Below are 54645 nucleotides of genomic sequence, written 5' to 3'. Positions count from 1 at the left end.
GACGGCGGCCGGCTACGGTTTTGTCGGGACGATGGAGAAACTGGGCGTGGAGCGTCGGGTGTACACCTCCGGCGAGCATAAGTCGTTCCTTGATCCGTTCCAGCCGCAAAAACCTGAAGAAACCGCGTTTTGGCAGGGTGTGCTCGACACGACCCACAAGCAATTCATTGCCAGTGTCAAAAAAGGCCGGGGTGAGCGCCTCAAAGACAAGGAGCATCCCGAGCTGTTCTCTGGGCTGGTCTGGTCTGGGGAGCAGGCCTTGCCGCTGGGCTTGATCGATGGCCTGGGCAGCGCCAGTTCGGTGGCGCGGGACGTGATTGGCGAAAAAGAGCTGGTGGATTTCACCATCGAAGAGTCGCCGTTTGATCGCTTCTCGAAGAAGCTGGGGGCGAGCATTGCCGAGCATCTGGCGATGTGGATGGGGTTCCAGGGGCCGTCATTGCGCTAGTTCGTTGGTTTGCGCGATCTTCTGTGGCTTGTCTGTGAGAGCAAAGCTTGCTCGCGATGAGCGATAACCCGGCTGGTCTGCATCATCGCAGCGCCTGCATCGCGGCCAAGCCTTGCTCCCACAAATAAATGCCGTCGCTACAAGTCGTATGTTGGCTTAGGGAACCTGCACGCCCTCGACCAGCAACATATCCACAAGGCGAATCAGTGGCAGGCCAACCAGGCTGGTGGCGTCTGGCCCTTCCGTGCTCTGGAACAGGCTCACGCCAAGCCCTTCGGCCTTGAAGCTGCCCGCGCAGTCATAAGGTTGCTCGGCCAGCAGGTAGCGTTCGATGCGTGCAGGGTCCAGCGTGCGCATGTGGACGGTAAACGGAACGCAATCGACCTGGCAGGCGCCGGTCTGGCTGTTAAGTACCGCCAGGCCTGTCAGAAAGCTGACCCGGGCGCCGCTGGCGGCCAGCAGTTGTTCGCGGGCGTTCTCGAATGTATGGGGCTTGCCCAGGATGCGCTCGCCGAGCACGGCCACCTGGTCCGAACCGATGATCAGATGCGCCGGATGGCTGCTCGCCAGGGCCTGGGCTTTTTCCCGGGCCAGGCGTTTTACCAGGTCGAGTGCCGCCTCGTCAGGCCGGCGGCTTTCGTCGATGTCCGGTGAACTGCAGACGAACGGTAGCCCCAGACGGGCAAGCAATTGCCGGCGATACACTGAGCTTGAGGCGAGTAATAAAGGCAGCATGGGCATCTCCAAAAGGCAGGGGCGAATTCTAGCGAGGCGCGCAAGTGACGGACAGGGCTGAATTTCCTTTGACATGGCCGGGTGCATCCCTATAATGCTGCGCCTATGTTGAATGACCCGATTCCACCTCACGTTGACCCGCGCAAATTGGCTGACCGTGGCACCACCCTTCAAGGTGAACTGCTGCTGGCCGATTTGAAGAGACTCTGCGACCCGCTTTCCGACGATGTCGGTACGGTCCAGGCCAAATTCGTTTTTGAACGAGATGAACGTAAATCTGTGGTAATCCACAGCTTTATCGACACTGAAGTCAAAATGGTTTGCCAGCGTTGTCTTGAGCTGGTCACCCTGCCGATCCACAGCGAATGCAGTTACGCCGTGGTGAAGGAGGGTGCGAATACCCAGTCGTTACCGAAAGGTTATGACGTGCTGGAACTGGGCGAAGATCCATTGGATCTGCAGTCACTGATCGAGGAGGAGCTTCTGCTCGCCTTGCCCATTGTGCCTGCTCATCATCCGGAAGAATGCCAGCAGCCGGCGGGAGCAGATGAGCCCGAACCGAGCGAGGACGAGGTAACGCGGTCCAACCCGTTCAGTGTATTGGCGCAGTTAAAGCGTGACCCAAACGTTTAGGAGTTAATCAATTATGGCTGTTCAGCAGAACAAAAAATCCCGCTCTGCCCGTGACATGCGCCGTTCGCACGACGCTCTCGAGGCTAGCACCCTGTCTGTAGAAAAAACCACCGGTGAAGTTCACCTGCGTCACCACGTATCGCCAGAAGGCGTATACCGTGGTCGTAAAGTGATCGACAAGGGCGCTGACGAGTAATCCTTGTCCGCTCAAGTCATCGCGATTGACGCAATGGGCGGGGACTTCGGTCCCCGCAGCATTGTTCAGGCCAGCCTTGCTTGTCTGAATGCTACACCCTCGTTGCACCTGACCCTCGTCGGTCAACCCTCCCTTCTAGAAGAAATGCTCAACGGCCAATCGGCTGTGGATCGTTCGCGCCTGACGATCGCACCTGCGTCCGAAGTCATCACCATGGACGAAAAACCTGCCCAGGTCCTGCGTGGCAAGCCTGACGCCTCGATGCGTGTAGCCCTTGAGCTGCTGCGCGATGGCAAGGTCCAGGCGTGTGTCAGTGCAGGCAATACCGGTGCACTGATGGCGCTGTCGCGTTACGTGCTCAAGACCTTGCCGGGCATCGACCGGCCGGCGATGGTTGCGGCCATCCCCACCCAGCGTGGTTTTTGCCAGCTCCTTGATCTGGGCGCCAACGTCGATTGCAGTGCCGAGCATCTACTGCAATTTGCAGTGATGGGCTCGGTAGCGGCTGAAACCCTGGGTATCGTGCGCCCTCGTGTAGCGCTGCTGAACATCGGTACCGAAGACATCAAGGGTAACCAGCAAGTCAAGCTGGCAGCCACGTTGTTGCAGGCTGCGCGAGGTATCAATTACATCGGCTTCGTTGAGGGCGATGGATTGTACCGGGGTGAGGCGGACGTGGTGGTGTGTGACGGTTTTGTCGGCAATATTTTGCTCAAGTCCAGCGAAGGCCTGGCGACCATGATCGGGGCGCGTATCGAGAAGCTGTTCAGGCAGAACCTGGCCTCGCGGATGGTCGGTGCCCTGGCGTTGCCGTTGATGCGTCGGTTGCAGGCGGACCTGGCACCGGCGCGGCATAACGGTGCAAGTTTTCTCGGGCTGCAGGGCATTGTGATCAAGAGTCATGGTTCGGCGGGCGTGCAGGGGTTTCAAAGTGCGATCAATCGCGCGCTGATCGAAATCCAGGAAAACCTGCCGGAGCGTCTTCATGGGCGCCTCGAAGATTTGTTAACTTAGGCGTTTTCGTCTGACAATGCTTAAATGTGACCGGTCGGTTCAAGCCGCCATCCAACTGTCAGTTTCCTAGCGCCCCCTGGGGCGTCAATTTTTGACGACAAGATCATTAGGGGCTTTGTTTTCATGTCTGCTTCTCTCGCATTCGTCTTTCCTGGGCAGGGTTCGCAGTCCCTCGGCATGCTTTCCGAGCTGGGCGCGCAATACCCGTTGATCCTCGAAACATTCAAAGAAGCTTCCGATGCTCTGGGCTATGACCTGTGGGCACTGACCCAGCAAGGGCCGGAAGAGCAACTCAATCAAACCGACAAAACCCAGCCGGCCATCCTGACCGCCTCGATCGCACTCTGGCGCCTCTGGCTGGCCGAGGGCGGTGCGCGTCCGGCGTTCGTTGCCGGACACAGCCTGGGCGAATACAGCGCTCTGGTGGCTGCTGGCAGTCTGAGCCTGGGTGACGCGGTGAAGCTCGTGGAGCGTCGTGGCCAGTTGATGCAGGAGGCCGTTCCGGCCGGGCAGGGCGGCATGGCTGCGATTCTCGGCCTGGAAGATGCCGATGTGCTGGCAGCCTGCGCCGAAGCCGCGCAAGGCGAAGTGGTCAGCGCTGTGAACTTCAATTCACCTGGCCAGGTGGTGATTGCCGGTGCCAAGGCTGCTGTAGAACGCGCCATTGAAGGGTGCAAGAGCCGTGGTGCCAAGCGTGCCATGCCGTTGCCCGTCAGCGTGCCGTCGCACTGCGAACTGATGCGTCCGGCCGCTGAGCGTTTTGCCGAGTCTATCGCTGCCATTGACTGGCAGGCGCCACAGATTCCAGTGGTACAGAACGTCAGTGCCGATGTGGCTGCGGATCTTGAGACCCTCAAGCGTGATCTGCTGGAGCAACTCTACAAACCGGTTCGCTGGGTCGAATCGGTGCAGACCCTGGCGGCCAAGGGCGCGACCGAACTGGTCGAGTGCGGTCCTGGTAAAGTGCTGGCCGGTCTGAACAAACGCTGCGCCGAAGGCGTATCGACTTCCAATCTCAATACCCCAGATGCTTTCGCTGCCGCCCGTGCAGCGCAGGCCTGAACAGGAGAAGCTTGCATGAGTCTGCAAGGTAAAGTTGCACTGGTGACCGGTGCAAGCCGTGGCATCGGCCAGGCCATTGCCCTGGAACTGGGTCGTCAAGGCGCCATCGTTGTTGGTACCGCGACTTCCGCTTCGGGCGCCGAGCGCATCGCCGCTACCCTGAAGGAAAACGACATCCAAGGCACCGGTCTTGAACTGAACGTCACCAGCGATGAATCCGTTGCGGCGGTGCTGGCAAACATTCAGGAACTGTTCGGTGCGCCGGCAATCCTGGTCAATAATGCCGGCATCACCCGCGATAACCTGATGATGCGCATGAAAGATGACGAATGGTTCGACGTGATCGATACCAACCTGAACAGCCTGTACCGGCTGTCCAAGGGCGTTCTGCGTGGCATGACCAAGGCTCGCTGGGGTCGAATTATCAGTATCGGTTCGGTTGTGGGTGCCATGGGCAACGCAGGCCAAGTAAACTATGCTGCGGCCAAAGCCGGTCTGGAAGGTTTCAGTCGTGCGCTGGCGCGTGAAGTGGGTTCGCGCTCGATTACGGTAAACTCGGTAGCCCCGGGTTTCATCGATACCGACATGACCCGTGAACTGCCGCAAGCGCAACGTGAAGCCTTGTTGACACAAATTCCGCTGGGTCGTCTGGGGCAAGCTCAAGAAATCGCGTCCGTGGTCGCTTTTCTTGCGTCGGATGGTGCGGCATACGTGACTGGGGCTACAATCCCGGTAAACGGCGGGATGTACATGAGTTAAATGTGACGGATTGCTTCAAAAAAATGTCATACGAGCTGTCTAAAATCCGTTATAAAGCTGCAATCTATTTATAGGCGGCGGGCTGCTGGGTTTGAGGAGTGAAGCTTTCGGTTGAAAAACCGAAAAGTCTTTCTATACACTTACCCACCGGCCAGCTGCCTGAATTTGTCCATTAGGAGTGAAAACAAGGTATGAGCACCATCGAAGAGCGCGTCAAGAAAATCGTTGCCGAGCAACTGGGCGTCAAAGAAGAAGAAGTGAAGAACGAAGCTGCCTTCGTTGAAGACCTGGGTGCCGACTCCCTTGACACCGTTGAGCTGGTGATGGCTCTGGAAGAGGAATTCGAGACCGAAATCCCTGACGAAGAAGCTGAAAAAATCACTACTGTTCAGCTGGCTATCGACTACATCAATAAGCATCAGGCTTAATTATTTTTAGTCGTCGCTAGCTGTCATGGAAAAACCGCACTGCCATCATGGCGTGCGGTTTTTTCTTTAGGCCTGATGCAAAGTCGTCATTAGAATAAAGGAGAGTGCTGTGTCGCGTAGACGCGTCGTAGTCACCGGTATGGGTATGTTGTCGCCACTGGGCACGGATGTGCCGAGCAGTTGGCAGGGCATTCTGGCTGGCCGTAGTGGCATTGGTCTGATCGAACACACCGACCTTTCTGCCTATTCCACCCGTTTTGGCGGCTCGGTAAAGGGTTTCAATGTCGAGGAGTACCTGTCGGTCAAAGAGGCCCGCAAGCTCGACCTGTTCATTCAATACGGCCTGGCAGCCGGATTCCAGGCCGTACGTAATGCCGGTCTTGAAGTCACCGATGCCAACCGTGAACGTATCGGCGTGGCCATGGGGTCTGGTATTGGCGGCTTGACCAATATCGAAGAAACCAGCCGTACGCTGCACGAGTCGGGGCCGCGACGGATTTCTCCGTTCTTTGTGCCGGGCTCGATCATCAATATGATTTCCGGTTTCCTGTCCATCCACCTGGGTGTGCAGGGGCCTAACTACGCTATTGCTACGGCGTGTACCACGGGCACCCACTGCATTGGCATGGCCGCGCGCAACATCATGTACGACGAGGCCGACGTGATGATTGCCGGCGGCGCCGAGATGGCGGCCTGCGGGCTGGGCATGGGTGGCTTCGGCGCATCCCGTGCGCTGTCGACCCGCAACGACGAACCGAGCCGCGCCAGTCGGCCGTGGGACAAGGGCCGAGACGGCTTCGTATTGTCCGACGGTTCCGGTGCGCTGGTACTCGAAGAGCTGGAGCATGCCAAGGCGCGCGGCGCGACCATTTATGCCGAGCTGATTGGCTTTGGCACCAGTGGCGATGCCTACCACATGACCTCGCCACCCGCCGACGGTGCCGGTGCTGCCCGCTGCATCACCAACGCACTGCGTGACGCGAAGGTCAACGCCGAGCAGGTGCAGTACATCAATGCCCATGGCACTTCGACCCCGGCGGGCGATCTTGCCGAGGCCCAGGCCATCAAGACCGTGTTCGGTGAGCACGCCTACAAACTGGCGGTCAGCTCGACCAAGTCCATGACCGGCCACCTGCTGGGTGCCGCGGGCGCGGTGGAAGCGATCTTCAGCGTACTGGCGATCAACAGCCAGGTCGCGCCACCGACCATCAACCTTGACGAGCCGGACGAAGGCTGCGATCTGGACTTCGTGCCACACACGGCGCGTGGCATGGACATCGATGTAGTGCTGTCCAACTCCTTCGGCTTTGGCGGTACCAACGGCTCGCTGGTGTTCCGCCGGTTCGCTGGTTGATGGAAAGCTGGGTCGACGGTCAGCCTGCCGACGTTCTGTCGCTCAAGGACCGCGGCCTGGCTTACGGCGATGGGTTGTTTGAAACCATCGCTGTGCGCAATGGCAAACCGGTGTTGCCTGAGCGTCACCTGCAGCGTCTGGCGCTAGGTTGTCAGCGGTTGACGCTCCAGGTTGACATGGGGGCGTTGGAGGCTGAGTTGCGCGCCTACGCGCAATGCCTGGGTGACGGCGTACTTAAGTTGATCGTGACCCGCGGTGATGGTCTTCGCGGTTATGGCGCTGATCCCTCGGCGCCGTCCCGGCGCATCCTGCAGGGCAGTCCGCCGGCCGCCTATCCTCCAGTGCATGCCGAGCAGGGCGTTCGCCTGTTTCCCTGTGCCACCCGTCTGTCCGAGCAACCCTTGCTGGCCGGTCTCAAGCACCTCAATCGTCTTGAACAAGTGATGGCCCGCGCCGAATGGCGCGATGCCGAGCACGCCGAAGGCTTGATGCTGGACACGTCCGGGCGAGTGATCGAAGGCGTCTTCAGTAACCTCTTTCTGGTGCGCGATGGTGAATTGGTCACGGCGGACCTGAGCCGTTGTGGCGTGGCCGGCGTGATGCGGGCCGAATTATTGTATCAAGCCGAGTCTCAAGGCATCGCCACGCACATCACCGACATCCGCCTCGAACAGCTGCACCAGGCCGACGAAGTCTTCGTCTGCAACAGCGTTTATGGCGTATGGCCGGTACGTGCATGCGGTTCGGCGCGCTGGTCGACCGGGCCGCTCACCCGTAAACTGCAGACCCTTGCCCGCACGCTATTGGATGTTTGATTCGTGAGACGTAAATTCTTGCTTCTGCTGGAAACCGGACTGGTTCTGGCGGTGCTGCTGTTGGGCACTTGCGCCTGGAAAATTCATTCGGCGTTGCAACAACCGCTGAACATCACCCAGGAAGAACTGCTGGACGTCCCCAACGGGACCACCCCCACCGGAACCCTCAAGCGCCTCGAAGCGGACGGCCTGATCAAGGACGCTTTCTGGTTGCGCGTCTATTGGCGCTTCAATCTGGCCGGCCAACCGTTGCATTCCGGTGAGTACCGGATGGTGCCGGGCATGACAATGGAAAGCCTGATCGAGGTCTGGAAGCGCGGGGAAGTGGTGCAGTACAGCGTCACCCTGGTGGAGGGGTGGAATTTTCGCCAAGTTCGCGCGGCGCTGGCCAAGGATGAAAAACTCCAGCAGACCCTCGCCGGTCTGAGTGACAGCGAAGTGATGGACCGCCTGGGTCATTCCGGGATATTCCCCGAGGGACGGTTCTTCCCGGACACCTATCGCTTCGTGCGTGGCACATCGGACGCTGACCTGCTGAAAATTGCCTACGACCGGCTCGAAGACGTGCTTGCCAAAGAGTGGGCGCAACGCGCCGCCGATTTACCTTACTCCCAGCCCTATCAGGCGCTGATCATGGCATCCCTGGTGGAAAAGGAAACCGGCGTGCCTGAGGAGCGTGGGCAGATCGCCGGTGTGTTCGTGCGCCGTATGCGCCTGGGCATGCTGTTGCAAACCGACCCTACCGTGATCTACGGGCTGGGCGAGCGCTACAACGGCAAACTCACCCGTGCTCACTTGCGGGAAGAAAACCCCTACAACACCTATCTGATTCCTGGCCTGCCGCCGACACCGATTGCGATGGTGGGGCGCGAGGCGATTCACGCCGCGTTGAACCCAGTTGCCGGCAACAGCCTTTACTTCGTCGCCCGTGGTGATGGTAGCCACGTGTTCTCCGATGACCTGGATGCGCACAATAACGCCGTGCGCGAATATCAGCTCAAGCGCCGAGCCGATTATCGCTCCAGTCCGGCCCCGACTGTGCCGGATGAGGAGCCTATCGACGAACCGAATGCCAGCGAGCCGCCGCGCTCGCAATGACTTTGTTTAAGGATCGCCCGTGACTGGCTTGTTTATAACGCTGGAAGGCCCTGAAGGCGCCGGCAAGAGCACCAACCGCGAATACCTGGCCGAACGCCTGCGAGCCGCCGGCATCGAGGTGGTGTTGACCCGCGAGCCCGGAGGTACACCGCTGGCCGAGCGGATTCGCGAGGTGCTGCTGGCGCCGATCGAAGAAGTCATGAACCCTGACACCGAGCTGTTGCTGGTGTTCGCCGCCCGGGCACAACACTTGGCCGAAGTGATTCGCCCGGCGCTGGCCCGTGGCGCGGTGGTGCTCTGCGATCGTTTTACCGATTCGACCTATGCCTATCAGGGCGGTGGAAGGGGCTTGTCCCTGGAGCGCATCGCCGCGCTGGAAACCTTCGTCCAGGGTGACCTGCGGCCGGACCTGACCCTGGTGTTCGATCTACCGGTGGAAATCGGCCTGGCCCGCGCCAGCGCCCGGGGCCGGCTGGATCGTTTCGAATTGGAAGGCCAGGCGTTCTTCAACGCGGTGCGCAATGCCTTTTTGAGTCGGGCCAAGGCCGATCCGGCGCGTTATCTGTTGATTGATGCCGCTCAGCCGTTGGCGCAAGTCCAGCAGGCGCTGGACGGTTTGTTGCCGCGTTTGTTGGAGCGTGCCCGTGGCTGAAGCCTATCCCTGGCAGGACGGACTCTGGCAGCAACTGGCCGGAAGGGCACAGCATGCCCATGCCTATCTGCTGCACGGCCCGGTCGGTATCGGTAAGCGGGCGTTGGCCGAGCGTCTGATGGCTAGCCTGCTTTGCCAGCGCCCGGGTATCTCGAACGCGTGCGGTGAGTGCAAGTCCTGCCTGTTGCTCAAGGCCGGCAGTCATCCTGACAATTACGTGTTGGAACCGGAGGAGGCGGACAAGGCGATCAAGGTCGACCAGGTCCGGGATCTGGTCAGCTTCGTGGTCCAGACCTCGCAGATGGGCGGGCGCAAGGTGGTGCTGATCGAGCCGGTGGAATCGATGAACATCAATGCCGCCAACGCCTTGCTCAAGAGCCTTGAAGAGCCTTCCGGCGATACCGTGCTATTGCTGGTCAGTCACCAGCCGAGCCGCTTGCTGGCAACCATCAAAAGCCGTTGCGTACAGCAGGCCTGTCCGTTGCCCAGTGAGGCGATGAGCTTGAAGTGGTTGGCCGAGGCCTTGCCTGACAGCAGCGACGAAGAACGCGTCGAGTTGCTGACCCTTGCCGCCGGCTCGCCGTTGGCGGCCGTCAGCCTTCAGGCCCAGGGTGTGCGTGAACAACGGGCGCTGGTGGTGGATGGGGTGAAGAAGCTGCTTAAGCAGCAACAGTCTCCCACGCAACTGGCAGAAGGCTGGAACGCCATCCCGCTGCTTCTGCTGTTCGACTGGTTCTGTGACTGGTCGAGCCTGATCCTGCGCTACCAGCTCACCGAAGACGAAACCGGGCTGGGACTGGCGGACATGCGCAAGGTGATTCAGTACCTGGCGCAAAAAAGCAGCCAGGATAAAATCTTGAACATTCAGGACTGGATTCTTGCCCAGCGTCAGAAGGTGCTGAGCAAGGCGAACCTCAATCGGGTGCTGTTGCTCGAGGCGCTGTTGGTGCAATGGGCGAGTTTGCCTGGTCGAAACTGACAGACACTGCCTAAACTCAGCTCAATCGCAGCGGAGATCAGCATGAACGAACCTGTCAGTCCCGGGCCACGCAACGGCATCCTGTCCCTGACCATCAAGGACAAGTCGGTGCTCTACGCCGCCTACATGCCCTTCATCAAGAACGGCGGCCTGTTCATCCCCACCAACAAGAATTATCGCTTGGGCGATGAGGTGTTCATGCTCTTGAGCTTGATGGACGAAGCGGAGAAGATCCCGGTCGCCGGCAAGGTGATCTGGATGACGCCCAAAGGCGCCCAGGGTAACCGGGCTGCCGGTGTTGGTGTGCAGTTCAACGACGGCGACCATTCAGCCCGTAATCAGATCGAAACCCACCTGGCCGGAACCCTGAAATCCGACCGTCCCACCCATACGATGTAGCCCGGCCCTTTATGCTTGTAGATTCCCATTGTCACCTTGATCGTCTCGACCTCGCCGCCCACGACGGCTCCCTGGATGCTGCACTGGATGCCGCCCGCCAGCGTGGTGTGGGTCACTTCCTGTGCATCGGCGTCAGCGCCGACAATGCCGCCGACGTCAAAGCCCTGGCCGAACGCTATGCAGATGTCGATTGTTCAGTCGGCATCCATCCTCTGGACGTCCAGCCCGACGCTACGCCTGCCCTGGATTGGCTGTTGCGCGAGCTCGACCATCCACGGGTGGTCGCCATTGGCGAAACCGGCCTGGACTATCACTACGAACCGCAAGCCGCCGAGGTTCAGCAGGCTTCGTTCCGGCTGCATCTGGAGGCTGCGCAACAGACTGGCAAACCGGTGATCATCCACACCCGCGGCGCCCGGGCCGATACCCTGGCCTTGTTGCGTGACGCCGCGTTGCCACAGGCGGGGGTGCTGCATTGTTTCACCGAAGACTGGGACATGGCCAAGACCGCGCTGGACATGGGCTATTACATTTCCTTGTCCGGCATTGTCACGTTTCGCAATGCCGACGCGCTGCGGGATGTGGCCAGCAAAGTGCCGGCAGATCGCCTGTTGGTGGAAACCGACTCACCGTACCTTGCGCCGATTCCGTATCGTGGCAAGCCGAACCTTCCGCAATACGTGCGGGAAGTGGCGGAGTTCCTGGCGATGTTGCGGGGCGAGTCCTACGAGCGATTTGCCGAGCAGACTACGGAGAACTTCAAGCGGCTGTTTCCGCTGGCCCATGTCCGCGCGGTGTCTGCCTGAGTTTCAGGCAAAAAAAACCCGGGTTCTGGGGGGTGAATCCGGGTTAAGACCATTAGGAGTAAAACAAAGGCACGCGGTCCGTTGGTACCTTTACCGGCGCGTCACTTGGGGGAGATGTCGCGCCGACAGTTCAAGTATTGATCAGTATGCTGACGCGTCCAGTTTAGCCGGGCTGGTTTTTAAACAAATTTGGAATACGCTCGCTTCGGATAAGTTCTCACTGCCGTCAAAGCCAGTCGTTACGGTGCGGCGAAGCGAATGACAGGAAGCTGGAGCTGCACGGTTTTGTGAAGAACTGTGGTTGGGAACGGATGATCCGTGCATTTTTGCGTAAGTTAGGCATAATACTCGGCTTCGAATTTTGACCCTTCAGACCTTTTTCTTATGCACAAAGAACCCCGTAAGGTCCGTGAGTTTCGTCGCCGCGAGCAGGAAATTCTCGACACCGCGCTCAAGTTGTTCCTCGACCAGGGTGAAGACAGCGTCACCGTCGAGATGATTGCGGATGCCGTGGGTATCGGCAAAGGCACGATTTATAAACATTTCAAATCCAAGGCGGAGATCTACCTGCGCCTGATGCTTGATTACGAGCGCGATTTGAATGAGCTGCTGCATTCGGCCGATGTGGACAAGGACAAGGAGGCCCTGTCCCGGGCCTACTTCGAATTCCGCATGCGCGATCCGCAGCGTTATCGCTTGTTCGACCGTCTGGAAGAGAAGGTGGTCAAGGGCAACCAAGTGCCGGAGATGGTCGAGGAACTGCACAAGATCCGCGCCTCGAACTTCGAGCGCCTGACCCTGCTGATCAAAGGCCGGATCAGTGAAGGTAAGCTCGAAGACGTGCCGCCCTATTTCCACTACTGCGCCGCCTGGGCGTTGGTGCACGGTGCGGTGGCGCTGTATCACTCGCCGTTCTGGAGCAACGTGCTGGAAGACCAGGAAGGCTTCTTCCAGTTCCTGATGGACATAGGCGTTCGCATGGGCAACAAGCGCAAGCGTGACACCGACGTTCCGAGCAGCTAAGTCATTCAGCTGCCTGATTGCGCCATGTCCGCTTACATGGCGCAGTGTCCCAGGAATATACTCAGGCTTGGGCCTTGCGAAAACTTGAGTTCTGGGTCAAGTTTCGTAAGTCCGATTCTTCTTTCGCCGGAGTGATCCATGATCGTTGACCGTCAAGGCAGGCGTTTCCGCAATTTGCGAATCAGCCTGACTTCAGCCTGCAATTACGCCTGTACCTACTGCGTGCCCAACGGCAAGCGGCTGGTGGCTGCGCAGGATGAACTGTCGGCCGAGGCCATGGCGCGCGGTGTGGCCTACCTGATCGAAGCTGCCGGTATCGAGCGGCTGCGCATCACCGGCGGCGAGCCGCTGGTCAGCCCCAAGCTTGAAAGCTTCATGATGGCGGTGGGGCAGATGGGCCTGGAGGACATCAGCCTGACCACCAATGGTCAGTTACTGGCCAAAAAGCTGCCTTTGCTGGTAGATGCCGGCATTCGCCGCATCAACGTTTCCCTCGATACCCTGGACCCAGGGGCGTTTCGCAGTATCGCCCGCGGTGGCGATCTGGCAACCGTGCTCGACGGGATGGATCAGGCCCGTGCTGCGGGAATGAAGATCAAGGTCAACATGGTGCCGTTGCGCGGGCAGAACCTGGATCAGGTGATGCCACTGCTCGAGTACTGCCTGGAGCGCGGCTATGAGCTGCGCTTCATCGAGCTGATGCGCATGGGGCACCTGGCCAGCGACTCCAACGCGTTCCTGCAGCAATTCGTCAGCCTTCAGCAGTTGCTGAGCCTGATCGGCGACCAGTACGAGTACCTGCAAGCCGACGCTCCAGTGGATGCCACCGCAGTGCGCTATGAAATTCCGGGGCTAGGGCATTTTGGCGTGATCGCTAACGAAAGCGTGCCGTTCTGTCGTACCTGCTCACGGTTGCGGCTGTCCTCCACGGGTTGGCTGCATGGCTGCCTGTCGTCGAGTAACCGACACTTTGTCGGCGATCTTCTGGACAAACCCCGGCATCAGGCCTTGCCGGCTCTGCAGCGCTTGCTGGTCAAGGCGTTGGGGGATAAGCAGGAAGTGGCGTTCTCTGGTGGCGCAACCATCATGAAAATCATCGGCGGTTGACGAATGCTATCGCGGGCAAGCTTTGCTCCCAGGTGAACACCGTACCTGTGGGAGCAAGGCTTGCCCGCGATAGCAATTTCCCCTTCACTTGGATGTGTCTGACACCCCCATTTCGATGAGCTGGCGCAAAAGCTGCATCCAATGGCCATTCGCCGGTTTTCCGTCACCGGTTTTTGGAGGGTAGGATGCGTAGCCTGGTTTTGCTGCTGGCCGTTTTGGCGCTCGGTGGCTGCATGAATGTCAGCGACATGGGGGAGGGCGTTCGCTATCACATGAGCGACGCCGGTTTGCTGGACCACAGCGACAGCCGGCGTGTGAATAACCTGCGCATCCAGCCGGATTCGTTCATCTACATTGCTCAGGGTGCCTTCGCGCCTCCCGGCAGTGCCTACCCGCGGCCCAATGTCGTCGCCGAAGAGGCCTTCAACGGTTTCATCGAGTATTTCCCCATGGTGCGTCGTGCCCGGGTTCCCGAGGGTCTGGACCAGGCCATGGGCGAAGCCCGAGCCGCCGGTGCTCACTACTTGCTGTATACGCGGTTCGCCAAGGCCGACAACCGTATCGGCAACACCGACGAATGGCTGGATGAAGAGGCCGTGGACCGTTTGGGTGTCGACACCAGCGTCATTCAAATCATGTTGATCGAGACCAGCACCCAGTATTTGATTGATACTGCACGCATCAAGAGTCGTGGCGGTTTACTGACGTTGCACGACAAACAGCCAGAAGACCTGATCGCTCCCCCTTTGCGCGAGTATGCCCGCAGCCTGTTGGGAGTGAGCGACCAGTAACATTCAAGGAGTCACCATGAGCGGACCGCAAAAAGCCAATGACCTGCTGGGGCAGATCCCCAAGACCAAAGGTTTGCCGCCAGTCCACTTGTGGAATCCTGACTTCTGCGGCGATATCGACATGCGCATCGCCCGTGATGGCACCTGGTATTACCTGGGTACGCCAATCGGGCGCAAGCCGATGGTCAAGCTGTTCTCCACTATCATCCGCCGCGACGGCGATGATTACTTCCTGATCACTCCTGTGGAAAAAGTTGGCATCAAGGTCGACGATGCACCGTTTGTGGCGGTGACCCTGGAGGTTGAAGGGCAGGGTGAGCAGCAGCGACTGCGCTTCACCACCAACGTCGAGGAAACCACTGAGGCCGGCGGCGAACATCCGATGCGGGTGGTGATCGATCCGCAAACCCAGGAACCCGCGCCCTACGTGCACGTACGCAGCAACCTCGAAGCGCTGATCCATCGCAATGTGTTCTACCAGTTGGTGGAGCTGGCGGTCAGTCGCGAGATCGACGGGCAGAGGTGGTTGGGGGTATGGAGTGGTGGGGTATTTTTCCCGATAGGCCTGGAACCCTGATCCCTGTGGGGGCGAGCCTGCTCGCAGCATGGCCAACCTTGTCTTAACTGATCCACCGCTATCGCGAGCAGGCTCGCTCCCACCCGGGTGAAGCCGTAAAATTCAAATTGACACCCAATCATATGATGATTAGTTTGGGCCTCTATAGAAAGTGGCCCCGGGGTGTTCATGTCCAGCAGTTTTCACGCATCGACCGTCGATTGGCTGGGGGGCTGGATAGCCGCCGGTCAGGTCAAGCCTGGGCAGACCATCAAGGTTGAGGCCGACCTCGGCCAGCAATTGGGCGTCAGCCGCACGGTGATCCGCGAAGCGATCAAGACCCTGGTGGCCAAAGGCATGCTGGAAGTCGGCCCGAAAGTCGGGACACGGGTGCTGCCGGTGCGTCGCTGGAATCTGTTTGACCCGCAGGTGGTCGGTTGGCTGTCGCGCAGTGGGCTGCCGGAAAATTTCGTCGATGACCTGCTGGACCTGCGGCGTACCATCGAACCGATGGCGGTGCGCTGGGCGTGTGAGCGAGCGACGGCTGATCAGGTGCAGGCGATCCGCCTGGCCTACCATGCCCTGGAGCGGGCGGTGGACAGCGGGGCCGATTACAACCGTGCCGACCAGTTCTTCCATGAGTGCATCCTCGCTGCCAGCCACAATCAATTTATTGAGCAAATGGTCCCGGCCCTGGGCGCGCTGCTGGCGGTGTCGTTCGAGGTGTCCGCCGCCGACCCGGATGAGCTGCGCCGCACGTTGCCGATCCACAAGGATATCGCCGAAGCCATCGCTGCCCGTGACGCGGCGCGGGGCGTCTGGGCCTGCATGACCTTGATCGATAACGCTGACCTGGCGATCAAGCGTTTTTACCCTAACGTCATGGCCGGGCGGACAGAGATTGCCGGGCAAGCAGGAAACAGGAGTGTTCAATGATGTGGACGGCTGTGACGGAACACCGGGCGATATTGGGGGAGGGCCCCTTCTGGGACGAGCCGACCCAAGCGCTGTATTGGGTCGACATTGCCGGTAAACAGGCGTTGCGGCTGATCGGCGCGAATGTGCAAATCTGGCAGATGCCCGAGCATGTGTCCGCTTTCATTCCGACACAAAGCGGCGACGCCTTGGTGACCCTGAGCAGCGGTGTCTATCGACTCGATCTGGATTCGCCGGGACTGGAACCGAACCTGAAATTGCTGTGCATGGCCGATCCCCGGCCAGGGAATCGCGCCAACGAGGCCCGTTGTGATGCCCTGGGCCAGCTCTGGCTCGGCACCATGCAGAACAACATCGGCGAAAACGCAGAAGACCTGCCCATTGAAGGACGATTCGGGGGCCTGTTTCGCATTGGCGCCGATGGCCGGGTCATGCCGCTGCTGCGCGATCGGGGCATTCCCAACACGCTGTTATGGAGTCCTGACGGCACTACGGTGTATTTCGGCGAAAGTCTCGACGGCACGCTTTACCGACATTTCATTTATCCCGACGGCAGCCTGGCCCCCGCCGAGGTCTGGTTTGGCCCTCACCCGCGTGGCGGCCCCGACGGCTCGGCAATGGATGCCAGGGGCTATGTCTGGAATGCTCGCTGGGACGGTAGCTGCCTGCTGCGACTGGACCCGCAAGGTCAGGTTGATCGGGTGATCGAGCTGCCCGTCAGTCGTCCCACCAGCTGTGTGTTTGGTGGTGAGGACCTCAAAACACTGTACATCACCAGTGCGGCGAGCCCACTTAACCATCCACTCGACGGCGCGGTGTTGTCGATGCGAGTCGATGTACCCGGTGTGGCTTGTACGCGGTTTGCGGGCTAAATCCCAAAATATGGGATGTAAATATATATATTGAGATTGTTTGGCGAGCGGGTTTATAGTCGGTCCCATCAGCGACACGCACTCACACTAAAAAAACAAGACAGGTGAAGTGATGCAACGATTTTCCTCCGTACCGCCCGACGGCGTACGCGATTCCAAAAGCCTTTCGACCGGTCATCTCTGGATGTCCGGTTTTTGTCGTGCTTGCGGACAGGAGTCTTGAGTCATGGCCCACACCCTGTCCTTGTTACCGATGCCCGAACCCCCGAAAGGCGAACGCCTGAAAAACAAAGTTGTGCTGCTGACCGGGGCTGCCCAAGGCATTGGCGAGGCGATCGTCGCCGCGTTCGCCTCGCAGCAGGCACGCTTGGTCATCAGTGATATCCAGGCCGAGAAGGTTGAGACAGTCGCAGCCCTCTGGCGTGAACGCGGGGCGGATGTGCAGGCACTCAAAGCCGATGTATCCAACCAGCAGGACCTGCATGCCATGGCCCGTCGTGCCGTCGAACTGCACGGTCGCATCGACGTTCTGGTGAACTGCGCGGGCGTGAACGTATTTCGTGACCCGCTGGAAATGACCGAGCAAGATTGGCGGCGTTGTTTCGCCATCGACCTGGATGGCGCCTGGTACGGCTGCAAGGCTGTGTTGCCGCAGATGCTTGAGCAGGGCGGGGGCAGCATCATCAATATCGCCTCGACTCATTCATCCCACATCATTCCCGGCTGTTTCCCTTACCCGGTGGCCAAGCACGGACTGCTCGGCCTGACCCGCGCATTGGGTATCGAATACGCGCCCAAAGGTGTGCGGGTGAATGCCATTGCGCCGGGTTACATCGAAACCCAATTGAATATCGACTACTGGAACGGCTTCGCCGATCCACATGCCGAACGCCAGCGTGCGCTGGATCTGCACCCGCCACGCCGAATCGGCCAGCCGATCGAAGTGGCAATGACGGCGGTGTTCCTGGCCAGCGATGAAGCACCTTTCATCAACGCCTCGTGCATCACCATCGATGGTGGACGTTCGGTCATGTACCACGACTGAATATTTCGGGATTTCAGTCGGAAACTTCGCCTGTAATCCAATCATCATACGATATGACTATTTGGACCTATGCTGTACAGCAACATGTTTGACCGCCCAGCCTGCGCATTTCCACTGATGTTGGAGCAGGGCCCTGGACGTTTTGGCTTTCAATAAAAAAAACAAGGAGACAGCTATGAATCATCGTCGTGGGATCCGTTCCCTGTGCCGTGCCGCCCTGGCGGTTACTGCCGTCAGTCTCAGCAGCACCTTGCTGGCGGCCGAAGAAGTGAAGATCGGTTTTCTGGTCAAGCAGGCCGAAGAACCCTGGTTCCAGACCGAATGGGCGTTCGCCGAAAAGGCTGGTAAGGACCGGGGCTTCACGGTGATCAAGATCGCCGTGCCCGACGGCGAGAAGACCCTCTCGGCCATCGACAGCCTCGCCGCTAACGGCGCCAAGGGCTTCGTGATCTGCCCACCGGACGTGGCTCTCGGCCCGGCCATCGTGGCCAAGGCCAAACTCAATGACATGAAAGTGATTGCTGTGGATGACCGTTTCGTCGGCTCCGATGGCAAGTTCATGGAAGACGTGCCGTACCTGGGCATGGCCGCGTTCGAAGTGGGCCAGAAGCAAGGCGACGCGATGGCCGCTGAGGCGAAAAAGCGCGGTTGGGACTGGAAAGACACCTATGCCGTGATCAACACCTACAACGAGCTGGATACGGGCAAGAAACGCACCGACGGTTCGGTCGACGCCCTGAAGAATGCCGGCTTTCCAGACGATCACATCCTTTATACCGCGCTGAAAACCCTCGACGTGCCGGGCAGCATGGACGCCACCAACTCGGCCCTGGTGAAACTGCCCAGCGGGGCGAAAAACCTGATCATCGGCGGCATGAACGACAACACAGTGCTGGGCGGCGTGCGCGCCACCGAAAGCGCCGGGTTCAACGCGGCCAATGTGATCGGGATCGGCATCAACGGCACCGACGCCATCGGCGAACTGAAAAAACCCAACAGCGGTTTCTTCGGTTCGATGCTGCCAAGCCCGCACATCGAAGGCTACAAGACCGCCGAGATGATGTACGAGTGGATCACCACCGGCAAAGAGCCACCGAAGTACACCGCCATGGACGAGGTGACGCTGATCACTCGGGAGAACTTCAAGCAAGAACTGGAGAAGATCGGCCTGTGGAACTGATGGTCGGTTGATTCAAAAGCGGCCCTGGCCTGACGAGTGCCGGGGCCGCTTGATCTCTGTGAGTTCGAGGTGGTTATGCAAGCGCAAACAGCGACACAGCAACACAACATGGGCGGCAGCTTGCGGTTCAACGGGATTGGTAAATCCTTTCCCGGTGTGCAGGCGCTGGCCAATATCAGTTTCGTTGCTCATCCGGGACAGGTCCATGCTTTGATGGGCGAGAACGGCGCGGGCAAGTCCACGTTGCTGAAGATCCTCGGTGGTGCCTACATCCCCAGCAGCGGCGACCTGCAGATCGGCGAGCAGACGATGGCTTTCAAAGGCACCGCCGACAGCATTGCCAGCGGCGTGGCGGTGATCCACCAGGAGCTGCACCTGGTGCCGGAAATGACCGTTGCCGAAAATCTGTTCCTTGGGCATTTGCCGGCCCGTTTCGGTCTGGTCAATCGTGGGCAACTGCGCCAGCAGGCGTTGGCGTTGCTCAAAGGCCTGGCCGACGAAATCGACCCCCAGGAAAAAGTCGGTCGCCTGTCCCTCGGCCAGCGCCAACTGGTGGAAATCGCCAAGGCCTTGTCCCGTGGCGCCCATGTCATTGCCTTCGATGAACCCACCAGCAGCCTCTCGGCGCGGGAAATCGACCGCCTGATGGCGATCATCACCCGCCTGCGGGACGAGGGCAAAGTGGTGCTGTATGTCAGCCACCGCATGGAAGAGGTGTTCCGCATCTGTAACGCGGTCACGGTGTTCAAGGACGGCCGTTATGTGCATACCTTCGAGAACATGAGCGAGCTGACCCACGATCAGTTGGTCACCTGCATGGTCGGTCGCGACATCCAGGACATCTACGATTACCGCCCTCGCGAGCGCGGTGATGTGGCGTTGCAGGTCGAGGGGCTGCTCGGCCCGGGCCTGCGTGAGCCGGTGAGTTTCCAGGTGCATAAAGGTGAAATCCTCGGCTTGTTTGGGCTGGTGGGTGCCGGCCGTACCGAGTTGCTGCGGTTGCTCAGTGGGCTGGAACGCCAAACTGACGGGCGCCTGGTTCTGCATGACCAGCAGTTGAAACTGCGTTCACCCCGGGATGCCATTGCCGCGGGCGTATTGCTCTGCCCGGAGGATCGCAAGAAGGAAGGCATCATCCCGTTGGGCAGCGTCGGCGAGAACATCAACATCAGCGCTCGCGGCGCCCATTCCACCCTGGGGTGCCTGTTGCGGGGCGACTGGGAACGGGGTAACGCCGACAAGCAGATCAAGGCGCTGAAAGTGAAGACGCCATCGGCGGGTCAGAAAATCATGTACCTGTCTGGCGGCAATCAGCAGAAAGCGATTCTCGGTCGCTGGCTGTCGATGCCGATGAAAGTCCTGTTGCTGGACGAGCCCACGCGCGGTATCGACATCGGCGCCAAGGCCGAGATTTATCAGATCATCCACAACCTGGCGGCCGATGGCATTGCGGTGATTGTGGTGTCCAGCGATCTGATGGAAGTGATGGGCATATCCGACCGAATCCTGGTGCTCTGCGAAGGGGTTATGCGCGGCGAGCTGCCGCGTGACCAGGCCAACGAATCCAACCTGCTGCAACTGGCGCTGCCACGCCAACGCGTTGCCGACGCGGCGAACTGAGAGGTAAACATGACCATTCAAAACAATGCACTGCCAACGGCACGCAAACCCCTGGATCTGCGGCGCTTCCTGGACGACTGGGTCATGCTGCTGGCGGCTGTCGCAATCTTTGTGCTCTGCACCCTGATGATCGACAACTTCCTGTCACCCCTGAACATGCGAGGCCTGGGCCTGGCGATTTCCACCACGGGCATCGCGGCCTGCACCATGTTGTATTGCCTGGCTTCCGGGCACTTCGACTTGTCGGTGGGCTCGGTGATTGCCTGTGCCGGTGTGGTCGCGGCGGTGGTGATGCGTGACACCAACAGCGTGTTCCTCGGCGTCAGTGCGGCGCTGGTGATGGGGCTGATCGTCGGGCTGATCAATGGCATCGTCATTGCCAAGCTACGGGTCAATGCGTTGATCACGACGCTGGCGACCATGCAGATCGTCCGGGGCCTGGCCTACATCTTTGCCAATGGCAAGGCGGTGGGCGTGTCCCAGGAATCGTTCTTCGTGTTCGGTAACGGCCAGATGTTCGGCGTGCCGGTGCCGATCCTGATCACCATTGTCTGCTTTCTGTTTTTCGGCTGGTTGTTGAACTACACCACCTACGGGCGCAACACCATGGCCATTGGTGGCAACCAGGAGGCGGCGTTGCTGGCAGGGGTGAACGTTGATCGGACCAAGATCATCATCTTCGCCGTGCATGGTGTGATCGGTGCCTTGGCGGGTGTGATCCTGGCCTCACGCATGACCTCGGGCCAACCGATGATCGGCCAGGGCTTTGAACTGACCGTGATCTCGGCTTGCGTGTTGGGCGGGGTGTCGTTGAGCGGCGGTATCGGCATGATTCGCCATGTCATCGCCGGGGTGCTGATTCTGGCGATTATTGAAAACGCGATGAACCTGAAGAACATCGACACCTTCTACCAGTACGTCATCCGTGGCTCGATCCTGTTGCTGGCGGTGGTGATCGATCGAATGAAACAACGCTGAAATCTGCCCCGACCGGGCTGGACCCAATCGCGAGCAGGCTCGCTCCCACAGGATCTGTGCCGGATTCCGAACCCGAGCACGGCGCAGATCCCCCTGTGGGAGGCTCCGAACTCCAGTACGGCGCAGGACCCTGTGGGAGCGAGCCTGCTCGCGATGGCGTCATCCCTGACGCCAGCGATCAACCGGCCTTGCGCAGCGCTTCAACCAATTCCTGCTTACGCATCTTCGAACGTCCGGGAATGTTCTTCGCCCGGGCCTCTTTCATCAGGTTATCCACAGTCTGGGTCGCGCGGGAGGCCTTGCTGGTGCGCGGCTGACCCTCGCGGGTCTTGGCTGCGCGACGGGCCGATTCCTTGCGGTCGGTTTTCTTTTCTGCTGCCGGTTTTGTCTTCCCCGACCCACCGGAGCGTTCGCCACCGCCAGACTGCTTGTTGACCGTCGCCCAAGCACGAGCCTCGGCCTTGTCCTCGGATAACCCCTTTTTCTCATAACTTGCTTCAATGTGTTCGGCTTTGCGCTTTTGCTCGGCTGTGTATTTTTCTTTGCTTCCACGAGGCATGGGAATCTCTCCTCAAGTGTGTGAGCAGAGCCACCCGCCAGGAGCGCGTCGCTCGCTCCCTGGGGGGTTACTGGCTGGCGCCGCCCTCGGAACCCGACCCGCCGGTGGTGGTTTTCGAGCCCGTGCCGGTTTCGGCGTTATCGGGGGTATTGGAGTCCGGCGTATTCATGCCGCCCTGACGACCCGCATCGTTGCCCTGCACCCGCGGATCGGTGCCGTTGGCGGGAGGCTGACCATTGTTCAGGCCGCCACCGGTGCCATCGGTGTTCAGCTTGGGCATGCCTTCGGTTGCGGGGGAATTGGGCGCCTGTACCGGATCGGTCGGACCGGTGCCGTCGGTGGTGGCTGCGAAAGCCGCCGAAGACAGCAGCGTGGCGAATGTGAATGCAGTCAGCCTTGATGAGATCATGGTGTCGCCTCCATTTTTTAGAATGCTTGCCTGATTTTGGGCTGTCCTGAATCCGGGTTGGTGCCTGACAGGCGACGAATGGTGCCGTAGGGACCGTCACTCAAAATTTGTCTTCGAGGTGTGACGAGCGCAGCGTGGCGGCTTAGTATGGCGCTTTCAATTGGCTACAAGGCCCGTTCATGTCGATCCAGATTCGTCCTGCGCAACCCAGCGATGCGCCTCAAATCCTTGCCTTCATCACTGAACTTGCCGATTACGAAAAGGCCCGCCACGAAGTCATCGCCAGCGTGACGGACATTCAGCGCAGCCTGTTCAGCGAGGGCTCCACTGCCCATGGACTGATCTGTCTGCGTGATGGCGTGCCCATCGGTTATGCGGTGTTTTTCTTCAGTTATTCCACGTGGCTGGGCAGCAACTGCCTGTACCTCGAAGACCTGTACATCACGCCTGACCAGCGCGGCGGCGGGGCAGGGAAGACGCTGCTGCGTCACCTGGCGAAAATTGCCTGCGACAACGACTGCGGCCGCTTCGAGTGGAGCGTGCTGGACTGGAACACGCCGGCGATCGAGTTCTACAAGTCCCTCGGCGCGCAACCCCAGGAAGAGTGGGTGCGCTACCGGATGGACGGCAAGGTGCTACGGGATTTCGCTAACGGCAATTGAGCACTTCATGAGTGGGCGTCGGATGCCCACTCGGCAAACCCCGGTCGTGGTTCGAGTCGTTTGCAATATGCGGCCACGGCCGGGTAGTCCGGGCGTTCCATGGGCGTCTGGCGCCAGCGATGCACCGACAGACCGATGAGCACATCCGCGAGGGAAAAATCCGCACCGGCCACGTAGGCGCCAGTGCGGCTCAACTGATCCTCCAGCAACCCCATCTTTTCGTTCCAGCCTTTGACCCCGGCGGCGATGCGTTGTGGGTCCTGAAACTCCGGGTTCTTGCGCACCAATGCATGAAACGCATAGCCCCATGACGGGTTGAGTTCGGTCGCTTGCCAGTCCATCCACTGTTCGATTCGGGCGCGCGCGGCCGGTTCGACGGGCAGTAGATCGTTGCCTCCATGCTTGCCCACAAGGTAGCGACAAATGGTGTTGGACTCCCACAGCACACCGTTTTCATCAATGATCACCGGCACTTGGGCGTTGGGGTTGAGCGCCAGAAACTCGGGGTCATGGGTCGAGGCAAAGCCGATGCCCCAGTCTTCGCGCTCGTAGGCGATCTCCAGCTCCTGACAGGTCCACAACACTTTTCTGACGTTGATCGAAGAAGTGCGGCCGAGGATTTTCAACTGTTGTCCCATCCCTTTTTCCCTGAGTTGTTTGGCGTCCGATCAGAAACGTAGCAGGGTCTTGGGCGAATGGCGATTGGCTTTGTCGTCGATGCATTTAATCCCAATATATGGGAGTGATATTTATATATTGAGATTTTGTTGCGCCCAGGTTTATAGTCCGTGCACTCACTGCCAAAAAACAAAACAGGTGAAACGGATGCAGGCGCAATTGATTGCGCTCGATTGGGGGACCACCTCATTACGGGCTTACAAACTCGCCGCCGGGGGCGAGGTGCTCGAACAGCGTTCGCTGTCGTCGGGGATCATGCAGTTGCCCTCCGGGCCGCGAACGGTGGCCGGTCAGGTGTGCATCGACGGTTTTGAACTGGCCTTCGACGAGGCGTGCGGCGATTGGCTCGACGCCCAGCCAGGCCTGCCCGTGATCGCCTGCGGCATGGTCGGCAGCGCCCAGGGCTGGCGCGAAGCGCCTTACTGCGACACACCCGCCAACGTCGCCAATCTCGGACATTCCCTACAAATCATTCGTAGTCTTCGCGGTGTCGATGTGCACATCGTGCCGGGGGTGATCCAGCGTTCGCGGTTACCCAATGTCATGCGCGGCGAAGAAACCCAAGTGCTTGGCGCCTTGCACAGCCTGCCGGATGAAGCGGTACTGATCGGCTTGCCCGGCAGTCATTCGAAATGGGTGGAAGTGGCCGATGGCTGCATCGTGCATTTCGATACGTTCATGACCGGCGAGATCTTCGCCGTGCTCAGTGACCACAGCATTCTGGGCCGCACCCAGCAACGTGGCACGGCGTTCGATAGCCTGGCTTTTGATCGCGGCGTGCAGGTGGCGTTGTCGGTGGACGGCCAGATCGGCCCGTTGTCCACCGTGTTCAGTGCCCGCAGTCTGGGCTTGACTGGCGAACTCAGTGCCAGCGCCCAGGCGGATTACCTTTCCGGCCTCCTGATCGGTCATGAGCTGACGGCCCTGGCCACCGTGCAACGCCGACGGCGCGACACCATTCATCTGCCGACGGTGGTGTTGATCGGCAATTCTCAACTCTGCGTCCGTTATCAACGGGCCCTCGATGCCTGCGGTTTTGCCCGGGTGTCCCTGGCCGAACAGGCCACCGAACGTGGTTTGTGGCAACTGGCCGTGGCGGCCGGGCTGCTCGATTCCACCGCATCGCGTTAAACGACTGGAGGTCTGACATGCTCACACAAGCACTGGCGCACAACGGGCTGATCGCAATTTTGCGCGGTCTGCGGCCGGAAGAGGCCGCCGCTATCGGCGAAGTCCTTTATGGCGCCGGATTTCGCGTCATCGAAGTACCGCTCAATTCTCCCGAGCCGTACGAAAGTATCCGCATCCTGCGCAGTACCTTACCCGCCGATTGCCTGATCGGGGCCGGCACGGTGCTCACGCCGGAACAGGTCGAGCAAGTGAAAGCCGCCGGCGGTCAAGTCATCGTTATGCCCCATAGCGATCCTAAGGTGTTGCGGGCGGCGAAAGCCGCGGGCTTGTACCTCTCGCCCGGCGTCGCCACGCCCACCGAAGCCTTTGCTGCACTGGCCGAAGGTGCCCATGTGTTGAAGATGTTTCCGGCCGAGCAAATGGGGCCGGCGGCGGTCAAGGCGTGGCTCGCGGTATTGCCGGCCGGAACCGTGCTGGTGCCGGTGGGCGGGATTACCCCGGACAACATGGCGGTGTTCGTCGAGGCCGGCGTCAAGGGGTTCGGCCTGGGTTCCGGGTTGTTCAAGCCGGGCCTGACGGCTGACGAAGTGGCGGTGCGCGCCAAGGCCTACGTGGCCGCGTGGAATGCCTTGAACTGACGACTTTTCCAGCGCCCCGCGCGCTGCATCTGATAAGAGAGACAACAAGATGAAAATCACCAAACTGACCACGTTTATCGTTCCGCCGCGCTGGTGCTTCCTCAAGGTCGAAACCGACGAAGGCGTCACTGGTTGGGGCGAACCCGTGGTTGAAGGCCGCGCCCACACGGTGGCGGCCGCCGTTGAGGAATTGTCCGACTACCTGATCGGCAAAGACCCACGCAATATCGAAGACATCTGGACCGTGCTGTATCGCGGCGGCTTCTACCGCGGCGGCGCGATTCATATGAGCGCCCTGGCCGGTATCGACCAGGCGTTGTGGGACATCAAGGGCAAGGCCCTGGGCGTGTCAGTCAGCGATTTGCTTGGCGGGCAGGTACGCGACAAGATCCGCGTGTATTCGTGGATCGGCGGCGACCGCCCGGCGGACACCGCCCGAGCGGCGAAAGAAGCCGTGGCGCGGGGTTTCACGGCGGTGAAGATGAACGGCACCGAAGAACTGCAGTTTCTCGACACCTTTGAAAAGGTCGACCTGGCCCTGGCCAATGTCGCGGCGGTACGGGATGCAGTCGGGCCGAACGTCGGCATTGGCGTGGACTTCCACGGTCGGGTGCACAAGCCGATGGCCAAGGTGCTGATGAAGGAGCTCGATCCGTACAAGCTGATGTTCATCGAAGAACCGGTGCTCAGTGAGAACTACGAAGCCCTGAAGGAATTGGCGCCGCTGACCAGCACCCCGATTGCCCTGGGCGAGCGGTTGTTCTCGCGCTGGGATTTCAAACGGGTGCTCAGCGAAGGCTACGTGGACATCATCCAGCCGGATGCGTCCCACGCCGGTGGCATCACCGAAACCCGCAAGATCGCCAACATGGCCGAGGCCTACGACGTGGCGCTGGCACTGCACTGCCCGCTGGGCCCGATCGCCCTGGCGGCGTGCCTGCAACTGGATGCGGTTTGCTACAACGCGTTCATCCAGGAGCAGAGCCTGGGCATCCATTACAACGAGAGCAACGACCTGCTGGATTACATCAAGGATCCGCGGGTGTTCGACTATGACAAGGGTTTCGTGAAAATCCCTAACGGTCCAGGCCTGGGCATCGAGATCAATGAGGAGTACGTCATCGAACGCGCCGCCATCGGCCACCGCTGGCGCAACCCGATCTGGCGCCATGCCGATGGCAGTTTTGCTGAGTGGTGAGTCACGCCTGATCCACCCGCTTCCCCTGTGGGAGCGAGCTTGCTCGCGATGGCAATGTATCAGTCACACATGCGCCAACTGACACACCGTCATCGCGAGCAGGCTCGCTCCCACATTTGATCTCCCATGCTGGGAGATCCGCTCAACGTCCCCGATTCCTCAATAAACATAAAAAGAGGCACCTCACATGCAAGCGCACACCCTGAGCGCGCAAGCGTCGTTGGTGACGCCCAGCCGCAAGCGTTTTTTCATCATGGTCCTGCTGTTTATCACCGTGGTGATCAACTACCTGGACCGCAGCAACCTTTCGATCGCCGCCCCCGCGCTGACCAGTGAGCTGGGCATCGATCCGATCCACGTCGGGCTGATTTTCTCGGCGTTCGGCTGGACCTACGCCGCCATGCAGATCCCCGGCGGCTGGCTGGTGGATCGGGTGCCCCCGCGTATTCTGTATAGCGTTGCACTATTGCTGTGGTCGGTGGCCACGGTGATGCTCGGTTTTGCCGCCAGCTTCATCGCGTTGTTCGTCCTGCGCATGGCGGTTGGCGCCCTGGAGGCACCGGCCTACCCGATCAATAGCCGCGTGGTGACCACCTGGTTTCCTGAGCGCGAACGGGCCACGGCCATTGGTTTCTACACCTCGGGGCAGTTCGTCGGGCTGGCCTTCCTGACGCCGGTATTGGCGTGGCTGCAACACGCCTTCGGTTGGCACATGGTATTTGTCGCCACGGGCGCGGTGGGCATCATCTGGGCGGTGATCTGGTACGCGGTGTATCGCGAACCGCGGGATTTCAAAGGGGTCAACGCCGCCGAGATCGAACTGATCCGCGAAGGCGGCGGGTTGGTGGATATCCAGGCCGATACAGCCAAGGCCAAGGCCAAGTTCAGTTGGGCGGACCTGGGGATCGTCCTGACCCAGCGCAAGCTGTGGGGCATTTACCTGGGCCAGTTCTGCCTGAATTCCACACTGTGGTTTTTTCTGACCTGGTTCCCGACCTACCTGGTGAAATATCGCGGCATGGACTTCATCAAGTCCGGCCTGTTGGCGTCATTGCCGTTCCTCGCCGCGTTTGTCGGTGTGTTGTGTTCCGGGTTCTTCTCCGACTGGTTGATCCGTCGCGGTTCCACGGTGGGGTTCGCCCGCAAGCTACCGATCATCGGCGGGCTGCTGATCTCTACGGCGATCATCGGCGCCAACTTCGTTGAGTCGACACCGTTGGTGATCGCTTTCCTGGCCCTGGCGTTCTTCGGCAATGGCCTGGCGTCGATCACCTGGTCGCTGGTCTCGACCCTGGCGCCCGCGCGGTTGCTTGGCTTGACGGGCGGGGTGTTCAATTTCATCGGTAACCTGGCGGCCATCGCCACGCCCATCGTCATCGGTTTCCTCGCCAGCGGCGATTCGTTTGCCCCGGCCATCACCTATATCGCCGTGCTGGCGTTGATTGGCGCGCTGTCCTACATCCTGCTGGTAGGGAAGGTCGAGCGCATCGAGTTGTAGTCCGACGGGGCGGGCGACCATAATGCCGCCCGTTCCCCGCTCACTGTTGAAGGCCGGATATGCAGCAAGACGATCCAAAAATCACCAAGGACGCGGCGCCCACAGGCACCCAGACACTGCTGCGTGGTCTGGGTGTGGTCCAGGCGGTCGCCAGCGGCGCCCGTGACCTGAAGGAAATCGCCCGGTTGATCGGCACCACCCGTAGCACCACCCATCGCCTGGCCAGTTGCCTGGTGGATGAGCGCTACCTGCGGGTGGTGCCGCAAGTGGGTTATCTGTTGGGGCCGAAGCTGATCGAGCTGGGTTTTCAGGCCCGGGAAGAGTTGCCGTTGGTGAGCCTGGCGGGGCCGTACCTGGACGAGTTGTCGGCGCTCACCGGTGACACTGTTCACCTGGCGATTCGCGAGGGCGACGAGGTGTTGTACCTGCTGAAAAATCCAGGGCGCAATGGCCCGGAAATGCGTTCGCGCGTGGGCCATCGCATGCCGCTGGCGCGTACCGGGATCGGTAAGGCGCTGATGCTCGATGATTCTCAGGAACAATGGAAAAGGCTGTATGAAATCAGCTTGCCGGCGGGAGGGAAGAATCAGTTCTGGCCCCAGCATCAGGAGCAATCCTGGGAGCAGTTCCAGCAGCGGATGGTGGAGTATGTAGCGGGTGGTTATGCCTTCGATCTGGAAGACAACGAGCCGTCGATTCGTTGCGTGGCGGCGCCGATCCGAGACGCCGGCAAGCGCATCGTCGCCGGTATCAGCATCGCCAGCACCGTACCGTATATGCCGCTGGAAAAAATGGCCGAGCTGATTCCCCTGGTCAAAGGGGTCACAGCCCGGCTGTCGGCGGAACTAGGCGCGAAGGTCTGACGAACGTCAGGCTTTGAGCGTCGCCATGTCGATGACGAAGCGGTACTTCACGTCGCCTGCGATCATGCGGCTGTAGGCCTCGTTGATCTGGCGGATGTCGAGCATTTCAATGTCGCAGCTGATGTTGTGTTCGGCGCAGAAATCCAGCACTTCCTGGGTTTCGGCAACACCGCCGATCAGCGAGCCGGCCAGGACCCGACGGCCCATGATCAGTTTGGCCGCGTGTACCGGCGGATCGATCGGCTCGACCAGACCCACCAGGATATGCACGCCGTCGAAACGCAAGGTGTCGAGGTAGGGATTGAGGTCGTGCTGCACCGGAATGGTGTCCAGCAGGAAGTTGAAGCGCCCGGCGGCAGCAGCCATCTGCGCGGCGTCGGTGGACACGATCACGTGGTCCGCACCTTGGCGACGGGCTTCTTCAGCCTTGCTCGCCGAGCGGGTGAACAGCGTCACTTCCGCGCCCATGGCCTTGGCGAACTTGATGCCCATGTGGCCGAGGCCGCCCATGCCCAGCACGCCGACCTTGTCACCGGCCTTCACGCCATAGTGCTTGAGGGGCGAGTAGGTGGTGATGCCAGCGCAGAGAATCGGTGCGGCGCCGGCCGGGTCGAGGGTTTCCGGGATGCGCAGCACAAAGTGTTCGCTGACCACGATGCTGTTGGAGTACCCGCCCATGGTGTGGCCGCCGCTGATACGGTCCGGGCTGGCGTAGGTCTGCGTCATGCCTTGGTAGCAGTATTGTTCCAGGTCCGCGCGACAGGCTTCGCACTCGCGGCAGGAGTCGACCATGCAGCCAACGCCCACCAGGTCGCCAATCTTATAGCGGGTGACATTCGCACCGACGGCGGTGACTTTTCCGACGATCTCATGGCCGGGCATCAACGGGTAAACGGCAATGCCCCATTCATTGCGGGCCTGGTGGATGTCGGAATGGCATACGCCACAGTAGAGAATGTCGATCGCCACATCGTCGGCTCGCGGGCTGCGGCGTTCGAACTTCATTGGGGCGAGGGGAGTGGTGGCCGATTGGGCGGCATATCCGATAGCAGTGTACATAATGGACCTCGCTAAGCAGTGAACGGTGAGGTGGACCATTGTGGGAGTCATGTCGCTTCGCGGCGATGGCGATTCCTACGCGTGTCGTGCCTATTCCTCCGACATTGGCTATGGTTTGATCCTACGAAGCATTAGACCTGCGATGATGCTTTCATCCCTTTTTTCGTGAAGTTTTTCCCATGTTGTTGACCCGTCATCTTGATGCCAATGCCCCTTTGGTCTCGCTGATTGAACCCCTGGCGACCCGCGACGGATTCGTGCCCACGCAGTTGCCGGGCGTACAGGTGCTCAGGGCCAGCCAGGACGTTGCCCGTGGTCCACAGCTCTACGAGCCGAGTCTGGTGATCATTGTCCAGGGCAGCAAACTGGCGTTCCTGGGGCCACGCACGCTGGAGTACGGTGCGGGGCATTATTTGATCCAGGCGCTGCCGGTGCCGTTCGAATGCGAAACCTACGCCATGCCCAATGCTCCGTTGCTGGGGGTTTCCGTGGCAATCGATCGGGCGATACTGGGGGAGCTGGTGCTGGCCATGGGACTGGTGCCGGGGCGCAGCCTTGCGCCGCAGACCCCGGAGTCGATGACGTGTGCGGTGCTCGATGACGCCATGCGTGGATGTGTCGAGCGCTTGTTGCACTGCCTGCACGATCCGTTGGAATGCCAGGTCATGGGGCAGGCGCGGCTGCGGGAGCTGCTGTTTGTCGCCTTGCGCGGGCCCCAGGCCGACGTACTGCGCGCGCTGGTGGAGCAGCAAGGACAGTTTGCCCGGATTGCCGCTGCCCTGAGCCATCTGCACGCGCATTTCACCGAGCCGTTGAACGTCGAGACGCTGGCCAGTTGCGCGAACATGAGTGCTTCGACCTTCCATGAACATTTCAAACGCAGCACGCTGTTGTCGCCGGTGCAGTACCTCAAACGACTGCGTCTGCTCAAGGCTCAGCGGTTGCTGCTGATCGAGGGCATGGGCGTGGCCCAGGTTGCGCACCAGGTGGGGTATCAGAGTTCGTCGCAGTTCAGCCGGGAGTACAAGCGTTACTTCGAGCGCAGTCCCGGGGAAGAGCGCGTCGCTTGATCACTCAGGATTCCTTGTGGGAGCGGGCCTGCTCGCGATAGCGCCTTGTCATTCAAGATGAATGTCGACTGACGCGCCGCTATCGCGAGCAGGCTCGCTCCCACATGGGTTCGGTGTGGTTGACAGAATCGCAGGCAACAAAAAGGCCCCCATGTCGGGAGCCTTGATGTTCAGCGAATCGGCTTACATATTCGGGTAAGTCGGCCCGCCGGCGCCTTCCGGCGAAACCCAGGTGATGTTCTGTGCAGGGTCCTTGATGTCGCAGGTCTTGCAATGAACGCAGTTCTGGGCGTTGATCTGGAAGCGCTTCTCGCCGTCTTCCTGGGTCACCACTTCGTACACCCCGGCCGGGCAATAGCGTTGGGCCGGTTCGTCATACAGCGGCAGGTTCTTGCTGATCGGGATGCTCGGGTCGGTCAGCTTCAGGTGGCAGGGCTGTTCTTCTTCATGGTTGGTACCGGAGATGAACACCGAGCTGAGTTTGTCGAAGCTGATCTTTCCGTCCGGTTTCGGGTAGTCGATCTTTTTGCAGTCAGCCGCCAGTTTCAGGCAGGCGTAGTCCGGTTTGGTGTCATGCAGGGTGAACGGCAGCTTGCCGGCGAAGATGTTCTGGTCGAGCCAGTTGAAGCCGCCGCCGATGATAGCGCCGTACTTGTGAATCGCTGGGCCGAAGTTACGACTGGCGAACAGCTCTTCGTACAGCCAGCTGTTCTTGAAACTGTCGACGTAGGCGGTCAGTTCATCGCCGCCTTCGGATTCGGCGAACAGGCGATCGGCCACCGCTTCGGCGGCGAGCATGCCGGACTTCATGGCGGTGTGGCTGCCTTTGATCTTGGCGAAGTTCAGGGTGCCGAGGTCGCAACCGATCAGCGCGCCGCCCTTGAAGACCATTTTCGGCAGCGAATTCAGGCCGCCCTTGCAGATGGCACGCGCACCGTAGCTGACGCGCTTGCCGCCTTCCAGGTACTGCTTGAGCACCGGGTGATGCTTGAGGCGCTGGAACTCGTCGAACGGCGACAGGAAAGTGTTGCTGTAGGACAGATCGACGATCAGGCCGACGACCACCTGGTTGTTTTCCAGGTGATAAAGGAAAGAGCCCCCGGTATTTTCGGTGCCCATGATGTCCAGCGGCCAGCCGGCGGTGTGCACCACCAGGCCCGGTTGATGCTTGGCCGGGTCGATTTCCCAGATTTCCTTCAGGCCGATGCCGTAGTGCTGGGCGTCGGCGTCGCTGTCCAGGTTGAAGCGCTTGATCAGTTGCTTGCCGATATGACCACGGCAGCCTTCGGCGAACAGCGTGTATTTGCCACGCAGTTCCATACCAGGGGTGTAGAGGCCTTCTTTCGGCTTGCCTTCACGGTCGACACCGAGGTCGCCGGTAATGATCCCGCGTACGACGCCGTTCTCGTCGAACAGCGCTTCCTGGGCGGCGAAGCCCGGGTAGATTTCCACGCCCAGGTTCTCGGCCTGCTGGGCCAGCCAGCGGCACAGGTTGCCCAGGGAAATAATATAGTTGCCTTCGTTGTGCATGGTCTTGGGCACAAAGAAGTCAGGGATTTTGCTCGCGGTCTCGGCGTTTCTCAGGACAAAAATGTCATCGCGCACGACGGGCGTGTTCAACGGTGCGCCGAGTTCTTTCCAGTCCGGGAACAATTCGTTCAGGGCGCGGGATTCGAATACCGCACCGGAGAGAATGTGCGCACCGACTTCGGAGCCTTTTTCGACCACGCAGACGCTGATTTCCTTACCGGCTTCGGCGGCCTTCTGTTTCAGTCGGCAAGCGGCAGACAGGCCAGCGGGGCCGGCACCGACGATGACCACGTCGAATTCCATGTATTCGCGTTCCACAGGCTATCTCCTACTCAAGGCTCAACAGTTTTTTCTAATTGGAGGTTTGGCGTTGCATCCACGATCTGCTTCGCGAAATCGACGAAAGCGGCAATGAATGACCCGCGGTTCTCTCTTAAGCGGCGCATTATATCTACACCACTCTCAGGGTCCAATACAAACGTTTGTTTGAAATAGCCGCAGGCCAGATAAATCACTGACGTACGGCTTATGACTGACCATTTTGCCGTATTGACCGGAATGGGCGTTCCGGTCAAGATACGGGCGGTTTTGCGCTCGCCGTAGGCTGACTGTTGGTTCCAAGAGCACCTCTAAAGACAGGGCGAAGGCAGCACAAAGTGACGTATTGCGTGGTTCGGACGCGCAGTTTACACGCCGCGATAATGAATGACTCGTCGGTCATCACTGACGAACGGTCTTCACTCCCGTGAGCAAGGTCATGTGTGGTTCATGCCGGCGTTTTTAGAGGTGCCCTTGCGCCCATGAGCATCAACCGCCAGGTTCGCCTAGGCGACTTTCTTTTCACCGGAGAGTAACGAGGAATCCATGAAGGTTCTTGTAGCTGTCAAACGAGTGGTCGACTATAACGTCAAGGTTCGCGTCAAGGCGGACAACTCCGGCGTCGACCTCGCCAACGTCAAGATGTCGATGAACCCTTTCTGCGAAATCGCCGTAGAAGAAGCCGTACGCCTGAAAGAAAAAGGCGTGGCGACAGAGATCGTCGTCGTCTCCATCGGCCCGACCACTGCCCAGGAGCAACTGCGTACCGCGCTGGCGCTGGGTGCTGATCGCGCCATCCTCGTCGAATCCGCCGAAGACCTGACTTCCCTGGCCGTGGCCAAGCTGCTCAAGGCCGTTGTCGACAAGGAACAGCCACAGCTGGTGATCCTCGGCAAGCAGGCCATCGACAGCGACAACAACCAGACTGGCCAGATGCTCGCGGCATTGAGCGGCTACGGTCAGGGCACGTTCGCGTCCAAAGTTGAAGTGTCCGGCGACAGCGTTGCCGTGACTCGCGAAATCGACGGCGGCGCGCAGACTGTTTCCCTGAAACTGCCGGCCATCGTCACCACCGACCTGCGTTTGAACGAGCCGCGTTATGCGTCCCTGCCAAACATCATGAAAGCCAAGAAGAAGCCGCTTGAAGTGCTGACTCCGGACGCTTTGGGCGTTTCCACCGCCTCCACCAACAAGACCCTGAAAGTCGAAGCGCCGGCTGCACGCAGCGCGGGCATCAAGGTCAAGTCGGTGGCTGAACTGGTCGAGAAACTGAAAAACGAAGCGAAGGTAATCTGACATGACTATCTTGGTAATCGCCGAACACGATAACAAGGCGCTGGCTCCGGCCACGCTGAACACCGTTGCTGCCGCTGCGAAAATCGGTGGTGATGTCCACGTTCTGGTGGCCGGTCAAGGCGTTGGCGCCGTGGCTGAAGCCGCTGCGAAAATCGCGGGTGTGGCAAAAGTGTTGTCGGCCGACAACGCTGCCTATGCGCACCAGTTGCCGGAAAACGTTGCACCGCTGGTGGCCGAGCTGGGCAAGGGCTACAGCCACATCCTGGCTGCCGCCACGTCCAACGGCAAAAACATCCTGCCGCGCGTTGCCGCTGCGCTGGACGTCGACCAGATCTCCGAGATCATCTCGGTGGAAAGTGCCGACACCTTCAAGCGCCCGATCTATGCCGGTAACGCCATTGCTACCGTGCAGTCCAATGCTGCGGTCAAGGTCATCACCGTACGTGCTACCGGTTTCGACCCGGTTGCCGCCGAAGGTGGCTCCGCTGCTGTTGAAGCGGTGGCTGCTGCTCACGACGCCGGTATCTCCAGCTTCGTCAACGAAGAACTGGCCAAGTCCGATCGTCCGGAACTGACCGCTGCCAAGATCGTCGTTTCCGGCGGGCGTGGCATGCAGAACGGTGACAACTTCAAGCACCTGTACGCCCTGGCCGACAAGCTGGGCGCCGCCGTCGGTGCTTCCCGCGCCGCGGTCGACGCAGGTTTTGTACCTAACGACATGCAGGTCGGCCAGACCGGCAAGATCGTTGCGCCACAGCTGTACATCGCCGTTGGTATCTCCGGCGCGATCCAGCATCTGGCCGGCATGAAAGACTCCAAGGTGATCGTCGCGATCAACAAGGACGAAGAAGCGCCGATCTTCCAGGTGGCTGACTATGGCCTGGTAGCGGACTTGTTCGAAGCCATCCCTGAGCTGGAGAAGCTGGTCTAATCCGGCGTCTTCACTTATAAAGAGCCCGGCCCTTTGGCCGGGTTTTTTATTATCTGCACGTTGTTGTCACTGCAAGGGGAGCATATCGCCATGGATCTTCGCCGTTTGGCTGGCGTGTCGTTGCTGTGGGCGCTGGCCGTCGTGCCAGGTCTGTCTGTCGCCGCCGGCAAGTGTGAACGTCTGATCGCCACCGGTAGCCCGGATGCGCCGCCCTACCTGTGGCAAGACCCCCAGGATCCCAAACACCTGATCGGCGCCAGCGCCGACCTGCTGGCGCAAGTGGCGACGGAGCTGGGGATCAAGATCGAATTGCTCTATGCCGGCAAGCGTGCTCAGGCCCTGGACGAAGTGCGCAGCGGACGCATGGACCTGCTCGTCGACGCCGCGCTGACCATCAGCGAGCTTGAAACCCTGGACTATGTTCATCCGCCCTTGCTGAATAACGATTACCTGGTGTGGACCCGCAAGGATTCGACATTGGTGATCGCTCAGCCCGAGGACCTTCATGGTCATCCCGGGGCATTGTCGCAAAAGGCGCGAATGACCCAGGCATTTGGCGTATTTGCCGAGCAGCAATTGTCCCTGACCCGTACCCCCAACCTGACTGAAGCCTTTCAGAAACTGCTGCTGGGGGAGGTGGAGTATGTCCTGGCAGGGCGTTACTCGGGCCTGGCGATGGCCCAGACATTGGGCATGGCCAATGACCTGCAGGCCGCGCCGCAACCAGTGGATACCCCGGGGCTGTTCCTCGCGGTTTCCCATAACTCCGCCTGCAATGACCCATGGTTGCGCGGACAGCTGGCGCAAAAGATGACAGAATTGGCCGCGTCCGGCCTGACGGAGGCTGTGTTGCAGCGCAATATCGAGCGTTGGAAAACACAGTTGCAGCCACCTGTTGGTGCCCCAAAACAGTAGGGAACATTAGTGACTATTCGACCTCTTTTCGCTGCCCTGGCCGTACTGGCTCTGGCGGGTTGCGCAGCCGATCCGGCGCCGAATGAACAGATTCGCCTGACTGAACAGGCGCTGGAGCAAGCCCGCGCCGTGGGCGCCACATCCGAAGAAGTGCCCGAGTTGAAACTCGCCGAAGAAAAGTTCGCCCGCGCCCAGTCCAACATGGCCGACGAGTCGTTCAAGAAGGCCCGCATGCGCGCTGAGCAAGCCGAACTGGATGCACGCCTGGCCGAAGCGAAGGTGCTGACCCTCAAGGGCGAGGAACACCTGAACGTGCTTAACACCCGCATCGAGCGCTTGCGCAAACAGTTGAGAGATGATGCCCAATGAAGCAGTCCCAAGTATTTGGCGGCCTGATTCTCGCGGGCCTGGCCAGCTTGTACGGTTGCGCGGGTCAGCGCAGCGAAGTGGCGCTGGAAAAGGCAGGTGCCGACTTCCAGAAGGTCAAGGAAGACTCCAACGTATTGCGAGCCGCGCCCAAGGATGTCATCCGCGCCGGTGAATCCCTGGCCCGGGCCGATCGCTTGTCCAGCTACTGGGGCAGCAGCGAAGATGTGCTGCATTACGCCTACCTGAGCCAGCGCTACAGTGAGATTGCCCGTGAGCACAGCAATCAGGTGCTCAATGAGGAGCGGGCGGCGAAGCTCGAGCTGGAGCGCCAGCGCCTGCAATTGGCCCTGCGCGAGTCCAAGTTGCTGAGTGTCCAGCAACAGGGCAAGTGGCTGGAAGAGCAGATCATGGCAATGGCCACCACCCAGACCGATCGCGGCCTGGTGATGACGCTCGGTGACGTGCTGTTCGACACCGGCCAGGCGCAGTTGAAGAACTCGGCAAACCGGGTGGTGCTCAAGATCGTGCAATTCTTGCAGCTCAACCCCAAGCGTGTGGTGCGTATCGAAGGTTACACCGACAGCACCGGCGGCAAGCAGGAAAACCTCAAGCTGTCCCGTAACCGGGCCCAGGCGGTGGCGGACGTGCTGGTGGACCTGGGGATCGACGAAAAGCGCATTCAGGTCGAAGGCTACGGTGATGAGTTCCCGGTCGACGTCAACGCTTCCGAGCGTGGTCGGGCACAGAACCGTCGGGTTGAAATTGTGTTCTCCGACGAGAAAGGCCAGCTCGGCGCCGCCCGCTAAGGGCTGCGTTGCTGGAAAACCCGGCCCCTTCAGAGGCGCCGGGTTTTTTTGGGCCTGCGAATCAGTGATTCATGAGTACAGTTGGGGGCTGTCACTGCCCTCTAGGGTCGGGTAATCTGGCAACTGTCCCAGTACACTTCTAAACTGTTCCGGTACTATCTCTCACAAAAATAAAATGCCCGTGAAATCGAGTGCTGCGTCATGACCAACCTCTTGCTCTATCAACGTATTGCCCAACAACTGGCTGAAGACATCCGGCGCGGTGTGTATCAGCCCGGCGAACGTGTGCCTTCGGTGCGCAAGATGAGCTCGCAGCTCAACGTCAGCCATGCGACGGTGCTGCAGGCCTACGCCAACCTTGAAGATCAGGGGCTGATCCGTGCGCGGCCGCAGTCCGGTTACTACGTGCATCAAACCCCGGCCCTGACGGCGCCGACGCCGGACATCGCGCGGGTCGAGCGTCCGGGGCTGGTCACGCGCAGCAGCATCATCCAGCAAGTGTTGGTTGAGTCGCGCCGCGAAGGGGTATTTCCCCTGGGCGCGGCGGTGCCGAGCGTCGACTACCTGCCTGTACGAGCGCTGCACCAGCAACTGGCCAAGGTCACGCGCTTCCACAGCCCGCGGGCGTTCAGCTACATGTTCAGCCCGGGCTTCGAACCCTTGCGCCGCCAAGTGGCGATTCGCATGCGCGATGCCGGGGTCGTGGTGGATCCCTCCGAGGTGGTGATCACTCACGGTTGCGTGGATGCGCTGCAAATGTCCTTGCGGGTGCTGACCCGGCCAGGAGACCTGATCGCCGCCGAGTCGCCGACCTACTACGGCTTGCTGCAACTGGCGGATCTGCTGGGCCTCAAGGTCATCGAGATCCCCAGCGACCCGGTCACCGGCATGAGCCTGGAAGCCCTGCAACTGGCGGCCAATCAGTGGTCGATCAAGGCGCTGGTGCTGACCACGCGCTTGAGCAATCCCCTCGGTGGGACGATGCCCGAGGAGCGGCAAAAGCAACTGTTGCGCCTGGCCTCGGATTTCGACATCCAGATCGTTGAAGACGATATTTATGGCGAGTTGATGTTCGAGCAGGGACGCACCAAGGCGCTCAAGGCCTATGACCGGTTGGACCGAGTCATTTACTGTTCGAGTTTTTCCAAGACGTTGTCACCGGGCGTGCGCATTGGTTGGATGATTGCCGGCAAATTCCAGCAGGAAATCCAACGGCTCCAGACCTTCAGCACGCATTCGGCATGCAGCGTCACGCAGATGGGCATCGCGGCGTACCTGGAAAATGGCGGCTATGATCGGCACTTGCGTTATATCCGCCAGGAGTACCGCAAAAACCTCAGTGCCTTTCAGTTGGCAGTGCAGCAATACTTTCCCGAAGGTACGCAAATGAGCCGGCCTAATGGAGGCTTCATTCTGTGGGTCAGTCTGCCGGGGCGGGTCAACACTCAGGAGTTGCATGTACGGGCGTTGCAGCAAGGTATCAGCATTGCACCAGGGCTGATTTTCAGTAACACCGAACAGTTCAACCATTGCATCCGCCTCAATTGCGGCACGCCTTGGAACCGCGAGGCTGAACGGGCCTTGATGACGCTAGGCCTGCTGGCCACCCAACTGTGCCAGGAGACCGCCAGCGGTTTTTGATAGAAACTGGCGGCTCCTGCCTGATGTGCTTGTCAGCGGCTGAGTAACAGGCGAGCATGGGGATCTCTGCCGTAAGTGCCGTAGTGTCTATGAAAGCCATTGCTCCTGCCGCCTGGGTTTTGATCGGCCTGTTGACTGCCTTCCATTCGGAAGGTGTCGTGGCTGCGTCGGCGCAGGAGAAACCGGCCGCCAGTGCCACTAAAAGCGCCTCGAAGAAAAAACCGGCAGTTGTTAAAAAAGCGCCGGCTAAAAAAGCTGCGGTAGCGAAGAAAAAACGGGCCCCTGTCGCCTCCAAGAGTCAATCTGCCCGCGAGGTCGCCAAAACCCGGTTACCGCCGGCCAAGCTGGATTTGAGCCTGCCTCAAGACATGGTCGAGGATCTGCAGCCTCCGGGTGCGGTGCCGTTACCCAAGCATGAGCCTTTGCTGCCCTCCATGTTTGGGGAAAAGCCGGGCCCGTTCCAACTCAATGGCCGTTTGTTGAGCAATGAAATGCAGCTGCCGTTGCGCAATCAAGAGCGCAATGAAGTCGAAGGCGCGGCGCTGGATTTCGAATTCAAGCAGTAATCCTTCCTCTCGTCGCTGACTGTAGGGTCATCCTGGCGTACAAGAAAAAACACACGGACGGTAATTTAAAACGAGTGTTTTAGCCGTTACTCTGTGTTCTGTTACCAATCATTACTTGTCGTGAGGATGTTGTCGTCATGAAATGCCGCGAAGGCTGTGGCGCCTGCTGCATCGCCCCTTCCATCAGTTCGCCGATTCCTGGCATGCCCCACGGCAAGCCGGCGGGCGAACGTTGCGTGCAGCTGTCAGTCGATAACCTGTGCCAGATCTTCGGCCAGCCGGAGCGACCGAGGGTGTGCTCGGCGTTCGAGGCCGACATCGAGGTCTGCGGCAACAGCTCTGAAGACGCCATCCGGCTGATCGGTTGGTGGGAGCAAATCACGGCAGCGTAATGGGCCAGTTCGGAACTTCGATAACAAGGAAAAAACTATGGGTTCGCTGCATCGTATGGCTGTGTTGTGTGGTTTGACCGTGCTGCTGGCAACGGCTACCGCCCAGGCAGAAGACTGGAAAGTCGCCAAGGAAGAGGACGGCATCAAGGTTTCCCTCAGTGAAGTGGCCGGTTCCAAGTACAAGGCCTACCAAGGCGTGACCGTCATGAAAACCACCATGGCCAAGCTGCAAGCGCTTCAGGAAGACGTTTCGGCTGCCTGTGCCTGGATTCACGAATGCAAGAGCCAGGAGCTGCTCAAGCATGAAGGGGACCAGAGCTGGACCTACACCCAGTTCAACACGCCCTGGCCGGTTACCCCGCGGGACTCGGTGTTGCAAGTGACCACCGTCAAAGGTGCCGATGGCAGCCTGACCCGCAACCTCAAGGGCGTGCCAACCTACCGGCCTGAAAAAAAGGGTTTTGTGCGGGTCACTCAAGTTGAAGGCTTCTGGAAATTCACGCCCAAGGACGCCGGTCAGGTCGAAGTAATCTATCAGGTCCACACCGAACCAGGTGGCGATGTTCCTTCCTGGCTGGCCAACAAGTTCGTGGTGGATGCGCCGTTCAATACGTTGAAAGCCTTGAAAGCACGTGCCGAGAAATAATCGCCGACGCTGCATGAAAAACCGCCCGTGAGGCGGTTTTTTTTATGGCAGCCGTCCAACGACTGAGCGGAACGATTGTTCAGCCCTGAATGTCGAGATAGAGGTAAGCCAGGCCCTGAATTGATCGAGGAGACACCGATGCAAAAGTGGGAAATCACTTTCGTTGATGATCACGGCGAAGCCATCGCCGAGCGGTTCGACTATGAACAGGAGCCCACGATGGAGCAGGCTGCGCAGTTGATTCGCCAAAAGCTGCTCCCCGTACCCGCCAAGCTTGATCTCAATGACCTGGAGGGCCGCACGGCAGACCCTACGGTCAAGAATCTCAAATCCCAGCACAGTATCGAAATCATCAGCATTACACCGATTTCATGAAGTCACTGCCTGGCCCCGCTTGGCAGTGACCACTACTTGCAGCTACTCTGCAATTGAGATCAGCGAAAGGATCGCTTAGGTCCGGTCTTGTCAGCTACATGCTTGTGTCCCGACGGTAATTTGATGCCGTATCGCTGCAACCCAAGGGTTGCCCGCACGGGAAGACGGAAAGTCTATCCATCGGTTTGAGGAGGACGTTTCATGAGCACAGCCTATCAAGAAGACATCAGCACCAGTGTGCTTCGCCGCATGAAAGAAGGCGGTTTCGATTTCTCACAATTCCATCCCATCGAGTTCTACGCCATTTTCCCGGATGAGGAGCGGGCGCGCAGGGCGGCAGGTCAATTTCGGGGTGAGTCATTGAATGCACAGATCAGCGCACGGGATGACGGCGCCTGGTCATTGGAGTTGAGCCGGGTGATGTACGCCACCTACGATGACATTGGAGACTTCGAACAAAACTTCGAGGCGGTGGTGGAGCCTTTGGGTGGCATCATCGAGGGGTGGGGCGTCAAACAGGAAATACGGCGCCTGCACGCCTGACCGTTCATTCACGCAACCCGAGCAACGGCTGACCCATGTGTCGGCCGTTTTCATAGGTGTGCTCCCACCGGGTCACCTCAGGCACAAAACCGACTTCATGGGGCCAACGGCTGTTTACGCCCCGCCATGTGCTTGAGATACCCCACCAGCAGATCCAGCTCCGCATCCGGCAGCACCGTGGCCGAGAACGCCGGCATCTTCCCTTGGGGCCAGCGACGCAGGCTTTGTGGGTCGCGGATATAGCGCTTGAGGAAATCCCCGGAAAAGTACTCGGTAGGATTGAAGGGGATGTTCAGGTCCGGGCCAAACTGCGCGTCGCCTGCGCCGTTGAGCCGATGGCAAGCCAGGCAGTTTTTCTGGAACAGTTCAAAGCCCTTATAGACCGGGTCAGCCTGAGTCACCGTGGGCGCCGGCAGCAGGGCAGGGAAGCGCTCGGCTACCGCTGACAGGCGCTTGATGGTCGCCACCGCGTACGGCCATTGTTCGGGGCTGATGTGACCTGCCTGGGGGTTGGTCCAGACCAGATAGAAGGGCCCGGCGCTGCCCTTGCCTTCACCCATTGGGGGCCAGGGGTGGGCCGGGTCTTCGATCGCCAGCCAGGCTCGCGCGCCGTTTGTGTTGAGTAACGGTGCTGCGGGCAATTCGGCGGCAAATCCGTCCAGCGCCACGGCCTGGAGATGGTCGTCGGGCTCGACGCCAGTCAACAGCGCTGTCAGCGGCACGGCGCGATAATTCATCGGCTTTTTGTAGGAAACGTCTTCAGCGATCTGGATCGTTCGGGCTTCAGGATGCTGGAGCAGTTCTTCGGTCTGCCAGGTGCGGGCAGTCGTGCCCAGCTCCAGCACCAGCTGCGCGGCAAACAAGGGCGTGCTGAGCAGCAGCGCGCCGAACACAATGAGAACTTTCACGAGGGTCGTTTTCCATGTCGAGGGAGTGCCGCAAAGGTTGGCACAGCCACCGCGACTCGAACAACGAACTCGTCACATTTTTTGATGATACAAGCGCTACCGCTTGCCGATGGTACAGGCACCCGCGCGCCGGATTCAGCCGATCACCTTGGTGATATTCGGCACAATCAACAGCAGCGTCGTGGCGAAGAGAATGAGTCCGGCTTGGCGAACTTTCGAATGTTTGAACATGGCTGACCCGCCTTTTTTGTTATTTCCTGAGGCCAGCCTGCATATCTCCTGACGGCTGGCGTTGCACTTCCTGTCTGACAAGCGCCTCGGCAAAACCCGACGACTATCTTGTACAAGGATTACATTAGGGGCCGCAGCCGCCTTGGCTTAGATCCAATTCGTATTAGTTTGCTGCCGTCCGCTCTTAAAGTGGTATGAGGCCTAGTGCCACCTTCGTGAAGGCCCTTTTGCTAGACACTTTGCTCACCTGAATCGGTTAACCCGATAGCATGCTACCGTTCGTCTGAGCGTGGCCGTCAACGTGGTTGAGCACTGCGGTCATTGAATCTCGGGCCGCTGGGCTTATGGTTGGAGCCATTGCATTGTCCCAGTGGTTTGAGGATGTCATGACCGAAGCTTTGATTTTTGACGCATTACGCACCCCCCGTGGCAAGGGCAAGGCCGATGGCGCTTTGCACAGCGTCAAGCCGGTGAACCTGGTGGGCGGCCTGCTCGCCGCCCTGCAGCAGCGCATGGGCCTGGACACCAGTCAGGTTGACGATATCGTGCTCGGTTGCGTGACGCCGATAGGTGATCAGGGCGCCGACATCGCCAAGACCGCCGCGCTGATCGCCGATTGGGATGTCAGCGTGGCAGGCGTGCAGCTCAACCGGTTCTGCGCCTCGGGCCTGGAAGCGGTAAACCTGGCGGCGATGAAAGTGCGCTCCGGGTTCGAGGATCTGGTGGTGGCCGGAGGTGTCGAATCCATGTCTCGCGTGCCCATGGGCAGCGACGGCGGCGCTTGGGCGCTGGATCCTCAATCCAATCTGCAGGGCCACTTCACACCTCAGGGCATCGGTGCTGACCTGATCGCAACCCTGGAGGGCTTCAGCCGCGAGGACGTCGATGCTTTCGCGCTGCACTCCCAGCAAAAGGCGGCCCGGGCCCGGGCCGACGGTTCGTTCAACAAATCCCTGGTGGCGGTGCGGGACCAGAATGGCATCGTGCTGCTGGATCACGACGAATTCATCCGTGCGGACTCGACTCTGGAGGGCCTGGGCAAGCTCAAGCCGAGTTTCGCAGCCATGGGCCAGATGGGCTTCGACGCTACGGCGCTGCGGGTCTACAGCCATGTGGAACGGATCAATCATGTCCACACGCCGGGCAACAGTTCCGGCATCGTCGATGGGGCGGCGCTGATGCTGATCGGTTCCGAAGCCAAGGGGCAGGCGCTGGGGCTGCAACCGCGGGCGCGGATCGTCGCCACGGCTGTCACCAGCACCGATCCGACCATCATGCTCACCGGCCCGGCGCCGGCTACCCGCAAGGCTCTGGTCAAGGCTGGGCTGCGGGTGGAGGACATCGACCTGTTCGAAGTCAACGAAGCGTTCGCCTCAGTGGTGCTCAAGTTCATCAAGGACATGGCCATCGACCCCGCCAAGGTCAACGTCAACGGCGGCTCCATCGCCATGGGGCATCCCTTGGGGGCTACAGGCTGCGCAATTCTCGGCACCTTGCTCGATGAGTTAGAGGCGCGTCACCTGCGCTATGGCCTGGCGACGCTGTGTGTCGGCGGCGGCATGGGCATTGCCACCGTTATCGAACGTCTCTGAGCCCCGACTTCAAGGAATACTTTTCATGAGCGATGCCATCCGTTACGAAACCGGCCAGGACCGGATCGTCGTCCTGACCCTGGACATGCCAGGCCAGAGCGCCAACACCATGAATGCGACGTACCGCGAGGCCATGGCTGCCTGCGTCGCTCGGTTGACCGCCGAAAAAGACTCGATTGCCGGGGTGATCATTACCTCGGCCAAGAAGACCTTCTTCGCTGGCGGCGACCTCAACGAACTGGTCAAGGTCGGTAAACCCCAAGCCAAGGCATTCTATGAAATGGTGCTCGGGCTCAAGGCGCAACTGCGTGCCCTGGAAACCCTAGGAAAACCGGTGGTGGCGGCCATCAATGGCGCGGCCCTGGGCGGCGGCTGGGAAATCTGCCTGGCTTGCCATCATCGTGTGGCGCTGGATCACCCGTCGGTGCAGATTGGCTTGCCGGAAGTCACCCTGGGCCTGTTGCCAGGTGGCGGCGGGGTGGTGCGGATGGTGCGGTTGCTTGGCTTGGAGAAAGCCTTGCCGTATTTGCTCGAGGGCAAGAAGGTGCGCCCGCAACAGGCACTGCAGGCCGGTCTGATCGATGAGCTGGCGGTGGATCGCGAGGACCTGCTGAGCAAGTCCAGGGCCTGGATTCTCGCCAACCCCAGCGTGGTCCAACCTTGGGATGCGAAAGGCTATCAGATCCCGGGTGGCACGCCGTCTCGCCCGAAAGTCGCGCAAATGCTGGCGATAGCACCTTCGATCCTGCGCAACAAAACCCAGGGTTGCCTGCCCGCGCCGGAGAAAATTCTCTGCGCGGCAGTGGAAGGTGCCCAGGTGGATTTCGACACCGCCCACGTGATCGAAACCCGCTACTTCACTGAGCTGACCACTGGCCAGGTGGCCAAGAACCTGATCGGCACTTTCTGGTTCCAGCTCAATGAAATAAAGGCCGGCGGTTCGCGCCCGCAGGGCTTTGCACCTTATCTGACCCAAAAAGTCGGGGTACTCGGCGCTGGCATGATGGGGGCTGGTATCGCCTACGTCAGCGCCAGGGCCGGGATTGCGGTGGTGCTCAAGGACGTCAGCCTTGCCGCCGCCGAGAAAGGCAAGGCCCGCACGGCGGCGCTGCTGGATAAGAAGATCGCCCGCGGGCAGCTTACCGTCGAGCAGCGCGAAGCCACGCTGGCGCGGATACAAACCACTGACAGCGACGCGGACCTGGCCGGTTGCGATCTGGTCATTGAGGCGGTGTTTGAGGATCGCGCCCTGAAAGCCAGCGTCACAGCCGCTGCCCAAGCGGTTGTTGGGGCGGACGCGGTGCTCGCCTCCAACACCTCGACCCTGCCCATCACCGGCCTGGCGACGGCTGTACCGGATCAGACGAAGTTCGTCGGCCTGCATTTCTTCAGCCCGGTGGAGAAAATGCCTCTGGTGGAAATCATCAGGGGCGCCCGCACCAGCGACGAGACCCTGGCACGAGCTTTCGATTTCGTTCTGCAAATCAACAAGACGCCGATCGTGGTCAACGACAGTCGTGGTTTCTTCACCTCTCGGGTATTCGGCACCTTTACCAACGAAGGCATCGCCATGCTGGGTGAGGGCGTGAGTGCGCCGATGATCGAGACCGAGGCGCGCAAGGCCGGGATGCCGGTAGGGCCTCTGGCGATCTCTGACGAAGTTTCCCTCAGCCTGATGAGCCATATCCGCGCGCAAACCGCCAAAGACCTGCAAGCGGAAGGGCAAACGCCGATCGAGCACCCGGCGTTCGCCGTGATTGACCTGCTGCTCAACGAATACAAGCGGCCAGGCAAAGCCGCCGGGGCCGGTTTCTACGAGTATCCGGCCGACGGGCAGAAACACCTGTGGCCGGAGCTCAAGCATCGTTTCGAGAAAGCCGACGGGCAGATCTCGCCACAGGACATCCGCGATCGCCTGCTGTTCATCCAGGCCCTGGAAACCGTGCGCTGCGTAGAGGAGGGCGTGCTCACCTCCACGGCGGACGCCAACGTCGGCTCGATTTTCGGTATCGGTTTCGCCGCCTGGACCGGCGGTGCGTTGCAGTTCATCAACCAGTACGGCCTGCGGGATTTTGTCGCCCGCGCTCAATATCTGGCCGAGCAGTATGGCGAGCGATTTTCACCACCGGCCTTGTTGCTGGAGAAAGCCGCCAGGCAAGAACTGTTCTGACTGACAGGGGAAGGGGCTTGCCTTGGGACGGTATTTCAAGGCACGCTCAGGGGGTGTGCAATATTCCCATCATCGTGTCAGGTATTTTTTATGTCGCTGCGCATCTGCATTTTGGAAACCGATACCCTGCGTCCGGAACTGATCGACCAATATCAGGGTTACGGGCAGATGTTCCAGCGCCTGTTTTCACAACAGCCCGTCGCGGCTGAGTTCATTGTGTACAACGTGATGCAGGGGCAATACCCCAACGGTGATGAGTCGTTCGACGCTTACCTGGTAACCGGCAGCAAAGCCGACTCCTTCGGCACCGACCCCTGGATTCAAACCCTCAAGACCTTCTTGCTGGATCGCTACCAGCGAGGCGACAAGTTGCTGGGCGTGTGCTTCGGTCATCAACTGCTGGCGCTGTTGCTGGGCGGCAAGGCCGAGCGCGCCACTCAAGGCTGGGGCGTGGGCACCCACCGCTACAAGCTCGCGGCCAAGGCGCCATGGATGAGCCCGGTGATGGAAGAGCTGACCCTGCTGATCAGTCACCAGGACCAGGTCACCGAGCTGCCGGAAAACGCCACGGTGATCGCGTCCAGCGATTTTTGCCCGTTCGCCGCCTACCACATCAACGATCAGGTGCTGTGCTTCCAGGGCCACCCGGAATTCATCCACGATTACTCCCGGGCGCTGCTGGAGATCCGCCAGCAACACCTTGGCGAGCAGATCTACCGCCAAGGCATGGCCAGTCTTGAACAGGCGCATCACGGCACCACGGTGGCTGAATGGATGATGCGTTTCGTCGCGCACAAGCCTGAAACCGCAGCGGCCCAAGACTAAAACACCATCGCCCCCACACTTGATAGACAGGTAATCAAGTGTGGGAGCGAGCCTGCTCGCGATGAATGTCACGCCAGCCTCAACCGCCTACAAGCTTGCTTACAACCACCCCGAGCGCTTGAAGCTCCCCCACAACGCGGTACAGCCCACCGCGATAAACCCCAGCACCAGAAAGTACCCGTAGTGCCAGGTCAACTCCGGCATGTTCTCGAAGTTCATCCCATAGATTCCGGCTACCGCCGTGGGGAACGCCAGGATCGCCGCCCACGCCGCGAACTTGCGCTGCACCACGCTCTGGCGCGACGCTTCGAGCAGCACGCCGACTTCAATGGTCTGGCTGGCGATGTCCGCCAAAGTCGCCAGGTCTTCCATCTGCCGCGTGACATGAATCTGCACATCGCGGAAGTACGGGCTCATGTTTTTGTCGATGAAGGGAAAGTCCAGTCTTTGCAGTTCTTCGCTGATTTCCACCATCGGTGCTGCATAACGGCGCAGGCGTAATACGTCACGGCGCAAGCTGTGCAAGTTCTGAATATCCCGCTCGTTCAGGGAGCTGCACAGTACGTTGCGCTCCAGTTCATCGATCTCGGCGTGAATGGCTTCACCCACCGGCTGGTAATTTTCAATGACGAAATCCAGGATGGCATAGAGAACGAAATCTTCCCCGTGCTCCAGCAGAATAGGCCGCGCCTCACAGCGTTGTCGCACGTGGGCGTAGGACGCCGAGTGGCCATTGCGGGCGGTGATGATGTAGCCGTTGCCGGCGAAGATATGAGTCTCGATGAACTGTAGCTTGCCGTCCTTGCGCACCGGCGAATACGTGACGATAAACAGTGCATCGCCAAAGGTCTCCAACTTGGGGCGACTGTGCTTCTCCATCGCGTCTTCAATCGCCAATTCATGCAGGTTGAATTGACGTTGCAGGTTGGTCAGTTCCTGGGCACTGGGCTCTTCCAGGCCGATCCATACAAAGTGGCCCGGTTTGGCTGCCCAGGCGCTGCCTTCGTCGAGGGTGATGTTGGTGACTTTCTTACCGGCGCTGTAAACCGCAGCAGCAACGACTCTACCCATGATGGTGGTTCACTTCTTCTTGGAAAATGGCAGTGGCAGGCAATCTGTAGCTTAGTGTGCCCTGCTGCTTGAGAGTCAGCAAAATCCACCGAGTTCGCCGGTAGAGTCAAATGCCCTACAGGTGGAATCAGAATCGTGCGGGTTTTTGTGGTGAGGGGATAAACCCCCTCGCCACAGGGTTATGTGCCCGGCTGGCTATTGTTTAACAGGCTCGTTAAACAGCCTGCACCTGCCGGTCCATCACCGCGATGCACTCGCGCATTTGCTCACGGCACTGGGCGATGAGCTGGGGCATGTCATCCAGGCTCAACCCCGCCGTGGGAATGGCCGGTAGCGAGCGTATGAGGATGTCGCCGCCTCGCCAGCGATTGAGGCGCATGTGCTTGATGTAGCTGCTGACGCACACCGGAACAATCGGTACCCCGGCGGCGATCGCCATCTGGAACGCGCCTTTCTTGAAGGGCAGCAGATCCTCGCCAAGATTGCGCGTGCCTTCCGGGAATACCCAGATCGATGTGTCCTCATGCTGCAACGTGTGAGTGGTGGTCAACATCGACTGGCGCGCCTTGATCGCGTTACCCCGGTCAATCAGCACATTGCCCGCCAGCCAGAACAATTGCCCGAACAACGGCACCCACTTCAGGCTCTTCTTACCGATGCACACGGTGCGGTAGGGCACCACGTTACCGAACATGAACAGGTCATAGTTGGACTGGTGGTTGGCAATGATCACGCAGCTCTGGGACTTGTTTACCAGGGTGTCGACCTCGGCCTTCACCCGCAGACGCAAAATGCACATGGCGGGCCACGCATACAATCTGGCGCATAAACGGCTGTTGTCTGGATTGAACGGCCGACACAACCCCAGGATCACCCCGAGCACACCCGCCAGCACAAAATGCACACCCATCAACAACATACGCAATAAAAACAGCATCTACAGGCCCCGTCGGGACAAAAGGTGGCGCAGTGTACGGATGTGCACTGTTTTCGGCAATTGCCGCTATAGAGGTAGGAGATGGGCGATGTTTGAGAGCATGTTTCCGATTAACGTGTCAGAAGCAGGCTAGAGCGGTTGTCGGTTTTTAAACGGAGCATGTAAGAAAAAGCCCGACACAGCGGTCGGGCTTTTCGTTTTGCGCTGAGGCAAGTTAACCCATGTGCTCCTGATCCAGCAGAATTGCACTGTCCAGCGTCTCCAGCAGGGCCTTGCGCACTTTCAGCTTGGTGTTCTTGTGGGCGGTCATGTTGATTTTCTTCAACTGACGCGCGGCCTCCAGCGCCGCACCCTGCAGCTCATCGGTCGACACCACCTTGTCGAGGAAGCCGGCGTCCACCGCGCTCTGCGGGTTGAACATCTCGCCATTGATCACCGAGCGATGAAACGCGGATTTGCGCAGGCGATCGCGGGCCAGCTCGATACCGGCGTGGTGCATGGTCATGCCGATCTGCACTTCGTTCAGGCCAATGCTGAACGGTCCATCGACACCGATGCGATAATCCGCCGACAGCAGCAGGAACGCTCCCTTGGCCACCGCATGCCCTGGGCACGCGACAACGACGGGGAAGGGGTGCGACAACAGGCGACGGGCCAGGGTCGAGCCGGCCGTGACCAGACTCACCGCTTCCTTGGGACCGGCGGTCATCACCTTCAAATCATAACCACCGGACAGAATCCCCGGTTGCCCGGTAATGATCACCACCGCCCGATCCGTCACAGCCTGATCCAGCGCAGTGTTGAACGCGGCAATCACATCCGGCGAGATGGCATTGACCTTGCCGTTGTTCAAGGTCAGGGTCGCGATACCGTCTTCGAGATGGTAGGCAATCAGGTCGCTCATGGCGCTATTCCTTGTAAGAGAAGTGACGCAGACGTTACCCACCGCCGCAGGCCAGGTAAAGCGCTGTGACTGACTCACCGGTCAGCCCCCAGCCCCGACAAACCGCCTGACCGCCCCATCGCCCGCGCCTTGCTCCATGGAACACTGCACACACAAACCCGAAGATTGGCCGGTTTGCCATGCTCGGACGCGTTTGAAATGTCCGATCACCTTAACCGCATGAAAATTCTGAAAAAAACCTTTGCCATCGGAAAAGCTTTCGACTACATTAGCGCGCCTCGACAGACTGAACAGTTTGCCGAGACACGGTGAAGTGTCCGAGTGGCTTAAGGAGCACGCCTGGAAAGTGTGTATACAGGAAACTGTATCGAGAGTTCGAATCTCTCCTTCACCGCCACATTCTGCAAACACAAACCCCTGATTTTCCTAGAGAAAGTCGGGGGTTTGTGGTTTTTGGCGTCTGGAAAAAGGCGATATGGGGCCGGCGGGCGACTTCCCGCGTGCTGGCGGCAACCACGCATAGGAGCCAGGCTCAGGTGCCCACGCCGTTCCACCAAACAGCATCGGGCAACCTCACAGCAGTATCGAGCAAAAGCTTCCGAGCCCATGCCGTTAAGGTTCCTCTTGAAGAGGTTCCTATCAACGTATTGTTGTGAGAGAAAGATCATGACCCCATGGATGAGTTTGGCTGTGCGCCTTCAGGCTGTCGCGCTGTGTTTGGTGCTTTCAACGAACACGGTTTCAGCGTCGCAAGCCGCTGACCAAAACATCAATACCGACCTGGTGCGCCAAGCATTTACCCACTGGCAACAAGGCCAAGGCACGGTTTTCGATCTGCTGGCGCCCGACGCAACGTGGACCGTATCTGGATCAAGCCCGGTTTCTGGTGTGTATAACAGCAAGACGGATTTAATCGAACGAGCCGTACGACCGATCACCGCTCGGCTGGCAACGCCCATTTCCCCTACCGTGCAAAGCATTGTGGCTGAGGGCGATGTCGTAGTGGTTCTCTGGAAGGGAGAGGCCATGGCCCTTGACCGCAAGCCCTACAACAACACTTACCTGTGGCACATGACACTCAAGGATGGCCAGATCACAGAGGTAACAGCCTTTCTGGACACCTACGTGTTGAATGACCTTATGCGTCGGGTTGATCCTGTTCGGTAATAGACCGCAAAAAGACGGCTCGTTGAATAAACGAGCCGTTTTTTTATGCCGGTGTTATCAAGGCAAGGGGCTGGCTATCAAAGATGATCCGCATCAATCACAGCCTTGGCAAACGCTTGCGGATCTTCCTGCGGCAAGTTGTGGCCGATGCCGCCGCTGATCAACCGGAACTCGTACTTGCCGGTGAAGCGCTTGGCGTAATCCTCGGGAGCTGGGTGCGGCGCGCCGTTGGCATCGCCTTCAAGGGTGATGGTCGGCACGCTGATGGAGGGCGCCGTCGCCAGTTTCTGTTCCAGCGCGTCGTATCGGGTCTCGCCCTGGACCAAACCGAGACGCCAACGGTAGTTGAATACGGTGATCTCGACGTGGTCGGGGTTTTCCAGCGCCTTGGCGCTGCGGTCGAAGGTGGCGTCATCGAATGCCCATTTGGGCGACGCCAGTTGCCAGATCAACTTGGCGAAGTCGTGGGTATTTTTCTCGTACCCGGCGCGGCCACGGTCGGTGGCGAAATAAAACTGATACCACCACTGCAACTCGGCCTTGGGTGGCAGCGGGTTCTGGCCGGCGGCCTGGTTGCCGATCAGATAGCCGCTGACCGCGACCAGCGCCTTGACCCGCTCCGGCCACAGGGCCGCGACGATGTCCGCCGAACGTGCGCCCCAATCGTAGCCACCGAGCACAGCTTGCTTGATTTTCAGTGCATCCATGAAGTCGATCACGTCACTGGCCAACGCGGCTGGTTGACCGTTGCGAAGCGTTTTTTCGGACAGGAAATGCGTATCGCCGTAGCCCCGGGCATAGGGCATCAGCACGCGGTATCCCTTTGCTGCGAGCAAGGGCGCGACTTCGTCATAGCTATGAATGTCGTACGGCCAGCCGTGCAGCAGAATCACCACCGGCCCATCGGCGGGGCCGGTTTCGGCGTACGCCACGTTCAGCAGACCGGCCTTGATATGCTTCAGCGCACCGAACGGGGAGGGCGTTGTATGCGTGATGCCGGACTTGTTCGCGGTTGGCTGCGCGGCGCTGGTGGATTTCCCGTGGGCTACCCCGAGCGCGCCGAACAGACTGAGAGCGAGGATGGATGAGCCGAGCAGGCGGCGATGGGTTTTACCGGTTTTGCTGTGCTGCAGTGCCGTTTTCATGGTGATGCCTCCATTGCGAGCCATGGGTCAGGGGCTCTGGTTGATGCCCTTGAAACCTTGGGTGCATTTGAACGGGGCAACGTATCCGGGCTGTGTCGAATGGGAGGTAAAAGTGCAAGGTTATGTAGCGATGTATCCTCGGGATACACGAGGATACATCGCAGCAAGATTGCCGGCGGCTAACGATTTTGGCCGGCTGCAGGATCGTTCTGTCGCAGATAATAATTGTCGAACTCACCGCTTTCGATGAGTTGGAAACCGTGACGAATGTAGAAGCGATTCGACGCGCTTTCTTTGAGAGCGCCCACTCGTAATGGCAGCGCAGCGGCATCCGCCTCTTTGAATATTTGGCTGAGAACAGCAGAGCCTATTCCTGATCCCTGCGCGTCAGGGTGCACGTACAAGTGGTCAAGCAAGAGTTCATTGTCGTGACGTTTGATGACTACGAACCCCACCCTCTGTCCTGTTACCACGATGTGGCGTGTGCAGTCTGGTTTAAAACCGCCTAGAAATCGCTCGCGTGCGCGCACGGGATCAAATCGCCCGACACGCTCAAGACTTTCGCGCATGGCTTCGATTCTGACGGCTACCAGATCGTCCAGGTCGCTGTTTTGAGCGGGGACCAAGGTGACAAGCGAATGGGGTGTGAGGGGCATTATTTCGTGCTCTATCATTTTGCCGAAAGACGTTGATCAGTGTGAGATTGTTGCCTGCCGAGTGCGGCATCCTGGGCGCGCGAGGGGCCGGATAAAAACCGGGATCAGGCATATCCCGGTGGAAGCCGGGTCGCCACATGGTTCCAGCATCTGGCGATCTCCACGGCAATACTGCCGCTGGGTTTTCGGACCTCGAGTTGATCATTTATCGTGAGCTGCTCCAGCAGCCACTCATCCGTCCATCCCGCCCATTCGCCTGCGACGGACCTGAGGTTGGCTTCCAGGACCGGGAACACTTCATTCCATAGGATGCTGTGGATTACCTTAGGTGAATAGCCGGTTTCAAGGATCACGCGAGCGATGTAGTCGTAGGTTAATTCGTCGATCTCGGTGTCGAGAAACAGTGATGAAAGGGCTTGCCAGATTTTCAGGCGATTGGGGTCAGCGGTTTTCATGCTTTGACTCTTTTTGTTGATGGCAAGGCTGGGCGTGTTCGTTTGAGTAATCGGCAATAGCATCCGTGGTTCAGCCTTCGGCCTGGACGTCTTGAAACTATCTTTCTGTCGTGGTTTCTGTCCATTGTCATGCGTCTATGATCACTGATCACCCGGAGCGAGAACTTGAAATGGATGCCTACATTCGCCTCGCAACAGTCGAGGACGCGCAAGCAATAAGCAACGTTGTGATCAGCGCTCTGCGTCAGTCCAATACGAAAGATTATCCGGCCGATGTAATCGTCCGGGTAGAGCAGAACTTTTCTCCACTGGCGATTGAGCGATTGATGGTGCGGCGTCGGATGTATGTGGCATCTGTCGATCAGCGTGTCGTCGCGACTGCCAGCCTCGATGGAGATGTGATCAGAAGTGTTTTTGTAGCGCCGCGGTATCAAAGAGCAGGCCTTGGCAGACGGCTAATGTCGGTCATTTGTTCAGCCGCTCTCGACATGGGTCTGGTCACTTTGCATGTGCCATCCTCCATCACGGCAGAGAGCTTTTACACAGAGCTGGGATTTCAGAAGGTACGTGACGAATTTGACGGTGCTGAACGCACGATCATCATGCGTAAATCCATGATGGAAACCACCCCCACGATTCAGACCCGCCGTCTTATCCTCACGCCTTTACAACTGGCCGATGCACCAGCTATCCAACAGCTGTTTCCTCATTGGGAAGTGGTGCGTTATCTCGACAGTCGCGTGCCATGGCCCTATCCGGAAGACGGCGCGCTGACGTACGTTCGCGACCATGCGCTTCCCGCCATTGCGGCCGGGCGCGAGTGGCATTGGATGATCCGTACTTGCGAAGATCCGGCACATTGCATCGGTAGCATCAGCCTGTACGATCAACCGGGCAACAACCGAGGTTTTTGGCTGGCGCCTCAATGGCAGGGCAAAGGCTACATGCGCGAAGCCTGTGAAGTTATCAACGCCTATTGGTTTGAAAACCTGGGGCGTCCCGTCA

The 54645-nt window shown here is 59.6% G+C and carries 60 protein-coding genes, 1 tRNA gene and 1 pseudogene (2 of these 62 cut by a window edge); 49 read left to right on the top strand and 13 right to left on the bottom strand.

Annotation, left to right across the window (positions count from 1 at the left end; genetic code table 11):
* Positions 1-448, top strand: partial view of a S49 family peptidase gene (locus T3A99_RS09235; protein WP_047228194.1) — the final stretch only. Its footprint begins 542 nt before the window's first position; the window shows 448 of its 990 coding nt (coding positions 543-990); its start codon lies off the left edge, out of view; its stop codon occupies positions 446-448.
* A 156-nt stretch (positions 449-604) separates the two neighbouring features.
* On the opposite strand, the gene T3A99_RS09230 is transcribed toward T3A99_RS09235, so the two are convergent.
* Positions 605-1183 carry a Maf family protein gene (locus T3A99_RS09230; RefSeq protein ID WP_173406695.1) on the bottom strand — a complete coding sequence of 193 codons (579 nt, stop codon included), beginning with the start codon at positions 1181-1183 and terminating at the stop codon, positions 605-607.
* Positions 1184-1288: 105 nt separating this feature from the next.
* On the opposite strand from T3A99_RS09230, the gene T3A99_RS09225 reads away from it, so the two are divergent.
* From T3A99_RS09225 to araH, 23 genes are all read left to right on the top strand, one after another.
* A complete protein-coding gene (locus T3A99_RS09225) occupies positions 1289-1816 on the top strand; it encodes a YceD family protein (protein WP_003204262.1) in 528 nt (175 codons plus the stop codon).
* Positions 1817-1829: 13 nt separating this feature from the next.
* Positions 1830-2012: a 50S ribosomal protein L32 gene (rpmF, locus tag T3A99_RS09220; protein WP_003179396.1), complete on the top strand. Its 183-nt coding sequence runs from the start codon at positions 1830-1832 to the stop codon at positions 2010-2012.
* Between the two features lie 3 nt (positions 2013-2015).
* Positions 2016-3026, top strand: coding sequence for a phosphate acyltransferase PlsX (gene plsX / locus T3A99_RS09215; RefSeq protein WP_076383831.1), 1011 nt, complete (start codon positions 2016-2018; stop codon positions 3024-3026).
* Between the two features lie 123 nt (positions 3027-3149).
* Positions 3150-4088, top strand: a complete 939-nt coding sequence (gene fabD / locus T3A99_RS09210) for an ACP S-malonyltransferase (protein ID WP_107322018.1) — start codon at positions 3150-3152, stop codon at positions 4086-4088.
* Between the two features lie 15 nt (positions 4089-4103).
* On the top strand, positions 4104-4847 hold the full coding sequence (gene fabG / locus T3A99_RS09205) for a 3-oxoacyl-ACP reductase FabG (protein WP_322834234.1): 744 nt from the start codon (positions 4104-4106) through the stop codon (positions 4845-4847).
* 191 nt (positions 4848-5038) lie between these two features.
* Positions 5039-5275 carry an acyl carrier protein gene (acpP, locus tag T3A99_RS09200; protein ID WP_047228199.1) on the top strand — a complete coding sequence of 79 codons (237 nt, stop codon included), beginning with the start codon at positions 5039-5041 and terminating at the stop codon, positions 5273-5275.
* Between the two features lie 109 nt (positions 5276-5384).
* A complete protein-coding gene (gene fabF / locus T3A99_RS09195) occupies positions 5385-6629 on the top strand; it encodes a beta-ketoacyl-ACP synthase II (protein WP_047228200.1) in 1245 nt (414 codons plus the stop codon).
* Positions 6629-7444 carry an aminodeoxychorismate lyase gene (pabC, locus tag T3A99_RS09190; protein ID WP_047228201.1) on the top strand — a complete coding sequence of 272 codons (816 nt, stop codon included), beginning with the start codon at positions 6629-6631 and terminating at the stop codon, positions 7442-7444. The genes fabF and pabC overlap by 1 nt, the downstream gene beginning before the upstream one ends.
* 3 nt (positions 7445-7447) lie before the next feature.
* A complete protein-coding gene (mltG, locus tag T3A99_RS09185) occupies positions 7448-8542 on the top strand; it encodes an endolytic transglycosylase MltG (RefSeq protein ID WP_076383833.1) in 1095 nt (364 codons plus the stop codon).
* A 19-nt stretch (positions 8543-8561) separates the two neighbouring features.
* Positions 8562-9194 carry a dTMP kinase gene (gene tmk / locus T3A99_RS09180; RefSeq protein WP_047228202.1) on the top strand — a complete coding sequence of 211 codons (633 nt, stop codon included), beginning with the start codon at positions 8562-8564 and terminating at the stop codon, positions 9192-9194.
* On the top strand, positions 9187-10173 hold the full coding sequence (locus tag T3A99_RS09175) for a DNA polymerase III subunit delta' (protein WP_173406697.1): 987 nt from the start codon (positions 9187-9189) through the stop codon (positions 10171-10173). Before tmk ends, T3A99_RS09175 begins: the two co-directional genes overlap by 8 nt.
* A 42-nt stretch (positions 10174-10215) precedes the next feature.
* A complete protein-coding gene (locus T3A99_RS09170) occupies positions 10216-10572 on the top strand; it encodes a PilZ domain-containing protein (protein ID WP_047228204.1) in 357 nt (118 codons plus the stop codon).
* A gap of 11 nt (positions 10573-10583) precedes the next feature.
* On the top strand, positions 10584-11378 hold the full coding sequence (locus T3A99_RS09165; RefSeq protein WP_047228205.1) for a TatD family hydrolase: 795 nt from the start codon (positions 10584-10586) through the stop codon (positions 11376-11378).
* Positions 11379-11762: 384 nt separating this feature from the next.
* Complete coding sequence (locus T3A99_RS09160; protein WP_003204240.1) at positions 11763-12401, top strand: TetR/AcrR family transcriptional regulator; 639 nt, start codon at positions 11763-11765, stop codon at positions 12399-12401.
* A gap of 138 nt (positions 12402-12539) precedes the next feature.
* Entirely contained in the window at positions 12540-13508 is a 969-nt protein-coding gene (locus tag T3A99_RS09155) for a GTP 3',8-cyclase MoaA (RefSeq protein WP_107322022.1), read from the top strand.
* Between the two features lie 185 nt (positions 13509-13693).
* Positions 13694-14299 carry a DUF4823 domain-containing protein gene (locus T3A99_RS09150; RefSeq protein ID WP_047228207.1) on the top strand — a complete coding sequence of 202 codons (606 nt, stop codon included), beginning with the start codon at positions 13694-13696 and terminating at the stop codon, positions 14297-14299.
* Between the two features lie 16 nt (positions 14300-14315).
* On the top strand, positions 14316-14876 hold the full coding sequence (locus T3A99_RS09145; protein WP_047228208.1) for a DUF1285 domain-containing protein: 561 nt from the start codon (positions 14316-14318) through the stop codon (positions 14874-14876).
* 168 nt (positions 14877-15044) lie between these two features.
* Positions 15045-15791 (top strand): FadR/GntR family transcriptional regulator, encoded by a 747-nt coding sequence (locus T3A99_RS09140; RefSeq protein ID WP_047228209.1) that lies wholly within the window; start codon positions 15045-15047, stop codon positions 15789-15791.
* Positions 15788-16663, top strand: a complete 876-nt coding sequence (locus T3A99_RS09135; RefSeq protein WP_173406700.1) for an SMP-30/gluconolactonase/LRE family protein — start codon at positions 15788-15790, stop codon at positions 16661-16663. The genes T3A99_RS09140 and T3A99_RS09135 overlap by 4 nt, the downstream gene beginning before the upstream one ends.
* Before the next feature lie 226 nt (positions 16664-16889).
* Positions 16890-17708, top strand: a complete 819-nt coding sequence (locus T3A99_RS09130; RefSeq protein ID WP_047228211.1) for an SDR family oxidoreductase — start codon at positions 16890-16892, stop codon at positions 17706-17708.
* 175 nt (positions 17709-17883) lie between these two features.
* Positions 17884-18888: a substrate-binding domain-containing protein gene (locus T3A99_RS09125; RefSeq protein WP_322834233.1), complete on the top strand. Its 1005-nt coding sequence runs from the start codon at positions 17884-17886 to the stop codon at positions 18886-18888.
* 75 nt (positions 18889-18963) lie between these two features.
* The gene (gene araG / locus T3A99_RS09120; RefSeq protein WP_047228213.1) at positions 18964-20508 is read left to right on the top strand and encodes an L-arabinose ABC transporter ATP-binding protein AraG; all 1545 of its coding nucleotides are present in this window, start codon (positions 18964-18966) and stop codon (positions 20506-20508) included.
* A gap of 9 nt (positions 20509-20517) precedes the next feature.
* Positions 20518-21486 carry an L-arabinose ABC transporter permease AraH gene (gene araH, locus T3A99_RS09115; protein WP_076383836.1) on the top strand — a complete coding sequence of 323 codons (969 nt, stop codon included), beginning with the start codon at positions 20518-20520 and terminating at the stop codon, positions 21484-21486.
* A gap of 178 nt (positions 21487-21664) precedes the next feature.
* Here the strand turns inward: araH and T3A99_RS09110 are convergent, their stop codons facing one another.
* Positions 21665-22045: a Rho termination factor N-terminal domain-containing protein gene (locus T3A99_RS09110; protein WP_047228215.1), complete on the bottom strand. Its 381-nt coding sequence runs from the start codon at positions 22043-22045 to the stop codon at positions 21665-21667.
* Positions 22046-22112: 67 nt separating this feature from the next.
* Entirely contained in the window at positions 22113-22454 is a 342-nt protein-coding gene (locus tag T3A99_RS09105; protein WP_047228216.1) for a hypothetical protein, read from the bottom strand.
* Positions 22455-22633: 179 nt separating this feature from the next.
* Here T3A99_RS09105 and T3A99_RS09100 point away from each other — a divergent pair, with 179 nt between their 5' ends.
* The gene (locus tag T3A99_RS09100; RefSeq protein WP_047228217.1) at positions 22634-23116 is read left to right on the top strand and encodes a GNAT family N-acetyltransferase; all 483 of its coding nucleotides are present in this window, start codon (positions 22634-22636) and stop codon (positions 23114-23116) included.
* Between the two features lie 5 nt (positions 23117-23121).
* Here the strand turns inward: T3A99_RS09100 and T3A99_RS09095 are convergent, their stop codons facing one another.
* On the bottom strand, positions 23122-23754 hold the full coding sequence (locus T3A99_RS09095; protein WP_076383838.1) for a glutathione S-transferase family protein: 633 nt from the start codon (positions 23752-23754) through the stop codon (positions 23122-23124).
* A gap of 187 nt (positions 23755-23941) precedes the next feature.
* Between T3A99_RS09095 and T3A99_RS09090 the strand changes: the two genes are divergently transcribed.
* The 5 genes from T3A99_RS09090 (at position 23942) to T3A99_RS09070 (ending at position 29122) form a co-directional block, all read left to right on the top strand.
* Positions 23942-24925: a 2-dehydro-3-deoxygalactonokinase gene (locus T3A99_RS09090; RefSeq protein ID WP_188252050.1), complete on the top strand. Its 984-nt coding sequence runs from the start codon at positions 23942-23944 to the stop codon at positions 24923-24925.
* Between the two features lie 17 nt (positions 24926-24942).
* Positions 24943-25563, top strand: a complete 621-nt coding sequence (locus T3A99_RS09085) for a 2-dehydro-3-deoxy-6-phosphogalactonate aldolase (RefSeq protein ID WP_316912041.1) — start codon at positions 24943-24945, stop codon at positions 25561-25563.
* A gap of 49 nt (positions 25564-25612) precedes the next feature.
* Positions 25613-26761 carry a galactonate dehydratase gene (gene dgoD / locus T3A99_RS09080; RefSeq protein WP_047228221.1) on the top strand — a complete coding sequence of 383 codons (1149 nt, stop codon included), beginning with the start codon at positions 25613-25615 and terminating at the stop codon, positions 26759-26761.
* 187 nt (positions 26762-26948) lie between these two features.
* Positions 26949-28259: an MFS transporter gene (locus T3A99_RS09075; protein ID WP_047228222.1), complete on the top strand. Its 1311-nt coding sequence runs from the start codon at positions 26949-26951 to the stop codon at positions 28257-28259.
* Positions 28260-28318: 59 nt separating this feature from the next.
* Positions 28319-29122: an IclR family transcriptional regulator gene (locus T3A99_RS09070; RefSeq protein WP_013693986.1), complete on the top strand. Its 804-nt coding sequence runs from the start codon at positions 28319-28321 to the stop codon at positions 29120-29122.
* A gap of 6 nt (positions 29123-29128) precedes the next feature.
* Here T3A99_RS09070 and T3A99_RS09065 read toward each other — a convergent pair whose 3' ends face one another.
* Positions 29129-30181: an NAD(P)-dependent alcohol dehydrogenase gene (locus T3A99_RS09065; protein ID WP_139049471.1), complete on the bottom strand. Its 1053-nt coding sequence runs from the start codon at positions 30179-30181 to the stop codon at positions 29129-29131.
* A gap of 179 nt (positions 30182-30360) precedes the next feature.
* Between T3A99_RS09065 and T3A99_RS09060 the strand changes: the two genes are divergently transcribed.
* Positions 30361-31251 (top strand): AraC family transcriptional regulator, encoded by an 891-nt coding sequence (locus tag T3A99_RS09060; RefSeq protein ID WP_047228224.1) that lies wholly within the window; start codon positions 30361-30363, stop codon positions 31249-31251.
* A 183-nt stretch (positions 31252-31434) separates the two neighbouring features.
* Here the strand turns inward: T3A99_RS09060 and T3A99_RS09055 are convergent, their stop codons facing one another.
* Positions 31435-33099, bottom strand: coding sequence for an electron transfer flavoprotein-ubiquinone oxidoreductase (locus T3A99_RS09055; protein ID WP_316912040.1), 1665 nt, complete (start codon positions 33097-33099; stop codon positions 31435-31437).
* Between the two features lie 546 nt (positions 33100-33645).
* Between T3A99_RS09055 and T3A99_RS09050 the strand changes: the two genes are divergently transcribed.
* The 11 genes from T3A99_RS09050 to T3A99_RS09000 all read left to right on the top strand — a co-directional run bounded on the left by T3A99_RS09050 (position 33646) and on the right by T3A99_RS09000 (position 41579).
* A complete protein-coding gene (locus T3A99_RS09050; RefSeq protein ID WP_007908338.1) occupies positions 33646-34395 on the top strand; it encodes an electron transfer flavoprotein subunit beta/FixA family protein in 750 nt (249 codons plus the stop codon).
* A 1-nt stretch (position 34396) separates the two neighbouring features.
* Positions 34397-35326 (top strand): electron transfer flavoprotein subunit alpha/FixB family protein, encoded by a 930-nt coding sequence (locus T3A99_RS09045; RefSeq protein WP_107322026.1) that lies wholly within the window; start codon positions 34397-34399, stop codon positions 35324-35326.
* A 90-nt stretch (positions 35327-35416) separates the two neighbouring features.
* Complete coding sequence (locus T3A99_RS09040; protein ID WP_076386580.1) at positions 35417-36241, top strand: substrate-binding periplasmic protein; 825 nt, start codon at positions 35417-35419, stop codon at positions 36239-36241.
* Between the two features lie 9 nt (positions 36242-36250).
* On the top strand, positions 36251-36610 hold the full coding sequence (locus tag T3A99_RS09035; protein ID WP_047228227.1) for a DUF4398 domain-containing protein: 360 nt from the start codon (positions 36251-36253) through the stop codon (positions 36608-36610).
* Positions 36607-37416, top strand: coding sequence for an OmpA family protein (locus T3A99_RS09030; protein WP_076383844.1), 810 nt, complete (start codon positions 36607-36609; stop codon positions 37414-37416). Before T3A99_RS09035 ends, T3A99_RS09030 begins: the two co-directional genes overlap by 4 nt.
* Positions 37417-37617: 201 nt before the next feature.
* Positions 37618-39057, top strand: coding sequence for a PLP-dependent aminotransferase family protein (locus tag T3A99_RS09025; RefSeq protein WP_047228229.1), 1440 nt, complete (start codon positions 37618-37620; stop codon positions 39055-39057).
* Between the two features lie 89 nt (positions 39058-39146).
* Complete coding sequence (locus tag T3A99_RS09020) at positions 39147-39623, top strand: translation initiation factor 2 (RefSeq protein ID WP_076383845.1); 477 nt, start codon at positions 39147-39149, stop codon at positions 39621-39623.
* Between the two features lie 137 nt (positions 39624-39760).
* On the top strand, positions 39761-40015 hold the full coding sequence (locus T3A99_RS09015; protein WP_107322029.1) for a YkgJ family cysteine cluster protein: 255 nt from the start codon (positions 39761-39763) through the stop codon (positions 40013-40015).
* Between the two features lie 37 nt (positions 40016-40052).
* Positions 40053-40661, top strand: coding sequence for an START domain-containing protein (locus T3A99_RS09010; protein ID WP_047228232.1), 609 nt, complete (start codon positions 40053-40055; stop codon positions 40659-40661).
* Positions 40662-40799: 138 nt separating this feature from the next.
* The gene (locus tag T3A99_RS09005) at positions 40800-41036 is read left to right on the top strand and encodes a hypothetical protein (RefSeq protein ID WP_047228233.1); all 237 of its coding nucleotides are present in this window, start codon (positions 40800-40802) and stop codon (positions 41034-41036) included.
* Positions 41037-41237: 201 nt separating this feature from the next.
* On the top strand, positions 41238-41579 hold the full coding sequence (locus tag T3A99_RS09000) for a ribonuclease E inhibitor RraB (protein WP_047228234.1): 342 nt from the start codon (positions 41238-41240) through the stop codon (positions 41577-41579).
* 95 nt (positions 41580-41674) lie between these two features.
* Here T3A99_RS09000 and T3A99_RS08995 read toward each other — a convergent pair whose 3' ends face one another.
* On the bottom strand, positions 41675-42487 hold the full coding sequence (locus T3A99_RS08995; RefSeq protein WP_274090955.1) for a c-type cytochrome: 813 nt from the start codon (positions 42485-42487) through the stop codon (positions 41675-41677).
* A gap of 617 nt (positions 42488-43104) precedes the next feature.
* Between T3A99_RS08995 and T3A99_RS08990 the strand changes: the two genes are divergently transcribed.
* The 3 genes from T3A99_RS08990 to T3A99_RS08980 all read left to right on the top strand — a co-directional run bounded on the left by T3A99_RS08990 (position 43105) and on the right by T3A99_RS08980 (position 47305).
* Positions 43105-44310 carry an acetyl-CoA C-acetyltransferase gene (locus T3A99_RS08990; protein ID WP_316912039.1) on the top strand — a complete coding sequence of 402 codons (1206 nt, stop codon included), beginning with the start codon at positions 43105-43107 and terminating at the stop codon, positions 44308-44310.
* Positions 44311-44335: 25 nt separating this feature from the next.
* A complete protein-coding gene (locus T3A99_RS08985) occupies positions 44336-46480 on the top strand; it encodes a 3-hydroxyacyl-CoA dehydrogenase NAD-binding domain-containing protein (protein ID WP_322834232.1) in 2145 nt (714 codons plus the stop codon).
* A 90-nt stretch (positions 46481-46570) separates the two neighbouring features.
* Positions 46571-47305: an amidotransferase gene (locus T3A99_RS08980; protein ID WP_316912037.1), complete on the top strand. Its 735-nt coding sequence runs from the start codon at positions 46571-46573 to the stop codon at positions 47303-47305.
* Between the two features lie 99 nt (positions 47306-47404).
* Here the strand turns inward: T3A99_RS08980 and T3A99_RS08975 are convergent, their stop codons facing one another.
* From T3A99_RS08975 to T3A99_RS08965, 3 genes are all read right to left on the bottom strand, one after another.
* Entirely contained in the window at positions 47405-48376 is a 972-nt protein-coding gene (locus T3A99_RS08975) for a magnesium and cobalt transport protein CorA (RefSeq protein WP_047228239.1), read from the bottom strand.
* 214 nt (positions 48377-48590) lie between these two features.
* A complete protein-coding gene (locus T3A99_RS08970) occupies positions 48591-49313 on the bottom strand; it encodes a lysophospholipid acyltransferase family protein (protein ID WP_281459956.1) in 723 nt (240 codons plus the stop codon).
* Between the two features lie 214 nt (positions 49314-49527).
* On the bottom strand, positions 49528-50217 hold the full coding sequence (locus T3A99_RS08965; RefSeq protein ID WP_047228241.1) for a crotonase/enoyl-CoA hydratase family protein: 690 nt from the start codon (positions 50215-50217) through the stop codon (positions 49528-49530).
* A 307-nt stretch (positions 50218-50524) separates the two neighbouring features.
* Here T3A99_RS08965 and T3A99_RS08960 point away from each other — a divergent pair.
* Positions 50525-50614 (top strand) — tRNA-Ser (locus T3A99_RS08960).
* 269 nt (positions 50615-50883) lie between these two features.
* A complete protein-coding gene (locus T3A99_RS08955; RefSeq protein WP_274090953.1) occupies positions 50884-51384 on the top strand; it encodes a nuclear transport factor 2 family protein in 501 nt (166 codons plus the stop codon).
* 77 nt (positions 51385-51461) lie between these two features.
* On the opposite strand, the gene T3A99_RS08950 is transcribed toward T3A99_RS08955, so the two are convergent.
* From T3A99_RS08950 to T3A99_RS08940, 3 genes are all read right to left on the bottom strand, one after another.
* Positions 51462-52529 carry an alpha/beta hydrolase gene (locus tag T3A99_RS08950; protein ID WP_316912036.1) on the bottom strand — a complete coding sequence of 356 codons (1068 nt, stop codon included), beginning with the start codon at positions 52527-52529 and terminating at the stop codon, positions 51462-51464.
* 179 nt (positions 52530-52708) lie between these two features.
* Positions 52709-53185, bottom strand: a complete 477-nt coding sequence (locus T3A99_RS08945) for a GNAT family N-acetyltransferase (RefSeq protein WP_076383851.1) — start codon at positions 53183-53185, stop codon at positions 52709-52711.
* Positions 53186-53289: 104 nt separating this feature from the next.
* Positions 53290-53640 carry a hypothetical protein gene (locus tag T3A99_RS08940; RefSeq protein ID WP_047228245.1) on the bottom strand — a complete coding sequence of 117 codons (351 nt, stop codon included), beginning with the start codon at positions 53638-53640 and terminating at the stop codon, positions 53290-53292.
* A gap of 137 nt (positions 53641-53777) precedes the next feature.
* On the opposite strand from T3A99_RS08940, the pseudogene T3A99_RS08935 reads away from it, so the two are divergent.
* Positions 53778-54209 (top strand): annotated as a pseudogene (locus tag T3A99_RS08935) (GNAT family N-acetyltransferase); the annotation flags it as partial.
* Between the two features lie 48 nt (positions 54210-54257).
* On the top strand, positions 54258-54645 hold the 5' portion of the coding sequence (locus T3A99_RS08930) for a GNAT family N-acetyltransferase (protein ID WP_316913241.1). The gene runs 188 nt beyond the window's last position; only the first 388 of its 576 coding nucleotides appear in the window; it begins with the start codon at positions 54258-54260; its stop codon lies off the right edge, out of view.

The organism is Pseudomonas sp. N-137, from assembly GCF_034555295.1.
Classification (GTDB): domain Bacteria; phylum Pseudomonadota; class Gammaproteobacteria; order Pseudomonadales; family Pseudomonadaceae; genus Aquipseudomonas; species Aquipseudomonas rhizophila.
The sequence above is the reverse complement of the archived record's forward strand: the minus strand, read 5'-3'. Positions and strand labels throughout refer to the sequence as shown.

What these genes read in the sequence shown, in the direction of transcription:
- T3A99_RS09230 (WP_173406695.1), bottom strand. Translation starts at nt 1,183, where the DNA reads ATGCTGCCTTTATTACTCGCCTCAAGCTCAGTGTATCGCCGGCAATTG.
- T3A99_RS09225 (WP_003204262.1), top strand. Translation starts at nt 1,289, where the DNA reads ATGTTGAATGACCCGATTCCACCTCACGTTGACCCGCGCAAATTGGCT.
- rpmF (WP_003179396.1), top strand. Translation starts at nt 1,830, where the DNA reads ATGGCTGTTCAGCAGAACAAAAAATCCCGCTCTGCCCGTGACATGCGC.
- fabD (WP_107322018.1), top strand. Translation starts at nt 3,150, where the DNA reads ATGTCTGCTTCTCTCGCATTCGTCTTTCCTGGGCAGGGTTCGCAGTCC.
- fabG (WP_322834234.1), top strand. Translation starts at nt 4,104, where the DNA reads ATGAGTCTGCAAGGTAAAGTTGCACTGGTGACCGGTGCAAGCCGTGGC.
- acpP (WP_047228199.1), top strand. Translation starts at nt 5,039, where the DNA reads ATGAGCACCATCGAAGAGCGCGTCAAGAAAATCGTTGCCGAGCAACTG.
- pabC (WP_047228201.1), top strand. Translation starts at nt 6,629, where the DNA reads ATGGAAAGCTGGGTCGACGGTCAGCCTGCCGACGTTCTGTCGCTCAAG.
- T3A99_RS09170 (WP_047228204.1), top strand. Translation starts at nt 10,216, where the DNA reads ATGAACGAACCTGTCAGTCCCGGGCCACGCAACGGCATCCTGTCCCTG.
- T3A99_RS09165 (WP_047228205.1), top strand. Translation starts at nt 10,584, where the DNA reads ATGCTTGTAGATTCCCATTGTCACCTTGATCGTCTCGACCTCGCCGCC.
- T3A99_RS09160 (WP_003204240.1), top strand. Translation starts at nt 11,763, where the DNA reads ATGCACAAAGAACCCCGTAAGGTCCGTGAGTTTCGTCGCCGCGAGCAG.
- T3A99_RS09155 (WP_107322022.1), top strand. Translation starts at nt 12,540, where the DNA reads ATGATCGTTGACCGTCAAGGCAGGCGTTTCCGCAATTTGCGAATCAGC.
- T3A99_RS09150 (WP_047228207.1), top strand. Translation starts at nt 13,694, where the DNA reads ATGCGTAGCCTGGTTTTGCTGCTGGCCGTTTTGGCGCTCGGTGGCTGC.
- T3A99_RS09145 (WP_047228208.1), top strand. Translation starts at nt 14,316, where the DNA reads ATGAGCGGACCGCAAAAAGCCAATGACCTGCTGGGGCAGATCCCCAAG.
- T3A99_RS09140 (WP_047228209.1), top strand. Translation starts at nt 15,045, where the DNA reads ATGTCCAGCAGTTTTCACGCATCGACCGTCGATTGGCTGGGGGGCTGG.
- T3A99_RS09135 (WP_173406700.1), top strand. Translation starts at nt 15,788, where the DNA reads ATGATGTGGACGGCTGTGACGGAACACCGGGCGATATTGGGGGAGGGC.
- T3A99_RS09130 (WP_047228211.1), top strand. Translation starts at nt 16,890, where the DNA reads ATGGCCCACACCCTGTCCTTGTTACCGATGCCCGAACCCCCGAAAGGC.
- T3A99_RS09125 (WP_322834233.1), top strand. Translation starts at nt 17,884, where the DNA reads ATGAATCATCGTCGTGGGATCCGTTCCCTGTGCCGTGCCGCCCTGGCG.
- araG (WP_047228213.1), top strand. Translation starts at nt 18,964, where the DNA reads ATGCAAGCGCAAACAGCGACACAGCAACACAACATGGGCGGCAGCTTG.
- araH (WP_076383836.1), top strand. Translation starts at nt 20,518, where the DNA reads ATGACCATTCAAAACAATGCACTGCCAACGGCACGCAAACCCCTGGAT.
- T3A99_RS09110 (WP_047228215.1), bottom strand. Translation starts at nt 22,045, where the DNA reads ATGCCTCGTGGAAGCAAAGAAAAATACACAGCCGAGCAAAAGCGCAAA.
- T3A99_RS09105 (WP_047228216.1), bottom strand. Translation starts at nt 22,454, where the DNA reads ATGATCTCATCAAGGCTGACTGCATTCACATTCGCCACGCTGCTGTCT.
- T3A99_RS09100 (WP_047228217.1), top strand. Translation starts at nt 22,634, where the DNA reads ATGTCGATCCAGATTCGTCCTGCGCAACCCAGCGATGCGCCTCAAATC.
- T3A99_RS09095 (WP_076383838.1), bottom strand. Translation starts at nt 23,754, where the DNA reads ATGGGACAACAGTTGAAAATCCTCGGCCGCACTTCTTCGATCAACGTC.
- T3A99_RS09090 (WP_188252050.1), top strand. Translation starts at nt 23,942, where the DNA reads ATGCAGGCGCAATTGATTGCGCTCGATTGGGGGACCACCTCATTACGG.
- T3A99_RS09085 (WP_316912041.1), top strand. Translation starts at nt 24,943, where the DNA reads ATGCTCACACAAGCACTGGCGCACAACGGGCTGATCGCAATTTTGCGC.
- dgoD (WP_047228221.1), top strand. Translation starts at nt 25,613, where the DNA reads ATGAAAATCACCAAACTGACCACGTTTATCGTTCCGCCGCGCTGGTGC.
- T3A99_RS09075 (WP_047228222.1), top strand. Translation starts at nt 26,949, where the DNA reads ATGCAAGCGCACACCCTGAGCGCGCAAGCGTCGTTGGTGACGCCCAGC.
- T3A99_RS09070 (WP_013693986.1), top strand. Translation starts at nt 28,319, where the DNA reads ATGCAGCAAGACGATCCAAAAATCACCAAGGACGCGGCGCCCACAGGC.
- T3A99_RS09065 (WP_139049471.1), bottom strand. Translation starts at nt 30,181, where the DNA reads ATGTACACTGCTATCGGATATGCCGCCCAATCGGCCACCACTCCCCTC.
- T3A99_RS09060 (WP_047228224.1), top strand. Translation starts at nt 30,361, where the DNA reads ATGTTGTTGACCCGTCATCTTGATGCCAATGCCCCTTTGGTCTCGCTG.
- T3A99_RS09050 (WP_007908338.1), top strand. Translation starts at nt 33,646, where the DNA reads ATGAAGGTTCTTGTAGCTGTCAAACGAGTGGTCGACTATAACGTCAAG.
- T3A99_RS09045 (WP_107322026.1), top strand. Translation starts at nt 34,397, where the DNA reads ATGACTATCTTGGTAATCGCCGAACACGATAACAAGGCGCTGGCTCCG.
- T3A99_RS09040 (WP_076386580.1), top strand. Translation starts at nt 35,417, where the DNA reads ATGGATCTTCGCCGTTTGGCTGGCGTGTCGTTGCTGTGGGCGCTGGCC.
- T3A99_RS09030 (WP_076383844.1), top strand. Translation starts at nt 36,607, where the DNA reads ATGAAGCAGTCCCAAGTATTTGGCGGCCTGATTCTCGCGGGCCTGGCC.
- T3A99_RS09025 (WP_047228229.1), top strand. Translation starts at nt 37,618, where the DNA reads ATGACCAACCTCTTGCTCTATCAACGTATTGCCCAACAACTGGCTGAA.
- T3A99_RS09020 (WP_076383845.1), top strand. Translation starts at nt 39,147, where the DNA reads ATGAAAGCCATTGCTCCTGCCGCCTGGGTTTTGATCGGCCTGTTGACT.
- T3A99_RS09015 (WP_107322029.1), top strand. Translation starts at nt 39,761, where the DNA reads ATGAAATGCCGCGAAGGCTGTGGCGCCTGCTGCATCGCCCCTTCCATC.
- T3A99_RS09010 (WP_047228232.1), top strand. Translation starts at nt 40,053, where the DNA reads ATGGGTTCGCTGCATCGTATGGCTGTGTTGTGTGGTTTGACCGTGCTG.
- T3A99_RS09005 (WP_047228233.1), top strand. Translation starts at nt 40,800, where the DNA reads ATGCAAAAGTGGGAAATCACTTTCGTTGATGATCACGGCGAAGCCATC.
- T3A99_RS09000 (WP_047228234.1), top strand. Translation starts at nt 41,238, where the DNA reads ATGAGCACAGCCTATCAAGAAGACATCAGCACCAGTGTGCTTCGCCGC.
- T3A99_RS08990 (WP_316912039.1), top strand. Translation starts at nt 43,105, where the DNA reads ATGACCGAAGCTTTGATTTTTGACGCATTACGCACCCCCCGTGGCAAG.
- T3A99_RS08985 (WP_322834232.1), top strand. Translation starts at nt 44,336, where the DNA reads ATGAGCGATGCCATCCGTTACGAAACCGGCCAGGACCGGATCGTCGTC.
- T3A99_RS08980 (WP_316912037.1), top strand. Translation starts at nt 46,571, where the DNA reads ATGTCGCTGCGCATCTGCATTTTGGAAACCGATACCCTGCGTCCGGAA.
- T3A99_RS08975 (WP_047228239.1), bottom strand. Translation starts at nt 48,376, where the DNA reads ATGGGTAGAGTCGTTGCTGCTGCGGTTTACAGCGCCGGTAAGAAAGTC.
- T3A99_RS08970 (WP_281459956.1), bottom strand. Translation starts at nt 49,313, where the DNA reads ATGCTGTTTTTATTGCGTATGTTGTTGATGGGTGTGCATTTTGTGCTG.
- T3A99_RS08965 (WP_047228241.1), bottom strand. Translation starts at nt 50,217, where the DNA reads ATGAGCGACCTGATTGCCTACCATCTCGAAGACGGTATCGCGACCCTG.
- T3A99_RS08955 (WP_274090953.1), top strand. Translation starts at nt 50,884, where the DNA reads ATGACCCCATGGATGAGTTTGGCTGTGCGCCTTCAGGCTGTCGCGCTG.
- T3A99_RS08950 (WP_316912036.1), bottom strand. Translation starts at nt 52,529, where the DNA reads ATGAAAACGGCACTGCAGCACAGCAAAACCGGTAAAACCCATCGCCGC.
- T3A99_RS08945 (WP_076383851.1), bottom strand. Translation starts at nt 53,185, where the DNA reads ATGCCCCTCACACCCCATTCGCTTGTCACCTTGGTCCCCGCTCAAAAC.
- T3A99_RS08940 (WP_047228245.1), bottom strand. Translation starts at nt 53,640, where the DNA reads ATGAAAACCGCTGACCCCAATCGCCTGAAAATCTGGCAAGCCCTTTCA.